Genomic DNA, 41,729 nt, shown 5'->3' on the forward strand with positions numbered 1-41,729 from the left:
TGCCGCCGGTGCTGGTGTTGTCCAGGCGTTCCACGCCGGTGTCCACCAGGCCGTAGAGGGTGACGTTCTGGGCCTGGGCCGAGGCGATGGACCCGGCACACAGGAGCAAAGTGGTGGTCAGGCTTGTAGCGATGCGTTGCATGAAAAGTCTCCTAGGGTTTTGGTTTTGAATTCAGGAAGGTGAGAGTGATGGCTTAGACGCTGGCAGCGAATTTTTCGTAGTGAAAGTTCGCGGGTTCAATCGCTTGCTCACGCAGATGGCTGGCCACGGCTTCGACCATGGGCGGGGGGCCGCACAGATAGATATCGACGTTGCCGTGGTGCAGTTGGGTCGGCTCCAGGTGGTGGGTGACGTAGCCTTTCTTGGGCCAGCGGCTGTCGTCGGCGACCACGCACACGGCGTAGCTGAAGTTGGGCAGGGCCGCCTTGAAGGCATCCAGGCGGTCAAGCGCCACGACGTCGGCATCGGTGTTGACGCCGTAGATCAGGTGGACGGGGTGGACGCTGCCGCCCTGGGCAGTCAGCTTGTCGAGCATGGCCAGGAAGGGGGCCAGCCCGGTGCCGCCGGCCAGCATCAGCACCGGGCGGGTGACGTCGCGCAGGTAGAAGCTGCCGATGGGGCCTGCCAGCTTGATGGTGTCACCGGGCTGGGCGCGACCGGTCAGGTAGCCGCTCATCAGGCCGTCGGGCACGTTGCGAATCAGGAAGCTCACCTTGTCATCGCGCGGCATGGCGCTGAAGGAGTAGGCGCGGGTGTGGGGGGTGCCGGGCACTTCCAGGTTGGCGTACTGGCCCGGCAGGAAGGACAGTTTGTTCAGGCTGGGACCTTGCAGCACCAGGCCGATGGTGCTGGGCGAGAGCTGGTGTACGGCTTCGATGGTCGCGGTCAGGGTGGCTTGCTTGATCTTGCACACCTCGGACGAGACGGGCACGTTCACCACGCAATCGCTTTTGGGGAACATCTGGCAGGTAAGCACCTGGCCCAGGCGGGCTTCTTCCTCGCTCATGGCATCCTCGATGTAAAAGCCCAGTTCGTATTGGCCGGACTCGGCCTTGCATTTGCAAGCACCACACGCGCCATCGCGGCAGTCGATGGGTACGTTGACACCCTGGCGGTAGGCAGCATCGGCCACCGTTTCCGAAGCATTGCAGTCGATGAAGCGGGTCACGCCGTCCTCGAAGTTCAGGGCGATTTTGAAAGTCATGTTCATCTCCAAGAGGGAAAACCGGCCCGCACCGCACCTTTTGAGATCAGAGGGCGCAGGCCGCATGGCGGCCCGCTCCAAGGGGCCGCCCAGAGGTCGGGGCAGGGTTAGACCGGTTCTTAGAACCTGTTCACGATCTCCGCGCGGGTGTGCAGTCGCGGCCTCGGGCGCTCTGCGGCGTTGCAAATCCTCGCCATAGCACCGCTATGGCTGCGGTTTGCGCCTGGCAGCCCATCCCGATCCGCATCCCGCACCCCTTCGCGCCGAGATCGTGAACAGGTTCTTAGATGTGGTACACGTCCAGAACGTGGCGAACGTAATCGGTCTTCAGAACGACTTTTTTTTCCTGAATGATGGGCTGCTCGCCGGTCACGTCCAGGGTGTAGAAGCTGGTGCCACAGAAGTGGTCGGTGTGGTTGTAGCGCACGCTCATGGTGTGCCAGTTGAAGCGCAGCTTGACCGTTTTCTCGTCCTGCTCCAGCACCTCGATGTTGCTGATGTGGTGGTTGGTGCGGGTGTCGGGGATGGTGGCGCTGGAGCGCTCGGTACGGATGCGGAACACGCGGTCTTCCAGACCGGCGCGGCGGCCGTACCAGATGAGCGAGATTTCGCTTTGCGGGTCTTCGGTCAGCGTACCGTCATCGTCCCAGGCAGGCACCCAGAAGGTGCAGTTTTCAGCGTACAGGGCCAGCCAGTTGTCCCAATCGCGCTCGTCCAGGTAACGGGCTTCGCGGTACAGGAAGGCACCCAGGTTTTCGTAAGAAATCGACATATCAATGGTCTCCTTGGGGCTTGGGCTTACTTGGCAGCAGATTCGTCGGACTCGGCAGCAACGGCGACACGCATTTGCTCCAGCCAGTAGCTGTGCTGGGCCACGTAGAGGCCTTCGTCTTCGGTCTTGATACCCGACAGAATGGGCTTGAGTCCGATTTTGTCGGCTTCGGCATCGGGGCCTTCCACCCAATGCTCAGCACCACGCGACATGTCGTTCCACTCCAGTGCCCGGCCCATGAAGCCTTCCTGGCAGGCGCGGAATTCTTCCAGGTCGTCCGGCGTGGCCATGCCAGTGGCGTTAAAGAAATCTTCGTACTGGCGGATGCGGCGGGCACGTGCCTCGGCCGATTCGCCCTTGGGCGCGATGCAGTAGATGGTGACTTCGGTGCGATCGACGGACAGCGGGCGGAACACGCGGATTTGCGAGCTGAACTGGTCCATCAAGTACACGTTGGGGTACACGCACAGGTTGCGCGAGTTGTTGATCATCCACTCGGCCTTGGCCTCGCCGAACGCTTGGACCAAGCGCTCGCGCTGCTCCATCAGTGGACGGTCTTCGGGGTTGTCCCAGCGCGTCCACAGCAGCAGGTGGCCGTTCTCGAACGAGTAGGAGCCGCCGCCTTTCTTGGCCCAGCCACCCGCGCTCATGGCGTTGATGTCGTCGCCGCTGTCGCGGCTCTTGCGCTGCGCCTGGGTGGCGGCGTAGTTCCAGTGCGTAGCGGTGACGTGGTAGCCGTCGGCACCGTTTTCGGCCTGTAGCTTCCAGTTGCCTTCGTACACGTAGGAGGAAGAGCCGCGCAGCACTTCCAGGCCCTCGGGCGACTGGTCCACGATCATGTCGATGATGACTTTGGCTTCGCCCAAAAATGCTTCCAGGGGCTGCACGTCGGCGTTCAGGCTGGCAAACAGAAAACCACGGTAGGACTCAAAGCGTGGGACTTTCTTGAGGTCGTGCGAGCCTTCGCAGTTGAAGCTGGCGGGATAGCCGGTTTCGGTGGGATCTTTGATCTTGAGCAGCTTGCCCGAGTTGTTGAACGTCCAGCCGTGGAAGGGACAGGTGAAGCTGCCCTTGTTGCCATGCTTGAAGCGCGTGAGCGTGGCACCCCGGTGTGCGCAAGAGTTGATGAAGCAGTTGAGCTGGTTGTCCTTGTTGCGCGTGATGAAGACCGGCTGGCGCCCAATTTTGGTGGTGTAGTAGTCGTTGATCTTGGGCAGTTGGCTTTCGTGGGCCAGATACACCCAGTTGCCTTCAAAGATGTGCTTCATCTCCAGCTCGAACAACTCCGGGCTGGTGAACATTTCGCGTTTGCAGCGGAATTTGCCTTTGGCTTTGTCTTTCTCGAGCAGTGAGTCGAGATATTCCTTGGTGATGCCCATGGTCGCGGTCTCCTTGTTTCTGGTGGTATGGAGCGGTCATGGTAGGCGGGGGAAAAGTTGCTAAATATCCGTTTTCTGCACGATAACTATCCGTTCTGTGCAGAAACTGTCGTTTTGCATGAAATGGATACGAGTTGTGCAGGAACTGGATATTCCGCTGGGACAGGGTGCCCCTAACCTACGCCTGCAACACCAACAACGTTAGGAGACACCCCCCATGGCATTCAAACTGAAGACCACTGCACTACTCACACTGGCCTGCCTGGCCGGCGCAGCCCACGCGGCCAGCGACAAGGTCAAAGTGGGCCTGATGCTGCCCTACACCGGCACCTACGCCGCCCTGGGCACGGCCATGACCAATGGCTTTAAGCAGTACGTGGAAGAAAACGGCGGCAAGCTGGGCGGCCGCGAGGTGGAGTACGCTGTGGTGGACGATGAGTCCAACCCGGCCAAGGCCACCGAGAATGCCAAGAAGCTGGTCTCGCGCGAGAAGGTGGATGTGCTGATCGGCACGGCCCACTCGGGCGTGGCGCTGGCCATGGCCAAGGTGGCACGCGACAGCAAGACGATCATGATCGTCTCCAACGCGGGTGCCAACGATCTGACCGGCTCGCTGTGCTCGCCCTACATCTTCCGCTCGTCGTTCTCGGCCTGGCAGCCGTCCTACGCCATGGGCGAGGCGCTGGCCAAAAAGGGGCTGAAGAACATCGCCACCGTGACCTGGAAGTATTCCTTCGGCGAAGAATCGGTGGCCGGCTTCAAGGAAGCGTTTGAAAAAGGCGGCGGCAAGGTGGTCAAGGAGATGACCCTGCCCTTCCCGAACGTGGAGTTCCAGCCCTTCCTGACCGAGATTGCCTCGCTCAAGCCCGATGCGGTGTTTGTCTTCTTTGCGGGCGCGGGTGCGGCCAAGTTTGTCAGCGACTACGCGGCAGCGGGCCTGAAGAGCAGCATCCCGCTGTATGGCCCCGGCTTCCTGACCGATGGCAACCTGGATGCCATGGGCGCAGCGGGCGAGGGGCTGCTGACCACGCTGCACTACGCCGACGGCCTGACCAACGCCAAAGATGTGGCCTTCCGCGCCAAGTACGTCGCCAAGTACAAGATACAGCCCGACGTGTACGCCATGCAGGGCTACGATGCGGCGCAGATGTACGAAGCGGGCCTGCGTGCCGCTGCTGGCGACCCCGCCAAAAAGGACGTGGTCATCAAGGGCATGGAATCGGCCACCATCGACAGCCCACGCGGTCAGTTCACCCTGTCACGCGCCCACAACCCGGTGCAAGACATCTACATGCGCCAGGTCAAGAGCGGCGGCAACATCATGCTCGAAGTGGTGTCCCCCAAGCTGGAAGACCCGGCACGCGGCTGCAAGCTGTAAGCCACTGACTTTCTCTCCGCACCTTTAATACCGCAAGTTTTTGTCGTCCCGGCAGGCTGCGTCCTGCCGGGCGGGGGATAGTCATGGATTTTGCAAACTTCCTGATCCAGACGCTGAACTCGCTGCAGTACGGTTTGCTACTTTTCTTGGTGGCAAGCGGGCTGACGCTGGTGTTCGGCATCATGGGGATCATCAATCTGGCGCACGGTAGTTTCTACATGATCGGCGCTTACCTGGCTTTTGTGCTGACCAGCGCCACGGGCAGCCTCGTCATGGCCATGGTGCTGGGCATACCGCTGGCACTGATTTTTGGCGCTTTCCTGGAGTGGGCGCTGTTCTCGCACCTGTACAAGCGTGACCACTTGGAACAAGTGCTGCTGACCTACGGCTTGATTCTGATTTTTGAACAACTGCGCAGCCTGCTGGTGGGCGACGATGTGCATGGGGTGACCATTCCGGATTTTCTGAGCGCCTCCATCCCGCTGACGGATGTGTTGAGCTACCCGGTCTATCGCCTGGCCATCTCGCTGGTGTGCATCGTGCTGGCCGTGGCCTTGTACTACCTGATCCGGCGCACCCGTCTGGGCATGATGATCCGGGCCGGCAACGACGACCGGGGCATGGTCGAGTCGCTGGGCATCAACATCGACATGATTTACCGCGTGGTGTTCGCGCTGGGCGTGGCCATGGCCGCACTGGCGGGGATGCTGGCTGCGCCCATCTCTTCGGTGTTCCCCAACATGGGCAGCCATGTGCTGATCATTTCGTTTGTGATCGTGGTCATCGGTGGCATCGGCTCGATCTGGGGCGCTTTGGTGGCAGCGCTGATCGTGGGGTTTGCCGACACCTTCGGCAAAGTGCTGATTCCCGAAGTCTCGGGCATCGTGGTCTATGTGGTGATGGCGGTGGTGCTGCTCTGGCGCCCCGAAGGCATCCTGAAGAAAGGTTGATGCCATGAAAAACATACACGCTTCGCTGATCGTCAAACTGCTTGCCCTGGCCGCCATTGCCTGCGTGCCGCTGTCGGGGGAATCCTTCTACATCGAGATCATCGGCAAGGTGCTGATCATGGCCATCTTCGCCATGAGTCTGGACCTGCTGGTGGGTTTTACCGGCTTGGTCAGCTTTGGCCATGCGGCCTATTTCGGTATCGCGGCCTACGCCGCCGCGCTGCTGACCGTGCGCTATGAAACGGCCAACCTGTGGCTGGCCCTGCCAACCTCGGTCGGGATCGCCGCCTTGGCGGCCTTGGTGATCGGCCTGTTTGTGCTACGCACCAAGGGCATCTACTTCATCATGGTGACGCTGGCCTTTGCACAGATGGTGTATTTCATCTTCCACGACACGCCGCTGGGCGGTGGCTCGGACGGGATGTACCTGAACAACAAGCCTTCAACGTCCATCTTCGGCTGGGAGCCTTTTGACCTCAACAACGAGGTGCACATGTTCTATTTCATCCTGGGGATGCTGGTGCTGGTGTACCTGTTCCTGCACCGCGTGTTGCAGTCGCCCTTTGGCCGTGTGCTGATTGGCATCAAAAGCAACGAGCACCGGATGCAATCGCTAGGCTACACCACCTTTCGCTACAAGCTGGGGGCCTTCACGCTGGCCGGTGCCCTGGGGGGGCTGGCCGGTTTCCTGTACGCCGCGCTGCTGGGCTTTGTTACGCCGGAGCTGCTGTCCTGGCATGAGTCGGGCAACGTGTTGATGATGGTGATTCTGGGTGGCATGGGCAGCCTGGGCGGGGCCATCGTCGGGGCCTTTGCCCTGGAGGCCATGCGCGAAATCTTTACCGATCTGACCAAATACTGGCAACTGTTGCTGGGTGGGGTGATTGTGGGCGTGGTGCTGTTCCTGCCCGGTGGTCTGGCCGGTGTGCCAGGCCGCATCCAGCGTGCCCTGCAAGGGGGAGAAGCCAAATGAGCGCGAATGCAAGCAAAGAAGTGTTGCTCCAAGCGACCAAGCTGACGCGTCGCTTTGGCGGTCTGGTGGCCAACCAAGACCTGGACGTGACGCTGGAGCGCGGCATGATCCATGTGCTGCTCGGCCCCAACGGGGCGGGCAAATCGACCTGCATCAACATGCTCTCGGGTGATCTGCCGCCCAGCGAGGGCAAGATCGAGTTCATGGGCCGGGACATCACGCACCTGACAGCCGCACAGCGCTCGCAGGTCGGCATTGGGCGCAGCTACCAGCGCACCAACATCTTCCCGCAGTTCACCGTGCTGGAGAACGTGCGCCTGGCCGCACAGTCGCGCCGCCAGCAACCCTGGCGCATTTTCAGCAAGGCCATGCAGCAGCAGTGGACGCTGGAAAAAGCCCGCGCCTGCATCGACGAAGCCGGTCTGGGCAAGCGCGTCGATTGGATCTCGGGCGTACTCAGCCACGGCGAGCAGCGCCAGCTGGAAATTGCCATGGTGCTGGCCACCGATGCACAGGTGCTGCTGCTCGATGAACCGCTGGCGGGCATGGGCTCGGAAGAATCTGCCAGCATGGTCGAGGTGCTCAAGCGCCTGCGCCAAACGCGCGGCATCCTGCTGGTCGAACACGACATGGATGCCGTATTCGCCGTGGCCGACATGATCACCGTGATGGTCAATGGCCTGTTGCTCGAATGCGGGCCACCAGCGCAAATCAAGGCCAGCGTTGCTGTGCAACAGGCCTATCTGGGGACGGAGGAGAGTTTCCATGTCTAACATGCTGCTTGAAGCCAAAGAAATCCACACCTACTACGGCGCCAGCCACATCCTGCACGGCATCGACTTCCATATCCGCGAAGGCGAGGGCATTGCCCTGATGGGGCGCAACGGCATGGGCAAATCCACGCTCATCAAGAGCATGCTGGGCGTGGTGCGTCCGCGCCATGGCCGCGTGCTGGTGCGCGGCGACGACCGCAGCAAGGCACGCACCTACCAGATCGCCCAGCAAGGGATTGCCTATGTGCCCGAGGGGCGCGGCATTTTCAAAAGCCTGACGGTGCGCGAAAACCTGCAGATGTCGGCACGGGCCGGTGTCGATGGGCGGCGCGAGTGGACGTTCGACCGCGTGATGGCCACCTTCCCGCGCCTGGGCGAGCGCATCAACAACGGCGGCTGGCAACTGTCGGGTGGCGAGCAGCAAATGCTCACCATTGGCCGTGCGCTGATGACCAATCCCGACCTGCTGATTCTGGACGAGGCCACCGAGGGCCTGGCCCCGCTGATCGCCATGGAGATCTGGCGCATCATCAAGGAGATTCGCACCACGGGCATCGCCACGGTGATCGTGGACAAGAACCATGGAGCGGTCACCAGCATCTGCGACCGGGCCATGATTCTGGTGAAAGGCCAAATCGTGTTTGACGGCACCAGTGCCGAGGTGCAGAACAACCCCACCCTGATTCAAACCCACCTCGGGGTCTGAGCCACGCCGCTCGACAAGGAGATCGACATGCAATACAAAGCCCTGGACATGATTCACGATGAGCACCAGGCGCTGGCTGCCATGCTCAACGGTATGCGCACCATCGCGACCGGCATCCGGGACGGGCGGATGAAAGTGGACTTTGCGCTCTACGCAGCCATGATTCGCTACATGGAAGAGGTGCCCGAAAAGCTCCACCATCCCAAGGAAAACGAATACCTGTTTGCCCTGCTGCGCATGCGCACCGATGCGGCCAACCCCATCCTCGCGCGGCTGGAAGCCGAGCACCAAACTGGCGGCAAGCGCATCCACGCCCTGCGCACAGCGCTGGAAAGCTACCAAACGGCGGGGGAGACCGGCTTTTCGGCATTCTTTGCCACCCTCAACGACTACGTGGCCGATGAGTGGCAGCACATGAACACCGAAGAGCACGAAATCTTCCCCCTGGCACGCCAGCACCTGCTGCCAGAAGACTGGGCGGCGATTGAGGCCGCCTTTCTGGCCAACGACAACCCCTGGCAGGGAAAGCGCGGGGAATACGAGGCGCTTTTTTCGCAAATTGTGAACACGGCACCGGCCCCCGTCGGCCTGGGAGGATCGGTGTGAATACGGCACTGCCAGCACCCTTCGTCTGGGACGATGGCTATCTGGTCGGGCACAGCGCCATGGACGACACCCACCGAGAATTCGTGGAATGCTTGAACGCTGTGCTGCAAGCCCCGGACGATGGCTTGCTCGCAGCGCTCGATGCCTTTGCCATCCATGCGCAGGCGCATTTCGACGAGGAAGACCACTGGATGCGCAGCACCCACTTCCCACCGGGTGACTGTCACCTTGATGAGCACGCCAAGGTGCTGGCCTCGGTCAACGCCGTGCGCGAAGCCCTGCGCGAAGACCAGGAGGGCAATGCGGCCTGGTGCCGGGAGCTGGCCCAGGCCTTGCAGGATTGGCTTCCAGGGCATGTCCAGCACCTGGACTCGGCCCTGGCCACCTGGCTGGTGCAGCGCACCCACGGCGGGCGGCCACTGGTGTTGCGGCGCAAAACCGCCTGCACCAACAGGTTCTAAGGGATTGCCATGTCTTTGTCGCGGGATTTTTCCGTTTCTGCCCTGACGGCCGGTTTTTTGGCCGTCCTGATCTCCTACTCCGGGCCGCTGCTGATCTTCTTTCAGGCGGGACAATCGGCCGGGGTGTCGCCCGCGATGATGGCCTCCTGGGTGTGGGGCATCTCGATTGGCGCGGCCATCTCGGGCATCGTCTTGAGCTGGTGGCTCAGGGTCCCCGTGGTCACGGCCTGGTCGGCCCCCGGCACGGCGCTGCTGATCACGCTGTTTCCTGACATCAACATCCATCAGGCCGTCGGGGCTTACTTGGTGGCGGGTGCGATCTTGCTAGCGATTGGCCTGTCGGGCAGCTTTGACTGGCTGATGCAGCGCATCCCCAAAGGCATCGCCTTCGGCATGATGGCCGGCATCCTGTTCCAGTTTGGTACCGGGGCCTTTCAACCGGCCGCCAGCATGCCGCTGCTGACTTTTGGAATGGTGTTGGCCTACCTGTTATGGAAACGCTTTTTCCCACGCTACTTCCTCGTGCTGGTGCTGCTCACCGGGGTGGCCTTGAGCGCCATCAGCACCGGCGGCCTGGCGGTGGGCGAGATGGATCTGTCACCCACCTGGCCCATTTTCATCGCACCCGAATGGCATAGCGGTGCCATTCTCAGCCTGGCGCTGCCACTGGTGCTGGTCAGCCTGACCGGGCAGTTTCTGCCCGGCATGGCGATTTTGCGCGGCGCGGGCTACTCCACCCCAGCCAAACCCATTGTGGCCATTACCAGCCTGGCTTCACTGAGTGTGGCGATGGTGGGGGGCATCAGCATCGTGATTGCCGCCATCACTGCTGCCCTGTGTACCGGCAAGGAAGCCCACGATGACCCCAGCAAACGCTATGTTGCCGGAATCGCCAATGGCGCGTTCTACTTGGTCGGCGGCTGCTTCAGCGGTGCCATCATCGGACTGTTCGCCGCCCTGCCCTCAGCCTTCATTGCCGTGCTGGCCGGTCTGGCGCTACTGGGGGCAATTGCCGCCAACCTGGCTGGCACCCTGGCCGAGGCCGACCAGCGCGAGGCCGCCGTTATCACCTTTGTCGCCACCGCCTCCGGCATGAGCTGGCTGGGCCTGGGTTCGGCCTTCTGGGGCATCGTCATTGGCCTGGTGGCCCACTTTCTCTTGCGCCCCCGATCCAGGCCGTAGCATCCAGCGCCCCCTCGTCGTCAATAGGAGGGAACCGCTCTTCTCGCCCTTCTTCGTATTTTTCTTGTTTGTGCTGTGTAAGCCCCATGCTGCTTCGAATCATTGAAATCCTGTTTCCGATGTTTGTCATCATCGCGCTCGGCTACGGTGTCGGGCGCACCCTCCAGCCCGACCTGTCGCACGCCAACAAGCTGAACATGGATGTCTTCGTGCCGGCGCTGGTTTTTGCTGCACTGGCCAACAAGGCGTTGGATATCAGCGCCTACCTGCCGCTGGTGCTGGCCGGCACGCTGGCCGTGGTTGGCTCCGGCGTTCTGGCTTGGACCGTTGCACGGGGAACCGGCATTTCCGTCAAGACCTTGGTGCCGCCGGTCATGTTCAACAACTGCGGCAACCTGGGGTTGCCGCTGGTCGTGCTGGCGTTCGGCGAGCAGGCGCTGGCCCCCATGGTGGTGTTGTTCATGGTCTCCAACCTGCTGCACTACTCCTTTGGTGTCTGGTTGTTTGACCGTCGGGTTCGCTGGTTTACGGTGTGGAAAGTCCCTACGGTGGTCGCCGCGTTCCTCGGCCTGCTGGTAAGCATCACCCAGTTCGAGGTCTGGCCACCGCTGCTGACCTCGATTCGTATGCTCGGCGAGGTCTCCATTCCGCTGATGCTTTTCGGCCTTGGGGTGCGCATCGCCAGCGCACGCATTGAATCGATCGGCTTCGGCCTGTTCGGCGCTGTACTGCGCCCGGCCATTGGCATGGCCCTGGCCTGGCTCATCCTGCAGCTGGTCACGCTGCCGCGCACCGAGCAGGCGCTGCTGTTGGTGTTTGGTGCCTTGCCACCTGCCGTGCTCAACTTCATGTTCGCCGAGCGCTACCACCAGGAGCCGGAAAAGGTCGCCTCCATGGTGCTGATCGGCAACCTCGCCTCGGTGCTGTTTCTGTCGTTTGCGCTGGCCTTGGTCTTGAATTGAAGCCTTCGATGGCCGTCAGTGCCCCGTGCCCAGGTGCCTAGCGCTGCTTCAGCACCTCGGAGGGCAGCTGGCCAAAAGTCTCGCGGTAGGTTTCGGCAAAGCGGCCCAGGTGGGTAAAGCCGTACTCCAGCGCCAGCGCAGTGATGTTGGCGAACTGGCTGCTCGGATCCATCAGGGCGTTGTGCACGGCCTGCAGTTTTCTTTGCCGAATAAAGTGCTTGGGCGTGGTTTTGGCGTGCCGCTCGAACAGGTGGTAGATCGACCGCATGCTCATGCGTGCCTGGGCAGCCAGGTTTTCCACGCACAGGTCGCTCTTGATGTTGTCGTCGATGTAATGCACCAGGCTCTCAAAAGAGACGTCCATCAACGTCGGCTTTTCCAACGATACATTGTGGTTCAACATGGTCATCAGCTTGGTGGCGATCACGCGGCTGTAATGGTTGAGCAGTTGCGGCTGAAGGCTCTCGGCCTCGGCCTCCTGGCAAATCAGGGTGAGCAGGTACAGCAGGCTTTCGAGGGAATCAAAACGGTAGGGCATGGGCTTGAAGCGAATGCCCTCCTGGGGGTGCTGCCACTGGTGTTCGGTGCAGGTGTTGTGCAGCAGGTACGTAGGCAGGCGCAGGATGAATTTTTCGCAATCCTCGGAGTACGTCAGATCAACCGGGTCATCGGGGTTAATGAGCATCAACTGCCCCGCCGACAGGTTGATGCTGTCATGGTCCAGCTCGTAACGGCATTGACCGCGCAAAATGAATTGCAGGTGGTAGATGTCGCGCAACCGCTCTGAAACAATCCGCGCCTGGCTGCCATAGGCCAGTCGGCACAGGTCGATGTTGCCAAATTTGCGGTGGGCCAAAGCGGCTTTACCACTCCATCCTCCCCGTTGCAGGCTCAGGCCATGGTTGCCGACATGCTCATTGACGTATTCCGAAACGGCAAAAGGATCTGCCTGGTGAAAAACCGTACTCGTCTCTTTCAGGAACGAGAAGCAGCGAATGGGTCGGCTGGCGCACGCAGAGGCGGGCGCGATAGAGATCGGTTGCATAACTTCAACGCCCCTTGAAAAGGGCACAACAGGCCCACGCACCAAGGGGTGCAGACCATGGAAATTTAGCGATTCTAAAAAAATTTATCGATTTTCATAAACAGGAAAACCCTCGAAAACCGCATCAGACAACGTCTGTCTGATGAAAATGGAATACAAAAATACGGAAAACCACCATTGCCAAAGTTCTGCATTTTTAAAATGTCGATAATTTAAACATTCGGTGGAGGAGAAGCGCAGGTTCTAAGCCGCAAACACCTTGCCCGGATTCAGGATGCCCTGCGGGTCGAGCGCGGCCTTGATGGCCTGCATCATGGCAATCGCACCGTCGCCGCATTCCTCGCGCAGGAACGCCTGTTTGTGGATGCCGATGCCATGCTCGCCGGTGCAGGTGCCGTCCATGGCGATGGCGCGGCTGACCAGGCGGTGGTTGAGCTGCTCGGCGCGGTCGCGTTCGGCGGGGTCATCGGGGTCGATCAGGTAGCCGAAGTGAAAGTTGCCGTCGCCCACGTGGCCGACGAGGAAGAAGGGGATGGCGCTGTCCTGCGCGTCCTGCACCGAAGCCAGCAGGGCATCGGCCAGGCGCGAGATGGGCACGCAGGCATCGGTGGTGATGCAGCGGCAGCCGGGGCGGCTTTGCACCCCGGCAAAGTAGGCGTTGTGCCGGGCGGTGAACAAACGGGTGCGCTCCTCGGGCGTGTCGGCCCAGACAAAGTCCTGCGCCCGGTGTTCGGCGGCGATGGCCTGCACCGTTTCCACCTGCTCCTGCACGCCCGCCGGGGAGCCGTGGAACTCCATCAGCAGCATGGGCGCTTCGCGCAGGGCAAGCTGGCTGTAGCGATTGACCATGCCGACGGTGGCGGCGTCGAGCAGCTCGACCCGGGCAATGGGCACGCCCAGCTGGATGGTCTGGATGACGGCGTGGACGGCGTCGTCGATGCTGGCAAAGGTGCAGGTGGCCGCCCGCACCGCTTCGGGCAGGGGGTGCAGGCGCAGGGTGATTTCGGTGAAGATGCCCAGCGTGCCTTCGCTGCCGACCAGCAGGCGCGTCAGGTCGTAGCCCGCCGCGCTTTTCTTGGCGCGGTTGCCGGTGCGGATGACTTCGCCTTGGGCCGTGACGGCTTGCAGCGCCAGCACGTTTTCGCGCATGGTGCCGTAGCGCACGGCATTGGTGCCGCTGGCGCGGGTGGCGGTCATGCCGCCGAGGGTGGCATCCGCGCCGGGGTCGATGGGGAAGAACAGGCCCAAATCCTTGATGGCCTCGTTGAGCGCCTTGCGCCGGATGCCGGGCTGCACGGTGACGGTCATGTCCTCGGCATTCACGCGCAGCACCTGGTTCATGCGGCTTACGTCCAGGCTGATGCCGCCCTGCACGGCCAGCAGATGCCCTTCCAGTGAGGTGCCTGCGCCGTAGGCAATGATGGGCACGCCGTATTCGGCACACAGGCGCACGGCGTCCTGCACGTCCCGGGTGGATTCGGCAAACACCACGGCGCCCGGCGGCGGTGCGGTGATCGAGCCTTCGTCACGGCCATGCTGTTCGCACACGGCGGCGGCGGTGGAGCATTGGTCGGCAAAGCGCTGGCGCAGGGCAGCAACAAAATCGGGGGACATGGTGGGCCTCTTTCACTCTTTGAAAAAACGGCGTTCAGCTGCGCAGATGGCAACCTGCACTGCGCCTCGTGCGGGATTACGTCCTATGCCCGCCAGCCGCTGCCGCCCTGGGCCAGGGTTTGCCGCAGCGCCTCGGTGTGCGCCCCGGCCGGGCCGGCGGGGTTGATGGGGTAGGGCGCAGCGCCAAAGCGCGGGGCCGGGCTGGCTTGCAGCGTGCCGTCGGGCTGGGCATACACGCCCCGCGCTTGCAGGTGCGGGTGGTGCAGCGCCGCCTGGGGGCTGAGGACGGCGGCAAAGCAGGCATCCGAGCCTTCCAGCAGGGCTTGCCAGTGGGCCTGCGGGTGGTGCAGGAACAGGGCCGCCAGCCGGGCGCGGCGGCGGGGCCAGGCGCTGCGGTCCCACTGGTCGCCGGTGAAGTCCGGGTCGCCCTCCAGGCCCAGCCGTTGCAGCAGCAACCGGTAGAACTGCGGCTCGATGGGGCCGATGACGATGTGTTCGCCATCGGCGCAGACGTAGGTGTCGTAGAACGGCGCCGTGGTGTGCAGGCTGGCGCTGCGCGTGTCGCCCACCAGGCCGGTGGCCCGCATGCTGAGGTTGAGGTTGAGCATGTGCGCCGCGCCATCGACGATGGCCGCATCCACCACCGTGCCCTGGCCGCTGGCACGCGCCTGCAGCACCCCGGCCAGCAGCCCCGTCATCAGGTACAGCGCCCCGCCGCCGATGTCGCCCAGCACGCCAAAGGGGGGCACGGGGCGGGCATCCGCCGGGCTGCAACCCCACATGGCCCCGCTCAGTGCGGCGTAGTTGACGTCGTGCCCGGCGGTGTGTGCCAGCGGGCCGCTCTGGCCCCAGCCGGTCATGCGGCCATAGACCAGGGCGGGGTTGATGGCGTGGCATTCCTGCGGGCCCAGGCCCAGGCGCTCCATGCTGCCGGGGCGCATCCCTTCGATCAGGATGTCGGCCTGCGCTACCAGTTGCAGCACCAGCTGGCGGCCTTCGGGGGATTTGAGGTCGGCGAACACCGAGCGCTTGCCCCGGTTGAGCAGATCGCCCGTGATCGGCGTGCCGCCGTTGCCGGGGCGCACCAGCGAGATCACGTCGGCCCCCAGGTCGGCCAGGTGCATGGCGCAGAACGGGCCGGGGCCCAGGCCGCCGATTTCCAGCACGCGCAGGTTGTGCAAAACTTTTTTCATGGGTGTCTCCGGGTTGTTTTATTGATAGCTGCTTCCGCTTGTCATGTAAGGATTTCAGATAAAAAATACCTTGAAATCATTGAGTGACAAGCGGAAAAAGCTATGGTTTATTCCTGTGCCCCATAAAACAGCTTGCGCGTGGGCACGGGCGCGACGGCCCGGGCAATCGCGCCGATGTGGTCGGGCGTGGTGCCGCAGCAGCCGCCCAGGATGTTCACCAGCCCCTCGGCGGCAAACTCGTGGACCAGGCGGCTGGTGACTTCGGGGGTTTCGTCGAAGCCGGTGTCGCTCATCGGGTTGGGCAGGCCGGCGTTGGGGTAGCAGCTGATGAAGGTGTCCGGCGCGGCCTTGGCCAGCTCCTGGATGTAGGGGCGCATCAGCGCCGCGCCCAGGGCGCAGTTCAGGCCGACCGACAGCGGGTTGGCATGGCGCACGCTGTGCCAGAAGGCGGTGACGGTCTGCCCTGACAGGATGCGGCCCGAGGCGTCGGTTACCGTGCCGCTGATCATGATCGGCAGCACCTCGCCGCTTTGCTCGAAAGCCTCGTCCACGGCGAACAGCGCGGCCTTGGCGTTCAGGGTGTCGAAAATCGTCTCGACCAGAATCACGTCCGCGCCGCCTGCGATCAGGCCCAGGGTCTGCTCCAGGTAGGCCACGCGTAATTGCTCGAAGGTGATGTTGCGGGCGCCGGGGTCGTTCACGTCCGGGCTGATGCTGGCCGTCTTGGGCGTGGGGCCCAGCGCCCCGGCCACGAAGCGCGGGTGGTCGGGCGTGGAAAACTTGTCGCACGCGGCGCGGGCCAGCCGGGCGCTTTCCAGGTTCATCTCGTAGGCCAGATGGCCCATGTGGTAATCGTCCTGGGCGATGCTGGTGGCGCCGAAGGTGTTGGTTTCGATCAGGTCGGCCCCGGCGGCCAGATAGCCTTCGTGGATGTCGCGGATCACGTCCGGGCGGGTGAGCGAGAGCAGCTCGTTGTTGCCCTTCACGTCGTGGGCGAAGTCGGCAAAGCGCTCGCCCCGGTACTGGGCCTCGGTGAGCTTGAAGCGCTGGATCATGGTGCCCATGGCGCCATCCAGAATCGCAATGCGTTGTTGCAGGATGGCGGGCAGTTGCCGGGCGCGGGTGTAGTGGGGCAGGGTACGGGGCAAGGTCATGGGCGCGATTGTAGGAACTTGCCCACGCTGGCGTGGCCGGGATGGAGCGCCCGGTTTTGACAAGCAGTGCCGATGTGCTTAAATTCTGAGCAATGGCGCGAGGGTATCGCGCCCCTTTCTGCACAAGGAGGCAGCACCATGACCGGCATTAATACCAGCACCCTGGCGTTGTTCTCGCAATCCAACCTCTACAAATCCAGCCACCTGCTGTCCACGGCGATGCAGCGCCTGTCGTCGGGGATGCGCATCAACAGCGCCAGGGACGATGCCGCCGGCATGTCCATTGCCGAGCGCTTTCTGGGCAATATCCGGGGCCTGAGCCAGGTGGCCCGCGATACCTCGGACGGCATCTCGCTGGCGCAAACCGCCGACGGGGCGCTGTCCAAGACCAGCGACAGCCTGCAACGGATGCGCGAACTGGCCGTGCAGGCGGGCAACGGCACGCTGAACAGCGCCGACCGCCAGGCATTGCAGAAAGAGTTTGACCAGCTCACCGGCGAGGTCGATCGCGTCGCCAAGACCACCCGCTTCAACGGGCAGAAACTGCTCGATGGCAGCTTTGGCGCCGCCACCTTCCAGGTCGGCCCGCGAGCCGGGGACAGCGTCACCGTCGGCGGTATGGCCAACACCCAGGCCGACGCCCTGGGGCAAAGCACCTACGCCAGCGCCACGGTGGCCGTGGACGACGCCAAAAAATCCCATCTGCAGGCAGACCTGGCCGCCGGGGATGTGACGGTGACCGTCACCGGTGCGGACGGCAAAAATTACTCCACCGTGATGCAGCAGGACAGCGAATTGACCGGGGACGAGGCCCTGGGCAAGTTCGTGCAGGCCATCAACAAGAACAGCGAAGCCTCGGGCGTGACCGCTTTTGTCGGTGAGGACGGCAGCAGCATCGAATACCGCGCCACCGTCGACCCCGGGCAAGACCCCGCCAATGTGGCCGTTGCCGCCAGCGGCAGCAACGACTTCGCCGCCCAGGGCCAGGCCCGGCAGACCCAGGGCTTGCGCGGCATGGACTTGAGTACCCAGTCCGGCGCGTGGGAGGCATTGCAGCGCATCGACAGCGCCATCGACAAGGTCAGCAGCTCCCGCGCCAGCCTGGGGGCGGTGCAGAACCGGTTTGAAACGGCCATCCAGAACATCGACATCGCGCACGAAAACACCTCCGCCGCCCGGGGGCGCATGGTGGATGCCGACTTGGCCAAGGAAATCTCCAACCAGAGCCGCGCCATGATCCTGCAGCACATGGGTTTTGCCATGCAGGCCCAGGCCAACCAGTCGGGGCGCTGGACGCTGGCCTTGTTGCGCTAGGGATGTTCTGCCCGAGTGCCGCGATGCAGGCGGCGCGACGGTGTATGCAGAGCATCCTTGACCAAAGGGGGCTAACCCCAAAGTCAAAGCAGCTTATCCTCAGGCTGCTTTTTTTATTGCGGAAAGCCCGCTGGTGCACCCTCCCGCCGCTTCCTAGGATGGCCGCCAACCTCAACTTATTACACAAACGCGCGAAACAGGAGATTCTCACGATGCCTTTGGATTTGAACGTCCCCCCCCATGTGCAACACACCGGCCTGATTGCCTGGATTGCCGACATGGTTGCCCTGTGCCAGCCCCAATCCATCCACTGGTGCGATGGCAGCCAGCAGGAGTACGACGCGCTGTGCCAGCAGCTGGTCGATGCCGGTACGTTCACCCGCCTGAACCCGGCCAAGCGCCCGGACAGCTACCTGGCCCGCACCGACCCGTCCGACGTGGCGCGGGTGGAAGACCGCACCTTCATCTGCTCCGAGCGCGAGGCCGACGCCGGCCCCACCAACAACTGGATGGCCCCGGAGGCCATGCGCTCCACCTTGCAGCCGCTGTTTGCCGGCTGCATGCGCGGGCGCACCCTGTACGTGATTCCGTTCTCGATGGGGCCGCTGGGCAGCCCGATTGCGCAGATCGGCGTGGAGCTGACCGACAGCGCCTACGTCGCCGTGAACATGCGGCTGATGACACGCATGGGCCGCGCCGTGTACGACGTGCTGGGGGCCGATGGCCCCTTCGTGCCCTGCATGCACACCGTCGGCGCACCGCTGGCCGAGGGCCAAACCGATGCCACCGCCTGGCCCTGCAACCCGACGACGAAATACATCGTCCACTTCCCCGAAACGCGCGAAATCTGGAGCTATGGCTCCGGCTACGGCGGCAACGCCCTGCTGGGCAAGAAGTGCCTGGCGCTGCGCATTGCCTCCAAGATGGGGCAGGACCAGGGCTGGCTGGCCGAACACATGCTCATCCTGGGCGTGACCAATCCCCAGGGCGTCAAGCACCATGTGGCCGCGGCCTTCCCCAGCGCCTGCGGCAAGACCAACTTCTCCATGCTGGTGCCGCCCGAGGGTTTCGCGGGCTGGAGCGTCACCACCGTGGGCGACGACATCGCCTGGATTCAGCCCCAGGCCGACGGCAGCCTGCGGGCCATCAACCCCGAAGCGGGCTACTTCGGCGTGGCCCCCGGCACCAACCAGCAGACCAACCCCAACTGCATGGACAGCCTGCACCGCGACGTGATCTTCACCAACGTGGCGCTGACCGACGACGGCGACGTCTGGTGGGAAGGGCTGGAAGCCGACCACGGCGGCGAACTGCCCGCGCACCTGATCGACTGGCAGGGCCGCGACTGGACGCCCGCCATTGCCAGGGAAACCGGGGCCAAGGCCGCCCACCCCAACGCCCGCTTCACCGTCGCGGCGACGAACAACCCGGTGCTCGACCCGGCCTGGGACGACCCCCGGGGCGTGAAGATCGACGCCTTCATCTTCGGCGGGCGGCGCTCCAGCACCGTGCCGCTGGCGACCGAGGCCCGCAACTGGGTCGAAGGCGTCTACATGGCCGCCACCATGGGCAGCGAAACCACGGCGGCTGCCTTCGGCCAGCAGGGCGTGGTGCGCCGCGACCCGTTTGCCATGCTGCCCTTCTGCGGCTACCACATGGGCGACTACTTCCAGCACTGGCTGGACCTGGGCGCACAACTCCAGGCGCAAGGCGCCGCCCTGCCGCGCATCTACTGCGTGAACTGGTTCCGCAAGGGCGCGGACGGCAAGTTCGTCTGGCCCGGCTACGGCGAGAACATGCGCGTGCTGCATTGGCTGCTGCAACGTCTGCAAGGCCAGGCGGGCGGCACGGAAACCGCCTTCGGCATCGCCCCGCGCTATGACGATCTGCACTGGCAGGGGCTGGATTTCAGCGCTGAACAATTTGCCAGCGTCACCAGCCTGGACAGCAGCGCCTGGGCGCAGGAACTGGAGTCGCACGCCGAGCATTTCGCCAAGCTGGGCGAGCGCCTGCCTGCGGCACTGGAGCAGGCCCGGCAGGCGCTGGCACAGCGGCTGGCGGGGTGATGTCCTGCCCGCGCAGGCGGGCATCCAGAAAACCCGCTTCGGCGGGTTTTTAGATGTTTGAGTAATTAAAAACTAAGAACATATTGGTTCCAGTTTTAAGCAATGGCTTCCAGAATGCGTTCCACGTATTCACCCAGTCACTACAAGAAACCCCTGGAACCCGCCATGCCCGTCCTGCTGATTGCCGCCAGTCCTTCGCTCCACTCCCGCTCCGCCGCCCTGCTCGATGCCGCCGGTCAGCGCCTGCAAGCGCGGGGGGCGCCGGTGCAGCACCTTCCTCTGCGTAATCTGGCCGCCCAGGCGCTGCTGCTGGCCGATACCCGGCACCCCGACATTGCCCGGGCCGCTGCCCAGGTGGCCGCAGCCCGGGTGCTGGTGGTGGCCACGCCGGTGTACAAGGCGGCGTACAGCGGGTTGCTGAAAGTCTTTCTGGATTTGCTGCCGCAAACCGCCTTGCAGGGCAAGACGGTGCTGCCGCTGGCCACCGGCGGCAGTCCGCACCACATGCTGGCGCTGGATTACGCGCTGCGGCCCGTGTTGCAGTCGCTGGCGGCCCGCCACATCCTGCCGGGCATTTATGCCAGCGATGCCCAGATCACCGCCACTGCACAAGGCCCGTACACCGTGGGGTCGGACATCGCCGCCCGCCTGGACGATGCCGTGGACACGCTGATCACCGACGCCCTGCGCCCCGTGCCGGACCCGGCTGCCGCCTTCGCCCCGGTGCCGTTCGCACAGGTGCGATGTAGCGTTTGATGCACGCCTGACGAACGCTTGGCACGGGGGCCATTGCGGCCCGCGCCTTTCCTTTTCCCCCCCTTTTTTCAGAACCCGCGTGCGCGGCAAGGGCGCAGCTTTGCCCACGCGCCGCCCACCCCTTATCGGAGCTTGTATGACTTCTTCCCCGTTTTCTTCTTCCACCCGCCGCCAGTTCGTCGTCGCCGGGCTGGCTGCCGCCGCCACCCTGGGCGCAGGCCGCGCTGCCTGGGCGCAATCGGGCCGCCGCACGCTGCGGATTGGCTATCAAAAAGGCTGGCTGTCCATCCTCAAACAGCGCGGCACGCTGGAGCAGCGCCTGGCCCCGCTGGGCGTGCAGGTGACCTGGGCGGAATTCACCGCCGGGCCGGTGCAGCTGGAGGCGCTGAACGTCGGCTCCATCGACTTCGGCAACGTGGGCGAAGCGCCGCCCATCTTCGCCCAGGCCGCCGGTGCGCCCCTGGTGTATGCCGGTGCCTCGGTGCCGCGCCCGGCGCTGGAGGCGGTGGTGGTGCCGCAGCACTCGCCCATCCGCACGGTGGTCGACCTCAGGGGCAGGCGCGTGGCCTACAACAAAGGCTCGAACGTGCATTACTTCCTGGTCAAGCTGCTGGAGCAGCACGGCCTGCGCTATGGCGACGTGCAATCGGTCTTTCTGGCCCCCGCCGACGCGCGGGCCGCGTTCGAGCGCGGCGCGGTGGACGCCTGGGCGATCTGGGATCCTTTCCTGGCCGCAGCGCAGCACACCCTGGGCGCACGGGTGCTGGCCGATGCCACGGGGGTGGTGAACAACCGGGGGTACTACTTCACCTCGCGCCACTTCGCCACCCAGAACGCCGACGTGCTGCGCATTGCCATCGAAGAGGTGAACGCCATCGAAGCCTGGGCCGGGCAGCACCGGGATGCGGCGGCGCAGGAGCTGGCAGCCGTGCTGGGCCTGGAGCCGGCCATTACCGCACTGCACCTGCAACGCTCGCCCCTGGGCGTGGTGCCGGTGACGCCGGAGATTCTGGCCGAGCAGCAAAGCATTGCCGACACCTTCTTCGACCTGAAGCTGATCCCGAAAAAACTCGACCTGCGCCAGGCCGCGCCGGTCTGAAGGAGCCACGCCATGCACACCGCTACTTTGCCCCTCCCCTTGCCCCCGCGCCTGCAATCCCTGCTGGACACCACGGCCCGCGCCTGGGGGCTGCGCCAGCCGCTGCGCGGCCTGCATTTCGCCATTTCCTACTGATTGCCGGAGGTTGTTCATGCCGATTCCCACCCTCACCGGGCAGACGCTGTCGTCCTCTGCCCTGGCCGCCCCGATCCGGCCTGCTGCGGCCCAGGCGGTTTTGCGCAATGCCTTCCGCAAGCTGCTGCCCTGGCTGCTGCCCCTGGCGCTGCTGGCCTTGTGGCAGGGCGCGGCCCACTGGGGCTGGCTGTCCAGCCGGGTATTGCCCGCCCCGCTGGACGTGCTGCACGCGGCCTGGGCGCTGGCCGCCTCCGGCGAGCTGTGGGCGCATGTGCAGGTCAGCACCGTCCGCGCCCTGACCGGGCTGGCCATTGGCGGCGGGCTGGGCCTGGCGCTGGGCCTGCTCACCGGCTCGGTGCGCCCGGCAGAGACGCTGCTGGACACCAGCATCCAGATGGCCCGCAACATTCCGGCGCTGGCGCTGATTCCGCTGGTCATCCTGTGGTTCGGCATCGACGAGGCGGCCAAGCTGTTCCTCATCGCCGTGTCGGTGTTCTTTCCCATCTACCTGAACACCTTCCACGGCATCCGGGGCGTCGATCCGGGGTTGATCGAAATGGGCCGGGCCTACGGCCTGTCGCGCTGGCAGCTGTACCGCCAGATCGTGCTGCCCGGCGCACTGTCGTCCATCCTGGTGGGGCTGCGCTTTTCGCTGGGGCTGATGTGGGTGATCCTGATCGTGGCCGAGACGATCTCTGCCCAGGCCGGCATCGGCTACCTGACGATGAACGCCCGCGAGTTCCTGCAGACCGACATCGTGCTGGTGGGCATCCTGTTGTACGCCCTGCTGGGCAAGCTGGCCGACGGCTTTGCCCGCGCCCTGGAACGCTGGTGGCTGCGCTGGCATCCCGGCTATCAGCACTAGCGCCTTAATCAACTTCATTTTGATAGCTTTTACTGCCGATAAATAAAGAATTTCAGCATCTTTCATATCTGAAATCGTTTATTCAACTGCGGAAACAGCACCTTTATCAATAGCTATCGGCGCTTTGCCAAGAAGCGCCCGGAGGCCGCTTTGACTCAAAAAAACACATCCCCCCTTCCCGCCGGTTCGCACAGCCCCGGCGGCGCACGCCTGGATTTGCTCGGCCTGGGCAAGCGCTACGGCCAGCGCGAGGTGCTGCACCAGACGCAGTTGCACATTGCGCCGGGCGAGTTCGTCGCCATCGTGGGCCGCAGCGGCTGCGGCAAAAGCACGCTGCTGCGCCTGGTGGCCGGGCTGGAACAGGCCAGCAGCGGCAGCGTGCAACTGGACGGTGCGCCCCTGACCGGCCTGTCGGACAGCACCCGCATCATGTTCCAGGACGCCCGGCTGCTGCCCTGGCGGCGCGTGCTGGACAACGTGGCCCTGGGCTTGCCCCCCGACCAGCGCCCGGCGGCTGCCCAGGTGCTGGAGCGTGTGGGCCTGGCCGAGCGCCAGGACGAATGGCCGGCCCGCCTGTCCGGCGGCCAGCGCCAGCGCGTGGCCCTGGCCCGGGCGCTGGTACACCAGCCGCGCCTGTTGCTGCTGGACGAGCCGCTGGGGGCGCTGGATGCGCTCACCCGCATCGAGATGCACCGCCTGATCGAATCCCTGTGGCAGGCCAGCGGCTTTACCGCCCTGCTGGTGACGCACGACGTGCAGGAGGCCGTGGCCCTGGCCGACCGCGTGGTGCTGATCGAGGACGGGCGCATTGCCCTCGACCAGCGCATCGACCTGCCGCGCCCGCGCATCCACGACGCCGCCTTTGCCGCCCTGGAGCAGCGCATTCTGGAGCGCGTGCTGCAAAAACCCGCCGCGCCGACAACACCCACTGGGCCGCAGGACAGCGCCGACCCCTGGCCCGGCACGCCCGCGCACGGCCTGCGCTGGGCCGTCTGAGGGCCGCACTTTTTCCATTCCTTTCTGCAACGGACTTTTCAAGGAGAAAACCATGTCCATTCAAGCCATCAACGTGCGCAACCAGTTCAAAGGCAAGGTGCGCGAAATCATCCGGGGCGATGTCGTCTCGGAAATCGACGTGGAAACGCCCTGGGGCATCGTCACCTCGGTCATCACCACCCGTTCGGTGGACGAGTTGAACCTGGCCATCGGCTCGGACGTCGTCGCCCTCGTCAAATCCACCGAAGTCTCCATCGCCAAGCTGTAGGCCGCAGGGCGGCCTGCCGCCGCCCGCACCTGCACGGCTCTTTTTTCGAGAAAGGCAGTCCCCCATGCGCACCGCACCCCGCCAACTGCACCTTGGCGCCTTCCTGTTCGGCGTGGGCCACCACGTCGCCGCCTGGCGCCACCCCGATGTCGATCCCTCTGCCGCGCTGCGCTTGCAGCACTACCAGCAACTGGCCCGCATTGCCGAGGCGGGGCTGTTCGACGCCATCTTCAGCGCCGACACCATGGGCCTGCCCGGCAGCAGCGCCGACCTCTTGTCGCGCAACGCCCCGCCGCACCAGTTCGAGCCGCTGGCCCTGCTGGCCGCGCTGGCGGGCGTGACCGAGCGCATCGGCCTGGTCGGCACCGTCTCCACCACCTACCTGCCGCCCTACCACCTGGCCCGCAAGCTGGCCTCGCTCGACCACCTGAGTGCGGGCCGCGCTGGCTGGAATCTGGTGACTTCCGGCTCCGACCACGAGGCCCGCATCTTCGGCCTGGAACAGCAACTGGCCCACGCCCAGCGCTACGAACGGGCGCGGGAATACGTGGACGTGGTCAAGGGGCTGTGGGACAGCTTCGAGGACGACGCCCTGCTGCTCGACCAGCAGGCGGGCCGCTACTTCGACCCCGCCAAGCTGCACCGGCTGGACCACCAGGGCCGACACTACCGCGTGCAGGGCGCCTTGCAAAGCCAGCGCCCGCCCCAGGGCTACCCGGTGATGGTGCAGGCCGGCTCGTCCGAGGACGGGCAGGAGCTGGCCGCCGCCACGGCCGAGCTGGTCTTTACCGCCCACCAGTCGGTGGAGGATGCCCGCGCCTTCTACCGCAGCCTGAAAGACCGCCTGCCCGCGCAGGGCCGCAGCCCCGATGCCTTGAAAATCCTGCCCGGCGTCTCCCCCGTGGTGGGCCGCACCCAGGCCGAGGCCCAGGAGAAATACGACCGTTTGCAGGCGCTGATCGACCCTGCGGTGGGCCTGGGCCTGCTCTCCAGCTTCGTCGGCGGCTTCGACTTTTCCGCCTATCCGCTGGATGGCCCGGTGCCCGAGCTGCCGCCCACCGAAGGCTGGCAAAGCCGCCAGGCGCTGTTCCTGAACCTGGCGCGGCGCGAAAACCTCACTCTGCGCCAGCTCTACCAGCGTGTGGCGACTGCCCGTGGTCACTGGACGGTGGTGGGCACGCCGCAAAGCATTGCCGACGAACTGGAGCATTGGTTCACCACCGGCGCGGCGGACGGTTTCAACATCATGGCCCCCACGCTGCCCTACGACTTGCAGGACTTCGTGGCCCTGGTGATTCCCGAACTGCAACGCCGGGGACTGTTCCGCACCGCCTACCAGGGCCGCACCCTGCGCGAACACCTGGGCCTGCCCCGGCCCGCCCACCCGGCGCAGTTCCGCGCATCGGGCCGCCCGCAGACCGCACCCGCCGTGCCGGCCCCGGCAACGGCATGAACACACTGCCAGCAGCCGCCGACATGACGACAACGCCCGACATCCCTGCGCCAGCGGCGGCGAATGCCGCCAACGTCTCCATCATCATCGTCCCCGGCTGGCGCGGCAGCGGCCCCGGCCACTGGCAAAGCCTGTGGGCCGAGCGCCTGCCCCAGGCCCGGCGCGTGGAGCAGGACGACTGGGTCACGCCCACCCGCGCGGCCTGGGTCGGGCAGCTGGAGCGCACCGTGCTGGCCGCGCCGCATCCGGTGGTCATCGTGGCGCACAGCCTGGGCTGCCTGGCCACCGTCCACCTGGGGCCGCAGGCCGCCGCCCGCGTGCGGGCCGCGCTGCTGGTGGCCCCGGCCAACCCGGAACGCCGCGCGGTGCTGAACGACTTTGCCCCCGCGCCCAGCCATACGCTGCCTTACCGCAGCATCGTCGTTGCCAGCCGGGACGACCCGTACTGCTCCATCCGTTTGGCCGGTGCCTATGCCCGGGGCTGGGGCAGCGAATTCGTCAGCCTGCAAAACGCCGGGCACATCAACATCGCCAGCGGCCACGGCGAATGGCCGCTGGGGCTGGCGCTGCTGCACGCCCTGGTGGAAGAGGTGACGGCCGGGGCTTACTGCGCCACTCCGGCCTCGGGCACGTAGACCATGGTGCCGTCCTTCATCTTGTAGGCGACGCCAGCCTTGGCGCCCTGGCCTTCGCCGATCTCGCCGCTGGCCTTGTAATGCTCGATCTTGGTGCCGTCCTTGATGATGACTTCCATGTTCTCCTTGCCCGGGTTCTTGATGACCGTGACCTGCTCGGCGGTGAACGGGTTGGCCGGGCTTTGCGCCACGGCCAGCAGCAGGGCGGCGATGATGACCAGGAACACGTCGATCAGGTTCACCACCGAGAGGATGGGATCGTCCTCGTCGCTGTCCTCCAGCAGGCGGCGGCGGGTGGCCTGGGCGGTGGCGTTGTGCGCGATGGGTTCGGCGGGCGGGTGGGCGTAGCTCATGCGGCGGCTTCCTGCTTCTGGATCGGCGTGACGGCAGCCGCGGGCGGCGCTTTGGGGGCGCTGTGGGCTGCGGCCATCCATTCCGCCTCGATGGCGGCCAGATCGACGGAGTACCAGCGCTTGCGCACGTTCACCACGGTGAAGCTGATGGCCGCCGACAGCAGCGCCAGAATCACCGCCGAAAACGCCACCATCAGGCTGCGCGAGACATCCTGCAAGGCGCCGTCGGCCAGGGCTTTCAGCGCCGGGCCCATGGGAATCATGGTTGCCACCAGCCCCAGCATGGGCGCCACGCGGGTAGCGATGCGGGCAAATTCCAGGCGTTTGACGGCCAGGCTTTCCAGCGCCACCAGATCGAGGTAGGGGTCGGCCCGGCGCACGGCGTGCAGTTCGAAGCCCGCCGGCTTGCCCTGGGCACGCTGCCACGCCTGCCAGGCAAAGGCGCCCAGGGCGTAGAAGGCGTGGACGAACAGCGCGGCAATCGCCAGCAGCACGGGGTAGAGGAAGAACTGACTGATGTCGTACATCGTCGTTTCGATCGGATTGGTCATGGGGAGAACTCCTTGAGCAGTAAAGGTATTGATTTGGGAGCGGCTACCGCTGGTATTCAAACGATTTCAAGGATTTATATTTCTTAAATCCTTGTTTTGCTAGCGGTAGATGCTATTGTTTTTTCACGCTATCGCCTTGCGCCGCTGCCGCCATGCGCCCCCGGCGGTGATGGCGGCCAGGGCCAGCCCCAGGGCCAGATGGCGCCAGGGCAGGCCGTCCGGCGCATCCGGTGCGGTGACGGGTTGCAGCAGCACGCCGCTGACGGGCGGGGGTTCTGGCTCCGGCTCCGGTTCGGGCGGTAGCTCCGGCGCCGGGGGCGGTTCTGCGGCGGGCGGTTCGGGTGCTTCCGGCGCGGCAGCAGGCGGTGCGGGCAAGGAGCGGGCCGTTTGGGCGCCCTGGGGCGCCGCCGCCGTGGGTGCAGCGCCGGGTGCGGCCATGCCAAAGCCGGCTCCGGGCTGGGCGCTGGCCCCGACCATGGCGGCAAAGGCGGCGTTGTCGGTGCGCACGTCAAAGCGCTGGGACAAATCCTGCCAGCGCTCCTTCAGCTCCTGCACGGTGGCAGCGTCGGTCTGCCAGTAGCCCTGGCGGGCGGCTTCCAGCATCCGCTCCACGGTCTGCGCCAGGGCGTGGGGGTTCTGCTGCTCAAACCACTTTTTCAGGCCCAGCTGGTGCTTGTCGCGCACGTAGACATCGACCATTTCCTGCCACTGGTCGTCGCGCACGATTTCGCGGGCCACCGCCGTCCAGCCCCAGAAGTTGTTGGTGGCATCCAGCACTTGCAGCGTGCCGGCATAGCCTTCCTTCATCAGCCCCTGGATATAGCCGGGGTGGAACTGGCGCGTGGCCAGCTCCTTGGCCAGGAACTGCGCTGCGCCTTCGACCCGGCCTGCGCCGTTGCCGCGCAGGTTGCTGATGTACAGCTCGGGCGCCTTGCCGTCCAGATGGCGCACGGCCAGGGCGATGCCGCCCAGGTACTGGAAGGGGTCGTCCGTGGTCAGCATCCCGTACAGGTTGGAGCTGCGCGACAGCACCGCGCCCTGCGTGCCCTTGAGGTGTTCGGCGTACAGGTTCACGCCCTGGCGGCCCTCCAGCCCGGCCACGCCTGCCTGGCCCCATTGCTTTTCATCGGGGCCGTAGGCGTACTGCATTTTCGACAGGTAAAGCTGCGCCAGCTTGCGGTCGCCTTCTTCCTTGCCCTGCCAGGTGTCGGTGGCCAGCACGGCATCGTCCAGGCCGGTGCCGTAGCTGCCGCTGGCCGAGGCAAAGATGCGCGTGGCCCCGGCCTGGGCGGCCACCTGCGCATCGGCCCCCTGGGCAACAAGTTGCTGGGCAATGCGCCGGGCATTGCGGGCCACGGGGTTGTCGGCTTCGTCCCTGGCATTGCTGGCCAGCAGCGCGGCCTGGGCCAGTTGCTTCATGACGTTGGGGAAGTGGTCGCGGTACAGGCCGGTGGCCGACAGCACCACGTCCACGCGCGGGCGGCCCAATTGTTCGCGCGGCACCAGTTGCACGCCGGTGACGCGCCCGCCGTCGTCCCACACCGGTTCGACGCCCAGCAGCCACAGCGCCTGCGCTTCCAGCAGGCCGAAGTGGCGCATGGTTTCCACCGACCACAGGCTGAAGGTGAGTTTTTCGGGCGCCTGGCCGTGCAGCTTGATGTGTTCGGCAATCAGGTTCTCGGCGGCCTGCTTGCCCGCTTCCCACGCCTGTCTGGTGGGCACGCGCGAGGGGTCGAAGCCATACAGGTTGCGGCCCGTGGGGTAGGCGTCCGGGTTCTTGATCGGGTCGCCGCCGTAGGAGGTGGGCAGGTACTGGCCGTCCAGCACGGCCAGCAGCCCGGCGATTTCGCCCTGTGCGCCCAGGCTGGCGTAGGCGGTGCGGGCCTGCTGCAAGGATTGTTGCAGCGCCTGGGGCAAGGCATCCAGGCTTTCGCCCTGCACGACGTGGCGTTGCAGGAGCTGGTAGGGCACGGTCTGCGCCAGCGTTTCCCAGGGGCCGATCAGGGCTTCGTCCACATCTTGCGGCGGCACGCCGGCGTGCGCGGCGGCGGCTTCCCAGAAGTCCTGGCCCAGCATCAGCAGCACGGTGCCCAGGCGGTGCAGTTCTTCGGGCGCCTGGCCGAAGGTGTGCAGCCCTTGCGGCTGGGCGGTTTGCGCCAGCTCGTGCAGGTGGTCGTGCAAGGTGGCGACGAAGCCGCCAAAGTCGGCCTGCACTTGGGGCAAGGTCAGGCCCAGGTCGGCAATCACCCGCTCTTTCTGCGCGGCGGCCAGCAGGTCGAAGGCGATGCGCTCTTTCACCGCGCCTGCGTCCTGCGCCAGCCACTGGTGCAGCAGGTCGTGCATGTGCGTCAGCGCCTCGTGCAGGCCGCCGGGGGCAAACGGCGGCGTCTGGTGGCTGACGATGGTGGCGCGGCCCCGGCGCTTGGCCTGGGTGGCTTCGCCGATGTTGTCGGCAATGTAGGGGTAGGCCACGGGGATGTCGCCCAGCGCCAAGAGCGGCGGGTCGTACACCGACAGGCCGCGCTCCTTGCCCGGCAGCCATTCCTGCGTGCCGTGGGTGCCGAAGTGGACGAGCGCATCGGCGTGCTGGCGCGTCCACAGGTAGGTGGCGAAGTAGGAGTGCGACGGCAGGGCGGTGGTGGAGTGGTAGATGGCCTTCTCCTTGTCCACCTGCCCGTCGGAGCGCGGCGGCTGCGGCAGGATGCTGACCTTGCCCAGTTGCAGGCGCGGGATGACGAAAAAGTCCTGCCCGCCCCGGCGCACGATCATGCGCGACTGCGCCGGGTCGCCCCAGGCTGTGTTCAGCGCGGCCTGCGTGGCGTCGGGCAGTTGCCTCAGCCAGGCACGGTAGTCGGCCAGCGGCAGCAGCTCGGCCAGCCCGGCTTGCAGCAGGGGCTGCAAGCGGCCTTCGCGGTAGGCGGGGGCCAGCAGTTGCTGGAGCTGTTCGATCAGCGCTTCTTCCTGCGGCGTCGAGGTGTCGTAGCCCGCTTCCTGCATCCCGTCCAGCACGCGGCGCAGGCTGCGCGGCACGTTGAGGAACGAGGCCGAGAGGTTCTTCTCCCCCGGCGGGTAGTTCCAGAACATCACCGCCACCTGCTTGTCGGCGTTGGGCGTGCTTTGCAGTTTCGCCAGCCGCACGGCCTTGTTCACCACGGCCTGGGCCTGCGGGGCGATGGCGACGATCTGGTCGTCGCTCTTGCGCGTGGCGGCGGCCACCTGGATGTCGGTCACGCCCGCGTATTCGGGCTGGGCCAGGTAGAAGGGCACGTCCATCAGCGCCACGCCGTGCGGGTCTTTTTCCCAGTCCGCCGGTTCGCCGCGCCGGTAGGGCATGGCTTGCAGCACGGGCACGCCCAGGTCGGCAAATTCGCTGCGCCGGTCTTCGGCGTTGAGCATGATCTGCGTGGTGATCAGCACGTCCACCAGCGGGCGGCCCGCCGCGTCCTGCAACAGCCGGGTGAAGCCCTTGGGTTCCATCATCGGCGTGTAGAAGGGCAGGGCGATGGCGCCGCCGGCCTCGATGCGGGCGATGGTGTCGTCGATGAAGTCGGTCTGGATGGAGGCGATGTACTGCTGGTGCAGCGCCAGCCCGACGATGGCCGGGCGCTGGTCGCGCGGGGCGGCGGGGTTCACGCCCTTCCAGGCGAAATAGTCCTGCGCGGTGGCAAACACCTGCTGCGGCGCTTGCGGGTGGTAGATGGCGGCCTTGGGGTAGATCACCGGCGCGGCGATCTGCGGCGGCGGCTGGCCGCGCAGATGGGCGCTCAAGGTGGCGAAAAAGCCCTCGAAGTTCTGCCGCCCGCCGTTCACGTAGAACTGGTGCAGCGGCTGCGCTACCGCATCGGGCAGGCCCGTGGCCCGGGCCTGCGGGCCGTACAGCCACATGTGCGGCTGCGTCAGGTGGGGCAGGGCGGGGGCGAGGTGTTCGCGCACTTCATCGATCAGGTAACTGTCGATGAACACCGCATCGTGCCCCTGCCACAGCCCGGCGTCGCTGTTCTTGGGGATGCGGTGCAGGAACCGGGCCTGCACCTGCACGCCATAGGGCGCGGCAATCTCGGCCAGTTGGCGGAACTTGCCTGCCGGAACGTTGCCGGTGGCGATGAACAGCACCGACAGCGGCGGCTGTTGCGACTGCGAAGCAGGCGCTGGCAACGCACCGGGCTGCTGCGCCCAGGCCGCGCCGCAGCCCAGCGCCAGCAGCCAGAACCACCAGAATTGGAAAAATTTTTTCATCACAGCCAGACCAACACCGTATTGATAGTTACCGATAGCTTGTTCCGCAGACAAATAAAGGATTTCAGATAGAAAACTATCTGAAATCCATATTTAACAAGCGGAAGAAGCTATTGTTTTCAGATTAGAAATCCATCCGCGCATTGACGAAGAAGCGCCGCCCCTGCTCGGCCCAGCCGAAGTTGGGCGACTCCTCCTGCATCCGCACGTTGCCCAGGTTCTGGATGCCGGTACTTATATGCAGTTGGCGCTCGCCGCCCAGCTTCCAGGCGCGGCCCACGCTGGCGTTCCACAGCGTGTAGGCGGGCAGATCGCCGCCCGCGCTTTGCTGCTTGCCGGTGGTTTCCGCACCCAGCTGGGTACGCCATTGCTGCACCTGCCATACCAGGTTGGAGTTCCACGCCACGCGCGGGCGGTCGTTCAGCTGCTTGCCCGTGGTCTTGTCGCGGGTGTGCAGCCAGGTGGCGTCGTTGTTCCATTGCAGGCGCGGGGCGATGTCCCAGGTGAAACCGGCTTCCAGCCCCTGGATGCGGGCCGCGTCCACGTTGTCGTACTGGTAAGTTCTACGTGGTGGAATGGTGGTGGGATCAATGCTGAGCAGGCGGTAGGTAATGAGGTCTTTCACCTCGGTATGGAACACCGTGGCCCGCAGCGCCAATTGGGGCATCGCCTGCCAGTTGGCGCCCAGCTCGAAGGTGTTCGAGGTCTCGGGCTGGATGTCAGCATTGCCCAGGAAGGAGTGAGGCCCTTCCGCCCCGACATAGTTGGGCGAAATCTGCTTGAGCGTGGGCGCCTTGAAGGCATGGCCGTAGCCGCCCTTGACGACCAGGTTCGGGCTGGCTTCCCAGACCAGATAGGCGCGGGGGCTGACTTCGGAACCAAAGATTTCATGGTGGTCGCCGCGCAGACCCAGCGTGGCCATCAGGTTCTGGCCCAGGGCGAACTCGTCCTGCACGAACAGCGCCTTGTGCGTGGCCTCGTCGCGGCCATTTTTCAGCCCGGCATTGACCAGTTCCTCCTTGCGCCACTCGCCGCCCACGGTGATCTGGTGGCTGCCCCAGCGCGTGGTGGCATGGCCGTCGATCACGCTGTCGCGCATGTCCTGCGGGCGCGTGGCGGCCACGCCGTTGTTGCGGAAGTTGCGGATGCCGATGTCGCTGCGGTAGGCCCGCAACTGGCTGCGCCAGTCGTTGCCCCAGTCGGCATTCCAGCTCACATGCTTTTGCTTGCGATCCAGTTCGTAGCGGTTGTGGTAATACTTTTTGCTGGTGCCGTTGTAGTCGTCGGAATTGCGTTTTTCCAGACCGTCCTGTACGCCGAACTCCACTTCATGCCCGGCCACGGGCTGCCAGCTGGCGGTCAGGCCCAGGCTGCGCGTGCGGCTGCCCTCGATTTCGGACTGGGCACGGTCTTCCGGCAGCACGGTGCTGCCCTGGTAGGACTTTTCCGCGTTGATGGCCAGATTGAATTTCTCGCCCAGCGGGCCGGCGGCGTAGACCGAGGTGCGCAAGGCGTCCGCCGCCGTATCCGAATCCAGCCCCGTCGCACCGGACAGGCCGATCGAGGCCATCCAGCGGTCCTTGGGCTTTTTCGTGATCAGGTTGATGACCCCGCCCAGCGCCTCGGAACCGTACAGCGCCGACAGCGGGCCACGGATGATCTCCACCCGCTCCACCGCCGCCATGGGCAGCCAGCCGTACTGGTAGTCGGAGTGGCCGATCACGTCGTCGCTGGCGCTGATGCGCCGCCCGTCGATCAGCGTCAGCGTGTGCTTGCCTTCCATGCCGCGCAGCGCCAGCGTCTTGCGCCCGCCCACCTGCCGGCCCTGGAAGGTCACCCCCGGCGTGCCGCGCACGGCATCCAGCAGGTTGGCAGCGTTGCGCTGGGCCAGTTCCTCCTCGGTCACCACCGTCACGCTGGCGGGCGCGGTGCGGGCGTCCTGCTCGGTCATGGTGGCCGTAACGGTCACGGCTTGCAGCGTGTGCGAGGGCGCTTGCGCCAGGAGGACGTCATCGGCCGCATGGGCCGTGCCGAAAAACAGCAAGGCCGCCAGGGCGACAGGCCGGCGTGCGAGAGCATGGGTGCGGGGAGGGGGAGAGATGGTAAGCGGCATGAGATTGAATATAAATAGAAATAGTTCCTATTCAAATTATCACACAGGTTTTCTTCCCCGGAATGTCTTGCTTGCGCACAAGGGCCAGCGGCAAAATGCAACGCTGGCCGGAAGGCGCCACGCCGTTGACCGCCTGCCGGGCAGCGCCGGGGTCGGAAGATGCCGGTAGAGAAAGTAAGCTTATGATTTGCCCAGGACAGGCATCGTGCGCTGCCCACCACAGGGAGAATGACCATGAAAATCTTGCTGGCTGTCGATGGCAGCCCCTACACCAAAAAAATGCTGGCCTACCTGGGCGCCCATGACGAGCTGATCAGCGCCGGGCGCAACAGCTTTACGGCCCTGACGGTCATGCCTGCCATGCCTCCGCGTGCCCGCGCGGTGCTGAGCAAGGAAATGCTCGACGAGTACTACAGCGAAGAAGGTGCCAAAGTGCTGGACCCCGTGCGCAAATACCTGGAGCAAAGCGGCATCACCCCCAAGGAGCAGCTCGAAATCGGCCCGGCAGGCGAAGTCATCGCCCGCGTGGCCGAAGAGGGCAAGTACGACCTCATCATCATGGGCACCCACGGCCACGGGGCGCTGGGGCGGCTGGTGATGGGCTCGGTCAGCACCCAGGTGCTGGCCAACTGCAGCGTGCCGGTGATGCTGATCCGCTAAAGATTCTTCACCTTTGTCCTTCTGGGCGCACCGTAAAAACGGCCACAATTCGTGGCCGTTTTTGTCATCCATTTTCAAGGAATCGCCATGGGCATCATCGTCACCATCGTCGTCGGCTTTATCGTGGGGCTGATCGCCCGGGCCGTCATGCCGGGCACGCAAAAGCTGGGCTTCATCCTGACCACCCTGCTGGGCATTGGCGGCTCCCTGGCGGCCGGCTATGGCGGTGCGGCCCTGGGCTTGTACCCGGCAGGCTCGTCGGCCGGGTGGATTGCCTCGGTCATCGGCGCCGTGGTGCTGCTGTTCGTGTTCGAGCAGGTCAGGAAAAAATAAGCGCTATTTTTTACCGCCGTGCTGGCCGTCCTGACCGTTACCTTTCCCTTTTTCGCCCTGGTGCTGTGCGGCTATGTCGCCACGCAGGCGCGGGTGCTGCCGCTGACGGCGATCGGCGGCCTGAACAGCTTCGTGCTGTTTTTTGCGCTGCCGTGCATGTTGTTCCGCTTCGGGGCCAGCACCCCGATCGGGCAGCTGCTCGATCCGGTGGCGGCGGCCATTTACCTGTTTGCCGGCCTGCTGCTCATTGCCGGGACGGTGGCCGCCACCCTGCGCCGCTGGGGCTGGAACGATGCGGCCTTCGGCGCGTTGGTCACGGCCTTTCCCAATTCCGGCTTCATGGGAGTGCCGCTGCTGGTGGCGCTGCTGGGGGCGGCCAGTGCCGGGCCGGTCATCATGACGATTGCGCTGGACATGGTGGTCACCACCTCGCTGTGCATTGCCCTGTCGCGCCTGGGGCTGGGCGGGGGCAGCGCCGGGCGTGCCCTGCGCATGGCGTTCAAGGGCGTGCTGGTCAATCCCCTGCCCTGGGCGATCGGCCTGGGCGCGGTGGCCTCGGCCCTGCACTGGCAACTGCCCGGGCCGGTGGACAAAACCATTGCCATGCTGGCCGATGCGGCCTCGCCCGTGGCGCTGTTCACCATCGGCGCGGTGCTGGCGCGTTCGCAGATCAACCAGTCCGAGCAGGTGGCCCCGCGCCACTACGTGCCGCTGGCGCTGGTCAAGCTGGTGCTGCACCCGGTGCTGATCTGGCTGGCCTGCCAGGCGGCGCTGGCGGCGGGCTGGCCGCTTTCGCGTCCGACCGTCATTGCCCTGGTGCTGACGGCGGCGCTGCCCAGCGCCAGCAATGTCTCGCTGCTGGCCGAGCGCTTCGACGCCCACGGCGGGCGCGTGGCCCGCATCATCCTGGTGAGTACCGCCCTGGCGTTTCTGAGCTTTTCGGCCGCGGTGGCCTGGCTGACGGGCGAGTGAGACGGGCGGTTCAGCCCAGCCTTCCTACAATCGGCGGCTTTGTTGCCCCTCTCCGCTGCCCCCATGCCCCCGACCTCTCCTCCGGCCCTCGCCTGGCGCCCCATTGCCGCGTGGGCGCTGCTCTATATCGCTGCGTGGTCGGTGCTGCCGCCGCTGCTGACCAGCAGCTTCCCCCTGGATGTGGCCGAGAGCCTGTCCTGGGGCCGCGAATGGCAATGGGGCTATTACAAGCATCCGCCCCTGGCGCCCTGGGTGCTGCATGGTTTTTACCGGGTGTTCGGCCAGTCCGGGCCGTTTTTGTTGAGCCAGTTGTGCATTGCCGCCACGCTGTACCTGGTCTGGCGCACGGCGTTGCGGCTGGTCGATCGGCAGCGTGCCCTGCTGGCCGCCCTGCTGACCATGGCGGTGGTCTATTACACGCGCCCGGCGCTGGAGTTCAACCACAACATTGCACAAATGCCGATCTGGGCGGGCCTGGGGCACAGCCTGCTGGCGGCCCTGCAGGACGGGCGCAGGCGCCAATGGCTGCTGTGGGGGCTGTGGGCCGGGGTGGGAATGCTGACCAAGTATTCCGTGGCGATCCTGCTCATCGTGCAGGGGCTGTACCTGCTGGCGGCGCAGCGCCACGTGCTGCGCCAGAGCGGGCCGTGGCTGGCCGTGGTCTTGGGGCTGGCGATTTTCGCGCCGCATCTGGCCTGGCTGGTGCGCAACGACTGGCTGCCGCTGACCTATGCCAGCAGTCGCTCCAGCAGTCATCCGACCCGCGCTGCCATCGATTTCCTGCTCACCCAATGGCTCAACCACCTGCCGCTGGCGGTGATCGCCGCCGTTGCTGCCTGGCGGGCGCGGCGGGCCGCCCCCGGGCAGGGCCGATGGCGCTGGCAGACGGCCTGGCCCGGCTATGTGCTGACCGTGGCGCTGGGCTCGGGTCTGCTGGTCACGGTGCTGGGGCTGGTGACCGGGCTGGGCGTCCACGATATGTGGGGGATGCCGATGTGGGCCTTCAGCGGCCTGCTGCTGATGGCCGTGTGGCCGCAGGCGTGGCTGCCGGCGGCGCAGCGGCCCCTGCTGCGCGGGCTGGCCGTGTGGCTGGTGCTGATCACGCTGCTGACGGACGTGTTTCTGGCCTACGGCGCCCAGTGGCGCCAGCGCCCGTCACGCACCGACTGGCCCCAGGCGGCCCTGGCCGCGCAGGCCCAGCGCACCTGGGATGCCGTGAGTACCTGCCCCCTGGACGTGGTGGCGGGCGATTACTGGCTGACCGCCCTGGTGACGACGGCGCAGGCCTCCGGCCCCTCCGTCCTCATCAACCACGATGCCCGCTTTTCCCCCTGGGTGAGCCTGGAACGCCTGCAAACGCGCGGCGTACTTTGGCTGTGGCAGGACGGCCAAACACCCGCCCCACCGGCCCCAATGGACGGCTTGCCCCAGGACGGCCCCTGGCACAGTGGCCAGTGGGAACTGGCCTGGCCGTTCAACGGCCAGCCCTGGGTGCTGCATTGGCGGGCCTACGTGCCTGCGGCCTGTGCGCGGTAAGCGACAATCTGCCCCCATGACGGACATGCCCCCTGCCTCGCCTGCCGCACCTCCTGCGGACTTCTATGCCGAATATGCCCCGGCCGCTCCGCGGCCCGCGCTGCCGCGCGGGCCGCTGCGCTTGTCTTGCGTTGTGCCGGCCTACAACGAAGAGGTGAACCTGCCCCGCTTCGTGCCGGCGCTGGCCGAAGCGGTGGGCCAACTGACGGCGGATTTCGAGATCCTCATCGTCAACGACGGCAGTCGGGACGGCACGCACGACGTGGCCCTGCATCTGGTGGAAACCAGCGGCTTGCCGCTGCGTTACATCGCCCTGTCCCGCAACTTCGGCAAGGAGGCGGCGCTGTCGGCGGGCATCGACCACGCGCGGGGCAATGCCGTGCTGCTGATCGACGCCGACTTCCAGCATCCGCTGGAGCTGCTGGCGCAAATGCACGACCTATGGCTGGGCGGCTACGACATGGTCTACGGCGTGATTGCCGACCGGGGGGCGGAAAGCGGTGCCAAGCGCATGGGCACCCAGTTGTTCTACCGCATCATGAACTCCGGCAACGCGGTCAAGCTGCCGCCCAACGCCGGGGATTTCCGCTGGCTCGACCGCAAGGTGGCCGATGCCTTGAAGGCTCTGCCCGAGCGCCACCGCTTCATGAAAGGGCTGTACGCCTGGGTCGGCTTCAAGACGGCGGCGCTGCCCTTTGTGCCGCTGGATCGGGCGGCGGGCGCTTCCAGCTTCAACCTGCGCCGCCTGGGTTCGCTGGCGCTGCTGGGGCTGACCTCGTTCACCACCCTGCCGCTGCGGGTGTGGAGCGTCATCGGCGCCCTGGTGGCGCTGGCCGCCTTGCTGTACGGCGGCTGGATTACCGTGGAGACGCTGCTGTTCGGCTCCGACCTGAACGGCTGGCCCACGCTGGCGGCCAGCATCATGCTGTTCTCCGGCGTGCAACTGATGTCCATCGGCATCCTGGGCGAATACATTGGCCGCATCTACGACGAGGTCAAGCAGCGGCCCAGCTACCTCGTGGCCCGCGATGAAGACCGTAGTCCCTGGCGCGATGAATCTGTATAAAAACCTGCTTCAGCGCTTGCTGGCATTGCCGCAGGCGCTACGATTTATCGTGGTGGGGGGCGCTGCGGCTGCGACGCATTTGCTGGCGGTCGGCGTGCTGGTGGCGGTCACGGGCATGGCGCCGCTGGCGGCCAATGTGCTGGCGTTCCTGACGGCCTTTGCCGTCAGCTACCACGGCCATGCGCTGCTCACCTTTGCCGACGCCCAGCCGCAAGGCTGGGCGTCGGCAGCGCGGTTTTTTGCCGTGGCCTGCCTGTCCTTCGGGGTGAACGAGCTGTTCTATGCCATCGCGCTGCACCGCCTGCACTGGCATTACTTCTGGAGCCAGGCGGGCATCCTGGTGCTGGTGGCCGTCGGCACTTTCATCCTGAGCAAATTCTGGGCCTTCAAGGCCCGCCACCCTGCATGACAGCCACTGCCGCCACCACCCGCCCCATCCTGCTGTGCGTGGACGATTACGCCCTGCACCCGCTCATCGACCACGCCGTGCTGCAACTGGCCAGCAAGGGCCGCATCAGCGCCACCAGCTGCATGGCGACATCGCCGCGCTGGCACACGGCGGCGCAGGACTTGAAGCCGCTGCGCCCGCATCTGGCCGTGGGCCTGCACTTCAACCTGACGGAAAGCCACGGCGGGATGTACCGGGCGCTGACCCTGAAGCAGGCCATTGCCCAGGCCTACCTGGGCCGCTGGACGCAGGCGCAGTGGCAGGCCGTCTGGCGCGAACAGCTCGACGCCTTCGAGGCCGCCATGGGCACGCCGCCGGACTTTATCGACGGCCACCAGCACGTCCACCAGCTGCCCGGCGTGCGTCAGGCGCTGCTGGCCGAAATCACTGCCCGCTATGCCGCGCACGAACGGCCCTGGCTGCGCTCCACCGCCCCGGCAGGGTGGCTGTGGTCGTATGCCAAAGCCTGCATCATCGCCGCCCTGGGCGGCTGGGCCGCCACCCGCTTGTGGCGCCATGCGGGGTTGGCGCTGAACCACGGCTTTGCCGGGGTCTACGGTTTCGACGCGCCCACGCCCGCCGCCTACCGCCAGCACATGCAGTCGTGGCTGCGCCAGGTGCAGCCGGGCAGCCTGATCATGTGCCACCCGGCCGCCGGGGTGGTGGAGGGCGACGCCATCGGCCAGCAACGGCCCAGGGAGTGCGCCTATCTGCTGGGCGACGACTTTGTGGCGGATTTGCAGGCGGGCGGCTGGCATATCCACCAAGGGGCGCAATTGCCTATAAATCAATAGCTGTTTCCGCAGATAAATAAACGACTTCAGGTATTTTTATATCTGAAATCATTGAAATATCAGCGGTAACAGCTCTCTTATTGATAAAAATTACAGATTCTGCGGGTCCACGTCGATCAGCCAGCGCACCACCGCCCGGTGCTGCTGCCGGACCTGGTGCAGCAGCGGCTGCCAGGCGTGCAAAAATTTTTGCAGGGCGCTGCGGCTGGGCGCCTCGATCAGCATCTGGGCGCGTTCCACGTTGGCGACCCGTTGCATGGCCAGGGGGATGGGCGGGTAGATGAACACCCCGGCCAGCGCGGGCAGCTGCCGGGCCTGCTGTGCGGCGGCGTGCAAAAATTTTTGCGCATCGTCCTGCGTTTTCGCATCCGAGCGCACCAGGGCCTGAAAGACGAAGGGCGGCATCCCGGCCTGCTGGCGCTCCTGCAACTGCTGCCGGGCAAAGCCGGGGTAGTCGTGGTGCTGCAAGGCTTGGTAGAGGGCATGTTCCGGCTGGTGGGTCTGAATCCACATCTGCGCCTGGCTGCCCTGCTGGCGCATGAAGGCGGCATCGCGCCCGGCGCGGCCCGCTGCCTGCATGAGCAGGGCAAACAGGCGCTCGGGGGCGCGAAAGTCGCTGCTCATCAGCGCCGCATCGGGGGCCACGGCGGCGACCAGGGTCATGCGGCGAAAGTCGTGTCCCTTGGCCACCATTTGCGTGCCCACCAGCACATCGACGCTGCCGTCGTGGATTTGCGCCAGCTGCTCCTGCAACTGGCCGGCGCCCTGGGTGGTGTCGGCATCCATGCGGGCGATGCGGGCGGGCTGCCCGTCCGGGCGCAGCACGTTGCGCAGCTGCTGCGCCAGCGCCTCCTGCAATTGCTCGGTGCCGTGGCCCAGGGCCAGGATGTCCGGGTTGCCGCATTGCGGGCAGCACCGGGGCACGGCCTGGCTGGCGCTGCAATGGTGGCAGCGCAGCCGCCGTTCGCCTTTGTGGAACACCTGGTGGGCGCTGCAATGGGGGCAGTCGCTTTTCCAGCCGCAGTTGCCGCACCACAGCACCGGGGCAAAGCCCCGGCGGTTGAGCAGCACCAGGCTTTGCTCGCCGCGCTGGATGCGCTCGGTGATCGCCTGCAGCAGCGCCGGGGCGAAGACCGTCGATTTCGGCTGCTGGCGCAGATTGACCAGATGCACGGCCGGCAGGGCCGCCGCCGCCACCCGGCTGGGCATGTCCAGGCGCTGGTAGCGGCCTTGCTGGCAGGCGTACCAGCTTTCCAGCGACGGGGTGGCGCTGCCCAGGATGACTTTGGCCCCGGCATCGCGCCCGCGCCACAGGGCCAGGTCGCGGGCCGAGTAACGCGCCCCTTCTTCCTGTTTGAAGCTGGGGTCATGCTCCTCGTCGACGACGACGACCTTCAGCCCCGGCAGGCTGGCCAGTACCGCCATGCGCGTGCCCAGCACGATGCGGGCCTGCCCGGTATGCGCGGCCAGCCAGTGCTTCAGGCGCTGCGCTTCGGTCAGGCCGCTGTGCAGGCTGACCACCGCCTGGGGGCCGAACCGGGGCACAAAGCGGCGCTCGAACCGCGCCAGCAGCTGGGGGGTGAGGTTGATCTCGGGCACCAGCACCAGCGCCTGGGCCTGCGGGTCGGCCTGCAGCGCCTGGGCGACGCTGTGCAGGTACACCTCGGTCTTGCCGCTGCCGGTGCTGCCGTACAGCAGGAAGGGGCCGGGGTGTTGTGCAATCTGCTGGCAAACGCTGACCTGCTCTGCGGTAAGCGCTACGGAATTTTCAGCGTCCTGCGTCGCCACCTGGGGTTTCTTTTTCGCGTGCAGGCGGCGGTTCAACTGCTCGCCCGTGAGTTTGCGCAGCGCCGGGGGCAAGGCCGTATGCACGATCTCGCCCACGCTGCGCTGGTAGTAGCGGGCGGCAAAGGCCACCAGCCGCTGCCAGGCCGCATCCAGCGGCGGCAGGGCGTCCAGCACCTCGGCCACCGGGCGCAGCACGACGCCCGGCGGCAGGGCCGCAGCGTGGGGTGCGGCCCAGGCCACGCCCATCAGCTCCCGCTGGCCCAAAGGCACACGCACCACCGTCCCTGCGGGCAAGGGCTGGTCATGGGTGTAGCTGAGGAGGCTGCCGACCTGGCTGTGCAAAGGGGTATGCACAGCGATGTGGATAACATGAGGGCCAGCGGGCAAGGTCACGGGGAGATTGGACTTTTCTGTGGATAACTTTGTGGGAAGTTTCCTTGCCACGGCACACGACACGACTGCGGCGACAGGAGAAGGAATTTATTACAAACCCAGTTTTTTAATAAAAATTATTAAAAATCAATTGGTTGAAATGAATCTTCGCGCTTTGGCGCTATTGAGTTTAAGGCTTGACAAGCCCTTGCCCGGATGGCTTGAAGTGTGCATAAGTGGAGCAGGCCGGCCCGTTTCAGATCCCCGGTTTTAGCGACAATTATCCCGTAGTTAGAACGTGTTTACGATCTTTTCATGGTGCCCGCAAGGCAGCCAACAGCCGCACTCGTTGTTGCGCGTTCTTAGAACCTGTTCACGATCTCCTGAGTAGCAGAGCCAGAAACGCCAAGTGGACGAACTGCAAACTGGTATTAAGCCATCGCTCGCAGTTCTTCCATAGCCTGCGGTTCTTCTCCAGCCACGCAAAGCTGCGCTCCACGACCCAGCGCTTTGGCATGACCTTGAAGCTGTGCAACTCGCTTCGCTTGGCGATCTGCACCGTCACAT

Annotated in this window: 39 protein-coding genes; 26 read left to right on the plus strand and 13 right to left on the minus strand. The window is 65.4% G+C overall.

From position 1 onward, the window contains the following. Positions 1-194 precede the first annotated feature (194 nt). From benC to benA, 3 genes are all read right to left on the minus strand, one after another. Entirely contained in the window at positions 195-1,205 is a 1,011-nt protein-coding gene (gene benC, locus ACFO3A_RS14810; RefSeq protein ID WP_377727960.1) for a benzoate 1,2-dioxygenase electron transfer component BenC, read from the minus strand. A 283-nt stretch (positions 1,206-1,488) separates the two neighbouring features. Further along, positions 1,489-1,977 (minus strand): benzoate 1,2-dioxygenase small subunit, encoded by a 489-nt coding sequence (benB, locus tag ACFO3A_RS14815; protein ID WP_377727962.1) that lies wholly within the window; start codon positions 1,975-1,977, stop codon positions 1,489-1,491. A gap of 26 nt (positions 1,978-2,003) precedes the next feature. Beyond that, a complete protein-coding gene (benA, locus tag ACFO3A_RS14820; protein ID WP_377727965.1) occupies positions 2,004-3,356 on the minus strand; it encodes a benzoate 1,2-dioxygenase large subunit in 1,353 nt (450 codons plus the stop codon). A gap of 217 nt (positions 3,357-3,573) precedes the next feature. On the opposite strand from benA, the gene ACFO3A_RS14825 reads away from it, so the two are divergent. The 9 genes from ACFO3A_RS14825 (at position 3,574) to ACFO3A_RS14865 (ending at position 11,347) form a co-directional block, all read left to right on the plus strand. Then, complete coding sequence (locus tag ACFO3A_RS14825) at positions 3,574-4,734, plus strand: ABC transporter substrate-binding protein (RefSeq protein ID WP_377727968.1); 1,161 nt, start codon at positions 3,574-3,576, stop codon at positions 4,732-4,734. Between the two features lie 83 nt (positions 4,735-4,817). Beyond that, the gene (locus ACFO3A_RS14830) at positions 4,818-5,684 is read left to right on the plus strand and encodes a branched-chain amino acid ABC transporter permease (RefSeq protein ID WP_377727970.1); all 867 of its coding nucleotides are present in this window, start codon (positions 4,818-4,820) and stop codon (positions 5,682-5,684) included. A gap of 4 nt (positions 5,685-5,688) precedes the next feature. Continuing rightward, a complete protein-coding gene (locus ACFO3A_RS14835; protein ID WP_377727971.1) occupies positions 5,689-6,657 on the plus strand; it encodes a branched-chain amino acid ABC transporter permease in 969 nt (322 codons plus the stop codon). After that, entirely contained in the window at positions 6,654-7,430 is a 777-nt protein-coding gene (locus tag ACFO3A_RS14840; RefSeq protein WP_377727973.1) for an ABC transporter ATP-binding protein, read from the plus strand. The genes ACFO3A_RS14835 and ACFO3A_RS14840 overlap by 4 nt, the downstream gene beginning before the upstream one ends. Further along, complete coding sequence (locus tag ACFO3A_RS14845; protein ID WP_377727975.1) at positions 7,423-8,136, plus strand: ABC transporter ATP-binding protein; 714 nt, start codon at positions 7,423-7,425, stop codon at positions 8,134-8,136. Before ACFO3A_RS14840 ends, ACFO3A_RS14845 begins: the two co-directional genes overlap by 8 nt. 27 nt (positions 8,137-8,163) lie before the next feature. Continuing rightward, the gene (locus tag ACFO3A_RS14850; RefSeq protein ID WP_377727977.1) at positions 8,164-8,742 is read left to right on the plus strand and encodes a hemerythrin domain-containing protein; all 579 of its coding nucleotides are present in this window, start codon (positions 8,164-8,166) and stop codon (positions 8,740-8,742) included. Further along, positions 8,739-9,203, plus strand: a complete 465-nt coding sequence (locus tag ACFO3A_RS14855) for a bacteriohemerythrin (protein WP_377727979.1) — start codon at positions 8,739-8,741, stop codon at positions 9,201-9,203. The genes ACFO3A_RS14850 and ACFO3A_RS14855 overlap by 4 nt, the downstream gene beginning before the upstream one ends. 9 nt (positions 9,204-9,212) lie before the next feature. Next, positions 9,213-10,385, plus strand: coding sequence for a benzoate/H(+) symporter BenE family transporter (locus tag ACFO3A_RS14860; protein ID WP_377727981.1), 1,173 nt, complete (start codon positions 9,213-9,215; stop codon positions 10,383-10,385). Positions 10,386-10,471: 86 nt separating this feature from the next. Next, positions 10,472-11,347, plus strand: a complete 876-nt coding sequence (locus ACFO3A_RS14865; protein ID WP_377727983.1) for an AEC family transporter — start codon at positions 10,472-10,474, stop codon at positions 11,345-11,347. 37 nt (positions 11,348-11,384) lie between these two features. Here ACFO3A_RS14865 and ACFO3A_RS14870 read toward each other — a convergent pair whose 3' ends face one another. The 4 genes from ACFO3A_RS14870 to ACFO3A_RS14885 form a co-directional block, all read right to left on the minus strand. Then, entirely contained in the window at positions 11,385-12,392 is a 1,008-nt protein-coding gene (locus ACFO3A_RS14870; protein ID WP_377727985.1) for an AraC family transcriptional regulator, read from the minus strand. Positions 12,393-12,635: 243 nt separating this feature from the next. Then, positions 12,636-14,006: an FAD-binding oxidoreductase gene (locus ACFO3A_RS14875; RefSeq protein ID WP_377727987.1), complete on the minus strand. Its 1,371-nt coding sequence runs from the start codon at positions 14,004-14,006 to the stop codon at positions 12,636-12,638. Positions 14,007-14,089: 83 nt separating this feature from the next. Then, the gene (locus tag ACFO3A_RS14880; protein ID WP_377727989.1) at positions 14,090-15,199 is read right to left on the minus strand and encodes a CaiB/BaiF CoA transferase family protein; all 1,110 of its coding nucleotides are present in this window, start codon (positions 15,197-15,199) and stop codon (positions 14,090-14,092) included. Positions 15,200-15,306: 107 nt separating this feature from the next. Then, on the minus strand, positions 15,307-16,353 hold the full coding sequence (locus ACFO3A_RS14885) for a homocysteine S-methyltransferase family protein (RefSeq protein WP_377727991.1): 1,047 nt from the start codon (positions 16,351-16,353) through the stop codon (positions 15,307-15,309). Between the two features lie 138 nt (positions 16,354-16,491). Here ACFO3A_RS14885 and ACFO3A_RS14890 point away from each other — a divergent pair, with 138 nt between their 5' ends. The 10 genes from ACFO3A_RS14890 to ACFO3A_RS14935 all read left to right on the plus strand — a co-directional run bounded on the left by ACFO3A_RS14890 (position 16,492) and on the right by ACFO3A_RS14935 (position 25,940). Beyond that, positions 16,492-17,667: a flagellin N-terminal helical domain-containing protein gene (locus ACFO3A_RS14890; RefSeq protein WP_377727993.1), complete on the plus strand. Its 1,176-nt coding sequence runs from the start codon at positions 16,492-16,494 to the stop codon at positions 17,665-17,667. Positions 17,668-17,879: 212 nt separating this feature from the next. Next, on the plus strand, positions 17,880-19,733 hold the full coding sequence (locus ACFO3A_RS14895; RefSeq protein WP_377727995.1) for a phosphoenolpyruvate carboxykinase (GTP): 1,854 nt from the start codon (positions 17,880-17,882) through the stop codon (positions 19,731-19,733). Positions 19,734-19,898: 165 nt separating this feature from the next. Continuing rightward, the gene (gene ssuE, locus ACFO3A_RS14900) at positions 19,899-20,489 is read left to right on the plus strand and encodes an NADPH-dependent FMN reductase (protein ID WP_377727998.1); all 591 of its coding nucleotides are present in this window, start codon (positions 19,899-19,901) and stop codon (positions 20,487-20,489) included. A gap of 136 nt (positions 20,490-20,625) precedes the next feature. Continuing rightward, positions 20,626-21,588, plus strand: a complete 963-nt coding sequence (locus tag ACFO3A_RS14905) for a sulfonate ABC transporter substrate-binding protein (protein ID WP_377728000.1) — start codon at positions 20,626-20,628, stop codon at positions 21,586-21,588. Positions 21,589-21,600: 12 nt separating this feature from the next. Then, the gene (locus ACFO3A_RS14910; RefSeq protein ID WP_377728002.1) at positions 21,601-21,723 is read left to right on the plus strand and encodes a hypothetical protein; all 123 of its coding nucleotides are present in this window, start codon (positions 21,601-21,603) and stop codon (positions 21,721-21,723) included. A gap of 16 nt (positions 21,724-21,739) precedes the next feature. Next, positions 21,740-22,588 carry an aliphatic sulfonate ABC transporter permease SsuC gene (gene ssuC / locus ACFO3A_RS14915; protein ID WP_377728004.1) on the plus strand — a complete coding sequence of 283 codons (849 nt, stop codon included), beginning with the start codon at positions 21,740-21,742 and terminating at the stop codon, positions 22,586-22,588. A gap of 150 nt (positions 22,589-22,738) precedes the next feature. Continuing rightward, positions 22,739-23,584, plus strand: coding sequence for an ATP-binding cassette domain-containing protein (locus ACFO3A_RS14920; RefSeq protein ID WP_377728006.1), 846 nt, complete (start codon positions 22,739-22,741; stop codon positions 23,582-23,584). A 52-nt stretch (positions 23,585-23,636) separates the two neighbouring features. After that, positions 23,637-23,852, plus strand: coding sequence for a TOBE domain-containing protein (locus ACFO3A_RS14925; RefSeq protein ID WP_377728008.1), 216 nt, complete (start codon positions 23,637-23,639; stop codon positions 23,850-23,852). Between the two features lie 64 nt (positions 23,853-23,916). After that, positions 23,917-25,305, plus strand: coding sequence for an LLM class flavin-dependent oxidoreductase (locus ACFO3A_RS14930; protein WP_377728010.1), 1,389 nt, complete (start codon positions 23,917-23,919; stop codon positions 25,303-25,305). A gap of 23 nt (positions 25,306-25,328) precedes the next feature. Then, positions 25,329-25,940: an RBBP9/YdeN family alpha/beta hydrolase gene (locus ACFO3A_RS14935; RefSeq protein WP_377728045.1), complete on the plus strand. Its 612-nt coding sequence runs from the start codon at positions 25,329-25,331 to the stop codon at positions 25,938-25,940. Here ACFO3A_RS14935 and ACFO3A_RS14940 read toward each other — a convergent pair. The 4 genes from ACFO3A_RS14940 to ACFO3A_RS14955 all read right to left on the minus strand — a co-directional run bounded on the left by ACFO3A_RS14940 (position 25,910) and on the right by ACFO3A_RS14955 (position 33,193). Beyond that, the gene (locus tag ACFO3A_RS14940; RefSeq protein ID WP_377728012.1) at positions 25,910-26,293 is read right to left on the minus strand and encodes a DUF2149 domain-containing protein; all 384 of its coding nucleotides are present in this window, start codon (positions 26,291-26,293) and stop codon (positions 25,910-25,912) included. The genes ACFO3A_RS14935 and ACFO3A_RS14940 overlap by 31 nt on opposite strands. After that, on the minus strand, positions 26,290-26,844 hold the full coding sequence (locus tag ACFO3A_RS14945) for a MotA/TolQ/ExbB proton channel family protein (protein ID WP_377728013.1): 555 nt from the start codon (positions 26,842-26,844) through the stop codon (positions 26,290-26,292). The genes ACFO3A_RS14940 and ACFO3A_RS14945 overlap by 4 nt, the downstream gene beginning before the upstream one ends. Positions 26,845-26,967: 123 nt before the next feature. Then, complete coding sequence (gene cobN, locus ACFO3A_RS14950; protein WP_377728015.1) at positions 26,968-31,080, minus strand: cobaltochelatase subunit CobN; 4,113 nt, start codon at positions 31,078-31,080, stop codon at positions 26,968-26,970. A 124-nt stretch (positions 31,081-31,204) separates the two neighbouring features. Continuing rightward, on the minus strand, positions 31,205-33,193 hold the full coding sequence (locus tag ACFO3A_RS14955; protein WP_377728017.1) for a TonB-dependent receptor plug domain-containing protein: 1,989 nt from the start codon (positions 33,191-33,193) through the stop codon (positions 31,205-31,207). Positions 33,194-33,427: 234 nt separating this feature from the next. Here ACFO3A_RS14955 and ACFO3A_RS14960 point away from each other — a divergent pair, with 234 nt between their 5' ends. The 7 genes from ACFO3A_RS14960 (at position 33,428) to ACFO3A_RS14990 (ending at position 39,002) form a co-directional block, all read left to right on the plus strand. Beyond that, positions 33,428-33,853: a universal stress protein gene (locus ACFO3A_RS14960; RefSeq protein ID WP_377728021.1), complete on the plus strand. Its 426-nt coding sequence runs from the start codon at positions 33,428-33,430 to the stop codon at positions 33,851-33,853. An 87-nt stretch (positions 33,854-33,940) separates the two neighbouring features. Further along, entirely contained in the window at positions 33,941-34,186 is a 246-nt protein-coding gene (locus tag ACFO3A_RS14965; protein WP_377728025.1) for a GlsB/YeaQ/YmgE family stress response membrane protein, read from the plus strand. A gap of 18 nt (positions 34,187-34,204) precedes the next feature. After that, positions 34,205-35,158, plus strand: a complete 954-nt coding sequence (locus tag ACFO3A_RS14970) for an AEC family transporter (RefSeq protein ID WP_377728028.1) — start codon at positions 34,205-34,207, stop codon at positions 35,156-35,158. 63 nt (positions 35,159-35,221) lie between these two features. Then, on the plus strand, positions 35,222-36,694 hold the full coding sequence (locus ACFO3A_RS14975) for a glycosyltransferase family 39 protein (protein ID WP_377728030.1): 1,473 nt from the start codon (positions 35,222-35,224) through the stop codon (positions 36,692-36,694). A gap of 16 nt (positions 36,695-36,710) precedes the next feature. Continuing rightward, on the plus strand, positions 36,711-37,760 hold the full coding sequence (locus tag ACFO3A_RS14980; RefSeq protein ID WP_377728032.1) for a glycosyltransferase family 2 protein: 1,050 nt from the start codon (positions 36,711-36,713) through the stop codon (positions 37,758-37,760). Then, the gene (locus ACFO3A_RS14985) at positions 37,747-38,169 is read left to right on the plus strand and encodes a GtrA family protein (protein WP_377728035.1); all 423 of its coding nucleotides are present in this window, start codon (positions 37,747-37,749) and stop codon (positions 38,167-38,169) included. The genes ACFO3A_RS14980 and ACFO3A_RS14985 overlap by 14 nt, the downstream gene beginning before the upstream one ends. Beyond that, positions 38,166-39,002 carry a ChbG/HpnK family deacetylase gene (locus ACFO3A_RS14990; RefSeq protein WP_377728038.1) on the plus strand — a complete coding sequence of 279 codons (837 nt, stop codon included), beginning with the start codon at positions 38,166-38,168 and terminating at the stop codon, positions 39,000-39,002. The genes ACFO3A_RS14985 and ACFO3A_RS14990 overlap by 4 nt, the downstream gene beginning before the upstream one ends. A 90-nt stretch (positions 39,003-39,092) precedes the next feature. Here ACFO3A_RS14990 and priA read toward each other — a convergent pair whose 3' ends face one another. Together priA and ACFO3A_RS15000 are read right to left on the minus strand one after the other, a co-directional pair. Next, positions 39,093-41,144, minus strand: a complete 2,052-nt coding sequence (gene priA / locus ACFO3A_RS14995) for a replication restart helicase PriA (RefSeq protein WP_377728040.1) — start codon at positions 41,142-41,144, stop codon at positions 39,093-39,095. Positions 41,145-41,535: 391 nt separating this feature from the next. After that, the coding region (locus ACFO3A_RS15000) for a transposase (RefSeq protein ID WP_377728042.1) at positions 41,536-41,729 on the minus strand (194 nt) is incomplete at its 5' end.

This window comes from Comamonas nitrativorans (assembly GCF_042654765.1).
GTDB lineage: Bacteria > Pseudomonadota > Gammaproteobacteria > Burkholderiales > Burkholderiaceae_C > Comamonas > Comamonas nitrativorans.

Coding starts and splice junctions, on each gene's coding strand:
- ACFO3A_RS14930 (WP_377728010.1), top strand. CDS start 23,917: ATGCGCACCGCACCCCGCCAACTGCACCTTGGCGCCTTCCTGTTCGGC.
- ACFO3A_RS14940 (WP_377728012.1), bottom strand. CDS start 26,293: ATGAGCTACGCCCACCCGCCCGCCGAACCCATCGCGCACAACGCCACC.
- ACFO3A_RS14825 (WP_377727968.1), top strand. CDS start 3,574: ATGGCATTCAAACTGAAGACCACTGCACTACTCACACTGGCCTGCCTG.
- ACFO3A_RS14985 (WP_377728035.1), top strand. CDS start 37,747: ATGAATCTGTATAAAAACCTGCTTCAGCGCTTGCTGGCATTGCCGCAG.
- ssuE (WP_377727998.1), top strand. CDS start 19,899: ATGCCCGTCCTGCTGATTGCCGCCAGTCCTTCGCTCCACTCCCGCTCC.
- ACFO3A_RS14980 (WP_377728032.1), top strand. CDS start 36,711: ATGACGGACATGCCCCCTGCCTCGCCTGCCGCACCTCCTGCGGACTTC.
- ACFO3A_RS14860 (WP_377727981.1), top strand. CDS start 9,213: ATGTCTTTGTCGCGGGATTTTTCCGTTTCTGCCCTGACGGCCGGTTTT.
- ACFO3A_RS14890 (WP_377727993.1), top strand. CDS start 16,492: ATGACCGGCATTAATACCAGCACCCTGGCGTTGTTCTCGCAATCCAAC.
- benA (WP_377727965.1), bottom strand. CDS start 3,356: ATGGGCATCACCAAGGAATATCTCGACTCACTGCTCGAGAAAGACAAA.
- ACFO3A_RS14910 (WP_377728002.1), top strand. CDS start 21,601: ATGCACACCGCTACTTTGCCCCTCCCCTTGCCCCCGCGCCTGCAATCC.
- ACFO3A_RS14955 (WP_377728017.1), bottom strand. CDS start 33,193: ATGCCGCTTACCATCTCTCCCCCTCCCCGCACCCATGCTCTCGCACGC.
- ACFO3A_RS14835 (WP_377727971.1), top strand. CDS start 5,689: ATGAAAAACATACACGCTTCGCTGATCGTCAAACTGCTTGCCCTGGCC.
- ACFO3A_RS14845 (WP_377727975.1), top strand. CDS start 7,423: ATGTCTAACATGCTGCTTGAAGCCAAAGAAATCCACACCTACTACGGC.
- ACFO3A_RS14945 (WP_377728013.1), bottom strand. CDS start 26,844: ATGACCAATCCGATCGAAACGACGATGTACGACATCAGTCAGTTCTTC.
- ACFO3A_RS14905 (WP_377728000.1), top strand. CDS start 20,626: ATGACTTCTTCCCCGTTTTCTTCTTCCACCCGCCGCCAGTTCGTCGTC.
- benC (WP_377727960.1), bottom strand. CDS start 1,205: ATGACTTTCAAAATCGCCCTGAACTTCGAGGACGGCGTGACCCGCTTC.
- ACFO3A_RS14850 (WP_377727977.1), top strand. CDS start 8,164: ATGCAATACAAAGCCCTGGACATGATTCACGATGAGCACCAGGCGCTG.
- ACFO3A_RS14865 (WP_377727983.1), top strand. CDS start 10,472: ATGCTGCTTCGAATCATTGAAATCCTGTTTCCGATGTTTGTCATCATC.
- ACFO3A_RS14975 (WP_377728030.1), top strand. CDS start 35,222: ATGCCCCCGACCTCTCCTCCGGCCCTCGCCTGGCGCCCCATTGCCGCG.
- ACFO3A_RS14895 (WP_377727995.1), top strand. CDS start 17,880: ATGCCTTTGGATTTGAACGTCCCCCCCCATGTGCAACACACCGGCCTG.
- ACFO3A_RS14870 (WP_377727985.1), bottom strand. CDS start 12,392: ATGCAACCGATCTCTATCGCGCCCGCCTCTGCGTGCGCCAGCCGACCC.
- ACFO3A_RS14880 (WP_377727989.1), bottom strand. CDS start 15,199: ATGAAAAAAGTTTTGCACAACCTGCGCGTGCTGGAAATCGGCGGCCTG.
- ACFO3A_RS14875 (WP_377727987.1), bottom strand. CDS start 14,006: ATGTCCCCCGATTTTGTTGCTGCCCTGCGCCAGCGCTTTGCCGACCAA.
- ACFO3A_RS14830 (WP_377727970.1), top strand. CDS start 4,818: ATGGATTTTGCAAACTTCCTGATCCAGACGCTGAACTCGCTGCAGTAC.
- ACFO3A_RS14935 (WP_377728045.1), top strand. CDS start 25,329: ATGACGACAACGCCCGACATCCCTGCGCCAGCGGCGGCGAATGCCGCC.
- ACFO3A_RS14990 (WP_377728038.1), top strand. CDS start 38,166: ATGACAGCCACTGCCGCCACCACCCGCCCCATCCTGCTGTGCGTGGAC.
- ACFO3A_RS14840 (WP_377727973.1), top strand. CDS start 6,654: ATGAGCGCGAATGCAAGCAAAGAAGTGTTGCTCCAAGCGACCAAGCTG.
- ACFO3A_RS14885 (WP_377727991.1), bottom strand. CDS start 16,353: ATGACCTTGCCCCGTACCCTGCCCCACTACACCCGCGCCCGGCAACTG.
- ACFO3A_RS14965 (WP_377728025.1), top strand. CDS start 33,941: ATGGGCATCATCGTCACCATCGTCGTCGGCTTTATCGTGGGGCTGATC.
- benB (WP_377727962.1), bottom strand. CDS start 1,977: ATGTCGATTTCTTACGAAAACCTGGGTGCCTTCCTGTACCGCGAAGCC.
- ssuC (WP_377728004.1), top strand. CDS start 21,740: ATGCCGATTCCCACCCTCACCGGGCAGACGCTGTCGTCCTCTGCCCTG.
- cobN (WP_377728015.1), bottom strand. CDS start 31,080: ATGAAAAAATTTTTCCAATTCTGGTGGTTCTGGCTGCTGGCGCTGGGC.
- ACFO3A_RS14960 (WP_377728021.1), top strand. CDS start 33,428: ATGAAAATCTTGCTGGCTGTCGATGGCAGCCCCTACACCAAAAAAATG.
- ACFO3A_RS14925 (WP_377728008.1), top strand. CDS start 23,637: ATGTCCATTCAAGCCATCAACGTGCGCAACCAGTTCAAAGGCAAGGTG.